The 57,671-nt window shown below is 47.3% G+C and carries 53 protein-coding genes and 1 tRNA gene (1 of these 54 running past the window's edge); 20 read left to right on the top strand and 34 right to left on the bottom strand.

Annotation, left to right across the window (positions count from 1 at the left end):
* A protein-coding gene (locus EK374_RS08510) for an ATP-binding protein (protein ID WP_164731845.1) crosses the window boundary here: on the top strand, nt 1-2,511 show its 3' portion. It extends 171 nt beyond the left edge of the window; 2,511 of the gene's 2,682 nt are visible here — the last part of the coding sequence; its start codon lies off the left edge, out of view; its stop codon occupies nt 2,509-2,511.
* Here EK374_RS08510 and recD read toward each other — a convergent pair.
* The 7 genes from recD to EK374_RS08475 all read right to left on the bottom strand — a co-directional run bounded on the left by recD (nt 2,508) and on the right by EK374_RS08475 (nt 15,038).
* Nucleotides 2,508-4,403, bottom strand: coding sequence for an exodeoxyribonuclease V subunit alpha (gene recD, locus EK374_RS08505; protein WP_127021964.1), 1,896 nt, complete (start codon nt 4,401-4,403; stop codon nt 2,508-2,510). The genes EK374_RS08510 and recD overlap by 4 nt on opposite strands.
* Nucleotides 4,396-8,115, bottom strand: a complete 3,720-nt coding sequence (recB, locus tag EK374_RS08500) for an exodeoxyribonuclease V subunit beta (RefSeq protein WP_127021962.1) — start codon at nt 8,113-8,115, stop codon at nt 4,396-4,398. The genes recD and recB overlap by 8 nt, the downstream gene beginning before the upstream one ends.
* The gene (recC, locus tag EK374_RS08495) at nt 8,112-11,561 is read right to left on the bottom strand and encodes an exodeoxyribonuclease V subunit gamma (RefSeq protein WP_127021960.1); all 3,450 of its coding nucleotides are present in this window, start codon (nt 11,559-11,561) and stop codon (nt 8,112-8,114) included. The genes recB and recC overlap by 4 nt, the downstream gene beginning before the upstream one ends.
* 268 nt (nt 11,562-11,829) lie before the next feature.
* Entirely contained in the window at nt 11,830-12,153 is a 324-nt protein-coding gene (locus EK374_RS08490) for a type II toxin-antitoxin system RelE/ParE family toxin (protein WP_127021958.1), read from the bottom strand.
* Nucleotides 12,153-12,401 carry a type II toxin-antitoxin system prevent-host-death family antitoxin gene (locus tag EK374_RS08485; RefSeq protein ID WP_127021956.1) on the bottom strand — a complete coding sequence of 83 codons (249 nt, stop codon included), beginning with the start codon at nt 12,399-12,401 and terminating at the stop codon, nt 12,153-12,155. The genes EK374_RS08490 and EK374_RS08485 overlap by 1 nt, the downstream gene beginning before the upstream one ends.
* A 449-nt stretch (nt 12,402-12,850) precedes the next feature.
* Nucleotides 12,851-13,678 carry a class I SAM-dependent methyltransferase gene (locus EK374_RS08480; RefSeq protein WP_127021954.1) on the bottom strand — a complete coding sequence of 276 codons (828 nt, stop codon included), beginning with the start codon at nt 13,676-13,678 and terminating at the stop codon, nt 12,851-12,853.
* A 196-nt stretch (nt 13,679-13,874) separates the two neighbouring features.
* Nucleotides 13,875-15,038 carry an alpha/beta hydrolase family protein gene (locus EK374_RS08475; protein WP_127021952.1) on the bottom strand — a complete coding sequence of 388 codons (1,164 nt, stop codon included), beginning with the start codon at nt 15,036-15,038 and terminating at the stop codon, nt 13,875-13,877.
* A 52-nt stretch (nt 15,039-15,090) separates the two neighbouring features.
* Here EK374_RS08475 and EK374_RS08470 point away from each other — a divergent pair.
* Nucleotides 15,091-16,238 (top strand): IS3 family transposase gene (locus tag EK374_RS08470; protein ID WP_127019341.1). Its coding sequence is split into 2 segments (ribosomal slippage): nt 15,091-15,328 and nt 15,328-16,238, totalling 1,149 coding nucleotides; the frame shifts between segments, so codons are not numbered across the junction.
* Here the strand turns inward: EK374_RS08470 and EK374_RS08465 are convergent.
* Together EK374_RS08465 and EK374_RS08460 are read right to left on the bottom strand one after the other, a co-directional pair.
* Nucleotides 16,235-16,468: a hypothetical protein gene (locus EK374_RS08465; protein ID WP_127021950.1), complete on the bottom strand. Its 234-nt coding sequence runs from the start codon at nt 16,466-16,468 to the stop codon at nt 16,235-16,237. The two genes, EK374_RS08470 and EK374_RS08465, sit on opposite strands and share 4 nt — an antisense overlap.
* A 114-nt stretch (nt 16,469-16,582) precedes the next feature.
* Nucleotides 16,583-18,907, bottom strand: a complete 2,325-nt coding sequence (locus tag EK374_RS08460) for a TonB-dependent receptor (RefSeq protein WP_127021948.1) — start codon at nt 18,905-18,907, stop codon at nt 16,583-16,585.
* Nucleotides 18,908-19,231: 324 nt separating this feature from the next.
* Here EK374_RS08460 and EK374_RS08455 point away from each other — a divergent pair, with 324 nt between their 5' ends.
* The gene (locus tag EK374_RS08455) at nt 19,232-20,035 is read left to right on the top strand and encodes a substrate-binding periplasmic protein (RefSeq protein WP_127021946.1); all 804 of its coding nucleotides are present in this window, start codon (nt 19,232-19,234) and stop codon (nt 20,033-20,035) included.
* Between the two features lie 31 nt (nt 20,036-20,066).
* Here the strand turns inward: EK374_RS08455 and EK374_RS08450 are convergent, their stop codons facing one another.
* The 5 genes from EK374_RS08450 to EK374_RS08430 form a co-directional block, all read right to left on the bottom strand.
* Nucleotides 20,067-21,143: a winged helix-turn-helix domain-containing protein gene (locus EK374_RS08450; RefSeq protein ID WP_127021944.1), complete on the bottom strand. Its 1,077-nt coding sequence runs from the start codon at nt 21,141-21,143 to the stop codon at nt 20,067-20,069.
* 45 nt (nt 21,144-21,188) lie between these two features.
* Nucleotides 21,189-21,752, bottom strand: a complete 564-nt coding sequence (locus EK374_RS08445; RefSeq protein ID WP_127021942.1) for a hypothetical protein — start codon at nt 21,750-21,752, stop codon at nt 21,189-21,191.
* Between the two features lie 159 nt (nt 21,753-21,911).
* Entirely contained in the window at nt 21,912-22,211 is a 300-nt protein-coding gene (locus EK374_RS08440; RefSeq protein ID WP_127021940.1) for a YciI family protein, read from the bottom strand.
* Nucleotides 22,212-22,298: 87 nt separating this feature from the next.
* Entirely contained in the window at nt 22,299-23,009 is a 711-nt protein-coding gene (locus EK374_RS08435; RefSeq protein WP_127021937.1) for a DUF3581 family protein, read from the bottom strand.
* Nucleotides 23,010-23,103: 94 nt separating this feature from the next.
* Nucleotides 23,104-24,870 (bottom strand): EAL domain-containing protein, encoded by a 1,767-nt coding sequence (locus EK374_RS08430; protein WP_127021936.1) that lies wholly within the window; start codon nt 24,868-24,870, stop codon nt 23,104-23,106.
* Nucleotides 24,871-25,245: 375 nt separating this feature from the next.
* Between EK374_RS08430 and EK374_RS08425 the strand changes: the two genes are divergently transcribed.
* The 3 genes from EK374_RS08425 (at nt 25,246) to EK374_RS08415 (ending at nt 27,005) form a co-directional block, all read left to right on the top strand.
* Entirely contained in the window at nt 25,246-25,758 is a 513-nt protein-coding gene (locus tag EK374_RS08425; protein WP_127021934.1) for a tetratricopeptide repeat protein, read from the top strand.
* Between the two features lie 125 nt (nt 25,759-25,883).
* Nucleotides 25,884-26,354, top strand: a complete 471-nt coding sequence (locus EK374_RS08420) for a cell division inhibitor SulA (RefSeq protein WP_127021932.1) — start codon at nt 25,884-25,886, stop codon at nt 26,352-26,354.
* A gap of 168 nt (nt 26,355-26,522) precedes the next feature.
* Nucleotides 26,523-27,005 (top strand): YchJ family protein, encoded by a 483-nt coding sequence (locus tag EK374_RS08415; protein ID WP_233280374.1) that lies wholly within the window; start codon nt 26,523-26,525, stop codon nt 27,003-27,005.
* Between the two features lie 10 nt (nt 27,006-27,015).
* Here the strand turns inward: EK374_RS08415 and EK374_RS08410 are convergent, their stop codons facing one another.
* Nucleotides 27,016-27,474 carry a VC2046/SO_2500 family protein gene (locus EK374_RS08410; RefSeq protein WP_127021930.1) on the bottom strand — a complete coding sequence of 153 codons (459 nt, stop codon included), beginning with the start codon at nt 27,472-27,474 and terminating at the stop codon, nt 27,016-27,018.
* A 111-nt stretch (nt 27,475-27,585) separates the two neighbouring features.
* Here EK374_RS08410 and EK374_RS08405 point away from each other — a divergent pair.
* A tRNA-Tyr gene (locus tag EK374_RS08405) sits at nt 27,586-27,670 on the top strand.
* A gap of 103 nt (nt 27,671-27,773) precedes the next feature.
* The gene (locus EK374_RS08400) at nt 27,774-29,462 is read left to right on the top strand and encodes a tetratricopeptide repeat-containing response regulator (RefSeq protein WP_127021928.1); all 1,689 of its coding nucleotides are present in this window, start codon (nt 27,774-27,776) and stop codon (nt 29,460-29,462) included.
* A gap of 29 nt (nt 29,463-29,491) precedes the next feature.
* Here EK374_RS08400 and deoC read toward each other — a convergent pair whose 3' ends face one another.
* Nucleotides 29,492-30,226 carry a deoxyribose-phosphate aldolase gene (gene deoC / locus EK374_RS08395; protein WP_127021926.1) on the bottom strand — a complete coding sequence of 245 codons (735 nt, stop codon included), beginning with the start codon at nt 30,224-30,226 and terminating at the stop codon, nt 29,492-29,494.
* A gap of 303 nt (nt 30,227-30,529) precedes the next feature.
* Complete coding sequence (locus tag EK374_RS08390) at nt 30,530-31,219, bottom strand: M48 family metallopeptidase (protein ID WP_164731844.1); 690 nt, start codon at nt 31,217-31,219, stop codon at nt 30,530-30,532.
* A gap of 137 nt (nt 31,220-31,356) precedes the next feature.
* On the opposite strand from EK374_RS08390, the gene xthA reads away from it, so the two are divergent.
* Complete coding sequence (gene xthA / locus EK374_RS08385; RefSeq protein ID WP_127021922.1) at nt 31,357-32,169, top strand: exodeoxyribonuclease III; 813 nt, start codon at nt 31,357-31,359, stop codon at nt 32,167-32,169.
* Nucleotides 32,170-32,172: 3 nt separating this feature from the next.
* A complete protein-coding gene (locus EK374_RS08380; protein WP_127021920.1) occupies nt 32,173-32,793 on the top strand; it encodes an energy-coupling factor ABC transporter permease in 621 nt (206 codons plus the stop codon).
* 14 nt (nt 32,794-32,807) lie between these two features.
* On the opposite strand, the gene yfbV is transcribed toward EK374_RS08380, so the two are convergent.
* Nucleotides 32,808-33,251: a terminus macrodomain insulation protein YfbV gene (yfbV, locus tag EK374_RS08375; RefSeq protein ID WP_127021918.1), complete on the bottom strand. Its 444-nt coding sequence runs from the start codon at nt 33,249-33,251 to the stop codon at nt 32,808-32,810.
* A 620-nt stretch (nt 33,252-33,871) separates the two neighbouring features.
* Between yfbV and EK374_RS08370 the strand changes: the two genes are divergently transcribed.
* The 5 genes from EK374_RS08370 to EK374_RS08350 are packed head-to-tail and all read left to right on the top strand — an operon-like array spanning nt 33,872 to nt 36,822.
* A complete protein-coding gene (locus EK374_RS08370; RefSeq protein ID WP_164731843.1) occupies nt 33,872-34,387 on the top strand; it encodes a PTS sugar transporter subunit IIA in 516 nt (171 codons plus the stop codon).
* 13 nt (nt 34,388-34,400) lie between these two features.
* Entirely contained in the window at nt 34,401-34,754 is a 354-nt protein-coding gene (locus tag EK374_RS08365; RefSeq protein ID WP_127021914.1) for an ArsC family reductase, read from the top strand.
* Nucleotides 34,751-35,884 carry a succinyl-diaminopimelate desuccinylase gene (gene dapE, locus EK374_RS08360; protein WP_127021912.1) on the top strand — a complete coding sequence of 378 codons (1,134 nt, stop codon included), beginning with the start codon at nt 34,751-34,753 and terminating at the stop codon, nt 35,882-35,884. The genes EK374_RS08365 and dapE overlap by 4 nt, the downstream gene beginning before the upstream one ends.
* Entirely contained in the window at nt 35,881-36,555 is a 675-nt protein-coding gene (locus EK374_RS08355) for a M15 family metallopeptidase (RefSeq protein WP_127021910.1), read from the top strand. The genes dapE and EK374_RS08355 overlap by 4 nt, the downstream gene beginning before the upstream one ends.
* A gap of 3 nt (nt 36,556-36,558) precedes the next feature.
* On the top strand, nt 36,559-36,822 hold the full coding sequence (locus EK374_RS08350; RefSeq protein ID WP_127021908.1) for a hypothetical protein: 264 nt from the start codon (nt 36,559-36,561) through the stop codon (nt 36,820-36,822).
* Between the two features lie 30 nt (nt 36,823-36,852).
* Here EK374_RS08350 and yejK read toward each other — a convergent pair whose 3' ends face one another.
* Nucleotides 36,853-37,887, bottom strand: coding sequence for a nucleoid-associated protein YejK (gene yejK, locus EK374_RS08345; RefSeq protein ID WP_127021906.1), 1,035 nt, complete (start codon nt 37,885-37,887; stop codon nt 36,853-36,855).
* Between the two features lie 71 nt (nt 37,888-37,958).
* Here yejK and EK374_RS08340 point away from each other — a divergent pair, with 71 nt between their 5' ends.
* Together EK374_RS08340 and EK374_RS08335 are read left to right on the top strand one after the other, a co-directional pair.
* The gene (locus EK374_RS08340) at nt 37,959-38,183 is read left to right on the top strand and encodes a YejL family protein (protein ID WP_127021904.1); all 225 of its coding nucleotides are present in this window, start codon (nt 37,959-37,961) and stop codon (nt 38,181-38,183) included.
* A gap of 4 nt (nt 38,184-38,187) precedes the next feature.
* Complete coding sequence (locus EK374_RS08335) at nt 38,188-39,696, top strand: DUF3413 domain-containing protein (protein WP_127021902.1); 1,509 nt, start codon at nt 38,188-38,190, stop codon at nt 39,694-39,696.
* Nucleotides 39,697-39,747: 51 nt separating this feature from the next.
* Here the strand turns inward: EK374_RS08335 and EK374_RS08330 are convergent, their stop codons facing one another.
* Nucleotides 39,748-40,047 carry a hypothetical protein gene (locus EK374_RS08330; protein ID WP_127021900.1) on the bottom strand — a complete coding sequence of 100 codons (300 nt, stop codon included), beginning with the start codon at nt 40,045-40,047 and terminating at the stop codon, nt 39,748-39,750.
* The gene (locus EK374_RS08325) at nt 40,047-40,415 is read right to left on the bottom strand and encodes a thiol-disulfide oxidoreductase DCC family protein (RefSeq protein WP_127021898.1); all 369 of its coding nucleotides are present in this window, start codon (nt 40,413-40,415) and stop codon (nt 40,047-40,049) included. Before EK374_RS08325 ends, EK374_RS08330 begins: the two co-directional genes overlap by 1 nt.
* Nucleotides 40,416-40,567: 152 nt before the next feature.
* On the opposite strand from EK374_RS08325, the gene EK374_RS08320 reads away from it, so the two are divergent.
* The 3 genes from EK374_RS08320 (at nt 40,568) to EK374_RS08310 (ending at nt 42,263) form a co-directional block, all read left to right on the top strand.
* Nucleotides 40,568-40,768, top strand: coding sequence for a DUF2061 domain-containing protein (locus tag EK374_RS08320; protein WP_127021896.1), 201 nt, complete (start codon nt 40,568-40,570; stop codon nt 40,766-40,768).
* A gap of 90 nt (nt 40,769-40,858) precedes the next feature.
* The gene (locus EK374_RS08315) at nt 40,859-41,425 is read left to right on the top strand and encodes a YaeQ family protein (protein WP_127021894.1); all 567 of its coding nucleotides are present in this window, start codon (nt 40,859-40,861) and stop codon (nt 41,423-41,425) included.
* Between the two features lie 4 nt (nt 41,426-41,429).
* On the top strand, nt 41,430-42,263 hold the full coding sequence (locus EK374_RS08310; RefSeq protein ID WP_127021892.1) for a CvfB family protein: 834 nt from the start codon (nt 41,430-41,432) through the stop codon (nt 42,261-42,263).
* 117 nt (nt 42,264-42,380) lie between these two features.
* Here the strand turns inward: EK374_RS08310 and EK374_RS08305 are convergent, their stop codons facing one another.
* From EK374_RS08305 to EK374_RS08245, 13 genes are all read right to left on the bottom strand, one after another.
* Entirely contained in the window at nt 42,381-44,780 is a 2,400-nt protein-coding gene (locus tag EK374_RS08305) for an EAL domain-containing protein (RefSeq protein ID WP_127021890.1), read from the bottom strand.
* Between the two features lie 65 nt (nt 44,781-44,845).
* Nucleotides 44,846-46,090 (bottom strand): SAM-dependent methyltransferase, encoded by a 1,245-nt coding sequence (locus EK374_RS08300; protein ID WP_127021888.1) that lies wholly within the window; start codon nt 46,088-46,090, stop codon nt 44,846-44,848.
* A complete protein-coding gene (locus EK374_RS08295) occupies nt 46,087-46,842 on the bottom strand; it encodes a DUF1365 domain-containing protein (protein WP_206099310.1) in 756 nt (251 codons plus the stop codon). The genes EK374_RS08300 and EK374_RS08295 overlap by 4 nt, the downstream gene beginning before the upstream one ends.
* The gene (locus tag EK374_RS08290; protein WP_127021886.1) at nt 46,839-48,092 is read right to left on the bottom strand and encodes an NAD(P)/FAD-dependent oxidoreductase; all 1,254 of its coding nucleotides are present in this window, start codon (nt 48,090-48,092) and stop codon (nt 46,839-46,841) included. Before EK374_RS08290 ends, EK374_RS08295 begins: the two co-directional genes overlap by 4 nt.
* Nucleotides 48,093-48,542 (bottom strand): nuclear transport factor 2 family protein, encoded by a 450-nt coding sequence (locus EK374_RS08285; RefSeq protein WP_127021884.1) that lies wholly within the window; start codon nt 48,540-48,542, stop codon nt 48,093-48,095.
* Nucleotides 48,535-49,968: a deoxyribodipyrimidine photo-lyase gene (phrB, locus tag EK374_RS08280; protein ID WP_127021882.1), complete on the bottom strand. Its 1,434-nt coding sequence runs from the start codon at nt 49,966-49,968 to the stop codon at nt 48,535-48,537. The genes EK374_RS08285 and phrB overlap by 8 nt, the downstream gene beginning before the upstream one ends.
* Complete coding sequence (locus tag EK374_RS08275; protein WP_127021880.1) at nt 49,968-50,909, bottom strand: YbgA family protein; 942 nt, start codon at nt 50,907-50,909, stop codon at nt 49,968-49,970. The genes phrB and EK374_RS08275 overlap by 1 nt, the downstream gene beginning before the upstream one ends.
* Before the next feature lie 330 nt (nt 50,910-51,239).
* Complete coding sequence (ihfA, locus tag EK374_RS08270; protein WP_008898181.1) at nt 51,240-51,536, bottom strand: integration host factor subunit alpha; 297 nt, start codon at nt 51,534-51,536, stop codon at nt 51,240-51,242.
* 2 nt (nt 51,537-51,538) lie between these two features.
* Complete coding sequence (gene pheT, locus EK374_RS08265) at nt 51,539-53,926, bottom strand: phenylalanine--tRNA ligase subunit beta (protein ID WP_127021878.1); 2,388 nt, start codon at nt 53,924-53,926, stop codon at nt 51,539-51,541.
* Nucleotides 53,927-53,939: 13 nt separating this feature from the next.
* On the bottom strand, nt 53,940-54,920 hold the full coding sequence (pheS, locus tag EK374_RS08260) for a phenylalanine--tRNA ligase subunit alpha (protein ID WP_127026486.1): 981 nt from the start codon (nt 54,918-54,920) through the stop codon (nt 53,940-53,942).
* Between the two features lie 172 nt (nt 54,921-55,092).
* The gene (hda, locus tag EK374_RS08255) at nt 55,093-55,800 is read right to left on the bottom strand and encodes a DnaA regulatory inactivator Hda (RefSeq protein ID WP_127021876.1); all 708 of its coding nucleotides are present in this window, start codon (nt 55,798-55,800) and stop codon (nt 55,093-55,095) included.
* Nucleotides 55,800-56,924, bottom strand: a complete 1,125-nt coding sequence (locus EK374_RS08250; RefSeq protein WP_127021874.1) for a DUF2066 domain-containing protein — start codon at nt 56,922-56,924, stop codon at nt 55,800-55,802. The genes hda and EK374_RS08250 overlap by 1 nt, the downstream gene beginning before the upstream one ends.
* Before the next feature lie 25 nt (nt 56,925-56,949).
* A complete protein-coding gene (locus EK374_RS08245) occupies nt 56,950-57,585 on the bottom strand; it encodes a YchE family NAAT transporter (protein ID WP_127021872.1) in 636 nt (211 codons plus the stop codon).
* Nucleotides 57,586-57,671: the final 86 nt, after the last annotated feature.

Genomic DNA, 57,671 nt, shown 5'->3' with positions numbered 1-57,671 from the left:
AGTGTATTGCTGCATGGCACAGTCGTACTGAATTTATCCACTCATGTCTCGGAGCTCGCCAGCCAACAACAACTGATAGTCAATCAACTCAAACAACGACTGTCGTCTTATCAGGCGGAATTAAAACTGGCCTCAGGTTATGCGCTCCTGGTAGGTGATGAACAAAGTTTGCAGCAATTGGTCCGAAGCCAGCCTGAATTTATTTCTGCGTTGCGAACAGATCCTGTAGGTAAAGTAACGGCTTTTTTCAAAGAACAGATAGCACAGGATATTCAAGGCCATTCAGTTGCTCACCGCGATTATTTCAGCAAACCGCAGCAAACGGGCTTGCCTTATATTAGCGACGTATTTCAGGGCCAGAAGCTTGGACGGGATCTGTTATTTGCCCTGAGTATGCCGCTATATCGGCAGCAGGAGTTCGCTGGAGTATTGGAACTGTCCGTAGCGCTGCAGAGGCTGACAACGGCCTTAAAGGTGCCGCAGCCTGATCCAGGTCTGCAGTTATTGTTGACAGACGGCGCAGAGATAAAAATCTGGGGCCTTGCGGACCCAAACGAAACCGGCTTGCAGGTTGATCTGGCGACAGCTGCACTGGCCGAGTCTAAGCCCTATTTAACCCACTCTCCTTTTCATCGTCAGAGTCATCTGCATTTTAATCAAACAGGCGATAAAATCCGAATAAGCAGCGCGGTTGAGGGTACTAATTGGCAATTACTGCTGTTTTGGGATCACAGTCATTTAGCACTGTATTACCAACTTCTGACCTTTATCGCCTTGTTCGCCGTTCTGGCTGGTATTGAGTTGTTATCACGCAGCAGTCAGCGTTTTGCTTCGGGTTATACCCTGGCTTTACAACAACTGATCAGCTGTATTGAAAGCATGAAGCTCGGCTCTTCTCAAACCCCCAGGCAGCAGCTGGATAATTCCGCGCTGGAGTTTGAGCAATTATTGACCAGCTTTACCTCGTTGCAGCAACGCTTGCATGCGGGTCATCAGGCATTGCAGTCTGCTCTGGCGGATAAAACCACTCTTAGTCTGCAATTGGAGCAAAGGGTGCAGGAAAGGACTGCGGAACTGTCTATAGAGCGGGATAAAGCGCAACAATTGGCTTTGGCTAAAACCCGCTTTCTCGCCAATATGAGCCATGAGCTACGTACACCTCTGACTGTTATTCTTGGCTTCATTCAACAAATTTTGATACAACCTCATGCCCCGCAACTGCAAAGCCAGCTGCAAACCATAGATAGTCAGGGCAAGTTTTTACTGCAGATCGTCAACGATATTCTGGACGCTGCGAAAATGGAGGAAGGTAAACTTCCACTGGAATTACAACACTTTGAGTTGCAACCATTGCTCTGTGAGCTGCATCAAAGCATGCTGCCAGCCGCAACGGCGAAATCACTGTCTTTCAGCCTGGACTGCCGCTACCCACTGCCACGCACTTTGCATACAGACCCATTGCGGCTGAAACAAATTCTGATGAATCTGGTTGGCAATGCACTTAAATTTACTCAGCAAGGCGAAGTGCGATTATCTGCAGCGATAAAGCAAGGTCAGTTACAATTGACAATTTCCGATACAGGCCCCGGCATCAGCGAACAGATGCAACAAAAGCTGTTCACAGCTTTTGAGCAAGGCGACCCCGGTATCAGCAGGCAGTTCGGTGGCACTGGGCTGGGTTTATATATCTGTAAACAACTGGCAGATTTAATGGGGTGCCAACTTGTTTTGCACAGCGTGCCGCAGCAAGGCAGTCAGTTTTCTTTGCTTATTCCTTTACCTATCCACGCTGAGCTCTTGCTAAAAGCACCCAAACCTCAATCCAACACCCAACTGCAGATCAAGCAGCAAATCCCACAGTGGACTGGCTCAGTGCTTATCGTCGACGATGTCCCTGACTTGCGTTTATTGTTCAGTACTTTACTCAGTGCAACAGGGCTTGAGATCCAAACCGCAGTCAATGGTCTTGATGCTTTGCAAAAAGTCGCGCAGCAATCCTTTGATATACTGCTAATGGACATGCATATGCCGGTGATGGATGGCCTGACGGCGTCTCGTGAACTCAGGCGTCAAGGCTATCAGATGCCTGTAATAGCATTGACTGCAGACGTGCAGATAGAACAACGCCAACTCTGCCTTGCAGCAGGCTGTCACGCAGTGCTGACTAAACCTGTACAGGTTGAATTGCTCTACAGCACTATTGCTGAATTTTTGCCTGCTAATAACGCCTCTTCCATCCAGACCGAGGTTCAGCAACAGCTCGAAGAGCTGACCAGCATGTTCCGCGATACTTTACCCAGTATTGCACAAGAACTGGAACAACTGATGCAATTACAGCAACCTGAGGCAACTGCAGCACTGTTACACCGAATTAAAGGTACATCCGCCTGTTTTGGTTTTACCCGCATCAGTGCACTGGCAGCAACAACTGAGCAGGCTTTAAAAGAAGACCATTGGCCTGCAGAGCAACTGCACCAACTACTGCAGCAAATCCGGCAAGAACAGCCTTAAAGCCGGACCGCGCCGTGGCGTTGCACCTTTTGCTCTATGGCCAGACTTAACAAGTCCGGTTTGGCACAGACCAGGCTAAACAACTTAGCTGCTCTGGTAATACCGGTGTAAATCAGTTCGCGCGTCAGCACTGGGCTGAACTGGTCCGGTAATACCAGCACCGCATGGCGGAACTCCGAGCCCTGCGATTTATGCACAGTAATGGCAAAAGCGGTTTCAACTTGCTGCAAACGACTGGGCAAGACCCAACGCACAGCTTTACTGTTGTCCTCTGATGCAAAAGCCACAGCCAGGATCCATTTGCCCTGATAAGGTCTGGATAAACAAAGCCCTACATCACCATTCATCAGGCCAAGTGCATAATCGTTTTGTGTCACCATCACAGGCCGGCCCGCATACCACTGACTGCTTTGCTGAGTACTGTGCTGAATAAACCCGGCCTGCAGCAACATTTTTTCCACCGCCAGATTCACCTGCTCCACACCAAAGGGGCCCTGCCGCACTGCACACAGCAACTGGAAAGCCGAAAAGTCAGTCAGCACCTGCTGCGCCCACTGATCGACCTGCTGCTCGGAGGCGTCCAAGGCCGGACCTTGCGCCATGCCAGTTAAATAAAACCCGAATCCCGCTGCATCCTTGAGCACAGATTTGCCTTGTCCTGTCAGTACAAAGGATTTGAGCTGCCTGAAATCCGTCGCTTCCAGATACTGCAGATCGGCATAAACAGACTGGCAAATAGCAGCGACTTCCGCAGTTTGGCCGCCATTCACCGCATTGGCTAATTTGGCGATCCCACTGTGGGGGTCAAATCTGTGGCTGACTCTGAGCATACCTATTTGCTGTTCCAGCGCTTTGCCTTGCGGGCTGATTAATTGCGGTGGCAGTTCTACAGTAGAGAGTTGGTTTAACCAGGCTGCAGTATCCGGCCAATAATGGCCCTGCTCTGCCCATTGGCACAGTTGTGCCATTAAAGCTCCGGCTTCCACTGAAGCCAGCTGGTCTTTATCGCCTAATAAAATCAACCTGGCATGAGCTGGCAAGGCCGACAATAACGCTGCCATCAGCTCCACATCCAGCATTGAGGCCTCATCAACCACCAGCAGATCCAGCGCTAAAGGCTCAAATTCATTTTGCTTAAACTGCCGGCTTTGCGCTCGTGCGCCCAATAATTTATGCAAAGTGGATACATCAGTCGGCACCTGGCTTTTGATCTCAGCCGATGCGGGCTGTTTATCCAGCGTACTGCGGATGGAACTGCGCAGCCGCACTGCTGCTTTACCTGTAGGAGCCGCCAGTTGAATAGTCAAAGGTGCAGCGCCTTGCTGTTGCTGTAATTGCTGCAGCACCAGCAGTAATTTCACCACAGTAGTGGTTTTGCCTGTGCCGGGGCCGCCGGTAATAACGCTAAAACTGCTGCTGGCCGCTATAGCACAGGATAAACGTTGCCAGTCCACTGCATTAGCTGCAGTGGCCGGAAACAACGGATCCAACAACTGGTTCAGTACAGATGGGTTGATAGTCTGGCGCAGCTGCTGACTGCGCTCACTGCTTTGCTGCAAATACAATGCGATCTGCTGCTGATAGCTAAAATAACGCCGCATATACAAGGCGTTGTTGGCATACACAAAAGGCTGATTGTTATCCTGCTCTAACTGAAACAAATCCGGATAAAGCGCCATCAGCGCCAGCCAGTCTTGTTCCGACTGCTGCGGCAGTCGTTGTAATGGTAAACACAAATGGCCCTGCGACAGCGCAAAGCTGCACTGACCAATCAACAGCGCAAGCGCCGCTGGCAATTGTTGCTGCTCACGGAAAAAAGTCACCAGAGCTTTATCCAAAGCGCGCCAGTCTTTGCCCTGCATCTGCAGTTCCAATAATTCTGAATCAGACATGCGCCAGCTCCTTCGCAACCCATTGCCCTTGCAGCAGAGAGTCCAGCTTGTTCACCAGCTCCAGCGGAATATCCACAGCAAGCACACCTTTGCTTGCCGCCTCACCACCACGCAAGAACCAATACAAAGCGCCGCCTAACTGCTGCTCTGGCTGGTAGCCTGGCAGGCGGCTTTTTAATAAACGATGAATAGCCACAGCATACAACGCTGCCTGCACATCGTAGCGATGCGCCAGCATTTGTTGGACCAAGGCAGGGCTGTCGTACTGACCATCCGCTATGTAGTTCGATTTATAGTCCAGCACCCAGTAGCGGCCATCCTGCTCCAAAGTTAAGTCGATAAAACCTTTTAACATGCCTTGTAGCTGAGTGGTGCGAAGTGCTGGCCTCGGCCATTCCGGCCACAGGTACTGCTGCACTAAAGCGTCCAGCTGCGCGCTGCTGCACTGCTCGACCGACAACCAAAACTCCAGTTCTGCGCGGTAACTGCCGTCCTTAAGTGTACTTAAGCTGGTTTGTTGATCCGGCCACAGCGGTGTGTGAATAAGCTCATTCAGCCACTGCTGTAATGGCGTTATAGCGGCGGCTAAATCGTCAATTTCAGGATAAGGTGCTTGTTGCTCAGCCCAATAACGGATTTGCCAGCTGTGCTCTGACAATTGCTGCACCAGGCCATATTTCTGCATTAATGGGCCTAAGCCCTGTTGCCATAACTCCGGCTGCTGCGCTAACAGCTCAAAACCCTGAACTGCGCCCCACTCCAGGGCGTCATGTAAAAAAGTACCAGCCTGACTGCCACGGACAAATCCCTGCGCCAAAGTCACAGTTTTGGCTGCTGTTGGCTCTATTAGCTCCTGCACTTGCTCTGCTGCCAGCTCCTGCTGTAATTCCTGAAACAGCTCTGCCGCTTTACTATCCTGCTGATGTTGCTCCAGCAAAGCACTGTAACTGGCGATCCACCACAGCTCTTTGACCGAACGGGTCATCTGGGCATAAGGCAATAACTCAGCGTTTTGGTCCTGCAACAGCACTTGCGTGCGCTGCTGTGCTAAGTTGTCGGCTAAGCGAATATCAGGCTGTGCAAGCAAAGGTGATAACTGCTCTGACAAAGCTACTGGAGAGAGCAGCGCATCATCAGATAACAAATAACCTATGGCGCTTTGCTCTTTGACTGGCATCAGCCCCACCCAGCAATAATGCCGCGCCCTGGTTAAGGCCACATAGAGCTTACGCATATCTTCAGCCAAACGTTCGCGCTCAGCCTGCTGAGTTTGCTGCTCAGTGGCTTGCAGTACCACTCTGAGTTCACCATCCTGGTGGTAACTGACAGGGCCTTTGCCGGCATCGACAGCACGGGCTAAAGCGATAAAAGGCAAAAATACCAGTGGGTATTCCAACCCTTTGGACTTGTGAATAGTGACAATTTTAATCAGGGCTTCGTCGCTTTCTAAGCGCAGTTTTTGCTGCTCAGCTGCTAAATCGCCTTGACCAGCTAAATGTTCAGCCAGATAACGAATAAGCGCAGCCGGGCCTTCTAATTCCATGGAACGTTGCTGCAACAATTCAGCCAAATGCAGAATATCGGTTAATAACCGCTCGCCTGCTGGTTGTTGCTGTAAAAACTCTGCCACAGCAAAATCGCGCATCAGTTGCCATAACATCACCAGCACACCTTGCTGTTGCCAGAGTTGCTGATAGGTAGCAAACCGCGCCAACTGCTGTTCCCACAGCAGCTCGTCCTGCAGCAACTGTTCAAGTTCGGTATAACTTAACGACAAGCTCCAGCTCGAGAGCGCTGAGCGCACCAGACTTTCACGTTGTGGTTCAGCGCAGGCGCGCAACCAGAGCAATAAATCTAAAGCCACCGGGCTTTCAAACACAGCACCTTTGTCAGATAAATACACTGCAGCCAAATTGCGCTCGGCCAGGGCTTTTTTGATGGCATTGGCTTCCTGCTGGTTATTCACCAACACAGCTATATCGCTGGTTTTAAGCGCAATGAACTGATCTTCTTTCACAAAACCTGTATAGCCTGCCGCACTGCCAGTTAAAAATACGGCTATTTGCTCAGCGCAGGCCTGTGCCATTTCCGCCAGGCACGCCGCTTTGCTAAAGACTTTGCCATCAGAGGAGGCTTTAATACAAAACTGCAGCGCTGTAACAGTCTGTTGCTCTGCGACAAAAGTTTCTTTACGCCCCTGCGCTTCGACCGGGTAAAAACTTAATAAGTCCGGCCGCCCCAGCACAAAAGCGCCTAAAGCACGCTGTTCGGCATAACTAAATAAGTGGTTGACCGCACTGACCATAGCATGGGTAGAACGGAAGTTTTTCGGCAGTTGAAAGTGCCGGCCAGCTGTGGCTTGTTTGGCGGCTAAATAACTATAAATATCAGCGCCACGGAAGGCATAAATGGCCTGTTTCGGGTCGCCTATCAGCAAAATACCGCAGTCGTTTCTGTTTTCACTCAGCTGATACACAGCATCAAACAACTGATACTGCACAGGATCGGTGTCCTGAAATTCATCTATTAATGCCAGCGGGAATTTGCGTCTCAGCCGCTCTGCCAATAAGCCGCCTTCATCTTTTTGCAGCGCTTGTTGCAAGCGGCTTAATAGCTCATCAAAACCCAGTTCAGAGCGCTCTAACTGCAACTGATGGAAACGCCGTGCAAACCAAAAAGCAGCATGCAGCACTAAATCCTGCTCCGGGTCCGGCAAAGCCGCCAGTGCGTCGCCCAGTTTTGCCATAGCCTCAAATGCCGGATGAGCTGGCACAGGGCCTTTAAAGGCTTCAGCCAAACCTTCAGGAGTTAAGCGGCTTTGGCCTGTTTGTAAATCCGGGTCGACCATCTCGGCATCACTTATCCAGACCACTAGTTTGGCCAACCAGCTATCGAGATACCGCGCCTGCAATTTGCGGCCATCCACCTCTTTTCGCTCTATAGCGCCATGCAGCAAAATCCGGATTTCGCTGACCCAGTTATTCCAGGGGGCTTTGAGTTCTGCCAGTTTTTGCTTACGCTCTGCTTTGACTTCAGGCAATACCACTGCAGGTCTGGCAGGTTCGCTAAATAACGACAGATGGCTGATAAGCGGCAGAATTTTTTTGCGTAACGTCTCAGGGTTTTGCAGCAGTTGCCAGACGGTGGCTATATGTTCTTGCGGCAAAGGGTAATAAAAATTACGCCAGTAATCGCGCATCACATCCAGCTGCAACTGCTCGACGTCTGTCACCAGGTTTTGTTCAAACAAATAGCCGCTGGAGAGCGCAAATTCGGCCAGCACTTTGTTACACCAGCCGTGAATGGTCGAAATGGCGGCTTCATCCAGATACTGCACCGCCAGTTCTAACTGATAAGCACAATGCGGCCACTGCTCCGGGGTAAATTCGCTGCGCAGGCTTTGTAAAAAAGGGTCGGCCTGCTCTTTATTTAAAGCATCGGTTTGTTCACGGAAATAACGTGCAGCATCAGCCAGACGTTGACCTATACGTTCAGTCAGCTCTTGGGTTGCCGCTTCGGTAAAAGTCACCACCAGAATATCGGGCGGTAATAAAGCTTTGCTGCAGCCATGGCCCAACACCAAACGTAAATACAATGCCGCTATGGTAAAGGTTTTGCCTGTACCGGCGCTGGCTTCAATCAGCTGACTGCCGGCTAACGGAAAGGACAATAAATCCAGATTGGCTATAGCTGGTGTGATAGCGGTATTCATGCCGATACCTCGCTATAGTTGATGGCCAATAATGGCCCGTATAAAGCCGTGGCATTTTTTTCTAACTGGCCGTTTTGCCAAAGTGCTTCAAAGTGAGCAAAAGCGCGCTGTAAATAAGGACTACGCTGCACTGAGCCAGCGTTAAAATCATCGCCCATATACACACGTTCCAGCTTCGACAGCAGTTTGTCGTCTAAAGCCGCACCTTTTTCCAACTGTTTGACCAGTTCGACCCCAACATTAAATTCCAGCGCCAGCGGTGCTGATAGCCCTTGTTGCATCCGCTGTAAAATCTGTGCCAGTTGCTGCTCAGCTTGTTGTTTATCAATGGGTTGCAGTACCAACTGCCCTACTCTGGACAGCAGATAAAAGCTTAATGGCACACCACTGGCACAACATAAAAGCAGTTTTAGATAAGGCGCAATAAGATGCCGCCAGTTGATACTGCGATCCTTGATTAAAGCCACAGGCAATAGCTCGGCATAAGCCAAAGCAGAGTGGTCGGCGCTGCGCCTGAACCCTGTTAAATGTTCAGCCAGTTCGCCGTGCTGACCAACAAAACGCAGCGGATAAAAACCAGCATCTGCCACAGGAAAAGCAGACAAAAACTGCTGATAGCCCGCGGCCAACTCGTCCAGCCCTGCGACTAAATCCTGCTGCATTAAGGCAGCACCAGAGCCCACCGCCAAGCGGCCTTGCTGGCGGAATAACTCCAGTTGTTGCTCTGTCTGTAGTTGCCACTGGCCCTGTTGTTCAACACTACGTTTTAACTCTGCCACCAGTTGCTGTTGCATTTGCCAACGTTCCAATGGCTCTAAAGCAAAAACTTCATCGTTAATACTGGCCAGTTCCGGCAGTTCCAACCGTACTTTTAAGCGTTCATTAAAAAAGAACCGCACCGGCTCACGCATAAAATCGGCGGCTTGTTTTAAGGTCCAGTGCAACTCTTCAGGCACTGCAAGTGTTTCGCCCTGCGCTGTTGCCATGGCCTTTTGATGCAAGCTGGCCCATTCCTGCTGATAGCTGACCAGCTTCGAGCCCGCTTCACGGTAACGGCGGCTAAAAGGCTGCAACGGATGTTCGACCGTGATTTGATCTAAAACATCAGAACCGTCGGCCATAGTCCAGCCTGCAGACAGATGATCACGCAGCTGACTCACCAGCACCGACGGCGCGCGGGCGCTGTTATCAAACACGCTAAAACCTACCCAGCTGATATAAAACTGCTGACGGGCCGACAATAAAGCTTCGAGTAATAAATACCGGTCATCGTCGCGGCGTGAACGGTCGCCACTACGATAATCCGTCGCCATCAAATCAAAATCCTGCCGCTGCTGCGCTCGTGGATAAGCGCCATCGTTCATGCCAAGCAAACAAATCACCGCAAAAGGAATGGAACGCATTGGCAGCAAAGTAGCGAAATTGACTCGACCACTGAAAAATTTCTGCTGCAATCCACCGGCCTGCACAGGTTCGAGCAATGCCTGACGGGCAATTTGCAAACTTATGTCTTCTTCAAGTTCGGCCCCAGTGGTGTTGTCGAGCCAAGTTTGCAGTTGCTGTTGTAATTGCTGCAGCAGTTGCTGGCTTTCCAGCTCGTCTGGGGCAAAGAAGTCCTGCAGCAGCTGAGTAAAGACCAAATGCCAACCAGCCGGGCTGCGTTTTACACTCAGTTGTTGCCATAACTCGTTAATTTTTTGCAGCAGCACCAGCACAGGGCCAAGTTCGGCCGCTTCTAAACCTGCGACGTCAGCATAAGGCGCTATGCCTTGCCAGGGCGCTGTATTGCCTGCCACATAGCCAAGCAGCATACGGCGAATGCCAAAAAGCCAGCTGTTTTGTTCAAAACCATGCTGCAAACCCAGTTGCTGACGATGCTGCTGGTCCAGCCCCCAGCGAATGCCAGCCCCTTCTATCCACTGTTTTATCTTGGGTAAAGCGGCAGCTTTTAAGCCAAACCTTTGCTGCAAGGCGCTGATATCCAGCATATCGAATACTGTACTGGCATTTAAACGTTGCTGCTCCGGGCTTAACAACACCTCTAACGCCTGCAATAACGGCTGCTGCTTTTTGCTTTGTTGATCGGAAATACTGTAAGGGATATAACGCAAATCGCCCATTGGCACTTTGCCAAAAACAGCCTCAATTAATGGCGCGTAGCTATTGATGTCCGGCACCATCACCATCACATCTTTCGCACCCAGCTCTGGGTGATCGGCAAAGAGCTTCAGCAGATGATCATGCAAAATTTCCACTTCGCGTAGTGGGCTATGGGCTTTTTGAAAACTAATACTGCGCGCCGCTTCAGCTGTTAACGCTGGCCACTGGCTTTGGCTTTCTGTGACGGAGCGCAGCTGCAAAATATCGTCCTGCAACTGGCCTAATAAATGGCTGGTGTCGGGGCTTTCAAATAAATCGACTTTCTGATGGGCAAACAGCTCTTTATGAGCGGCAGTTTCATCAAACTGATCCAGCAAGCGAATATAATCCCGCCCCTGCTTACCCCAGGCTGCCAGCAAAGGCTGAGCCTGACCTGCTAACTGCTCGGCACTGGCAAAAGCTAAAAAACCGGCCTTTTCCGGCTGGCGTCTTTGCGCTGCTTTGACTTTGTCTTTTTCGGCAATAATATCGGCCCAATACAACTGACAAGGGTTCAGCACCGCCAATAGAATCTGACAATAAGGCGCGAGAGCTGACAGCACTTCCAGCATTTGCTGCGGCAAAGACGAAATACCAAAAATAATGACACGGCGTGGTAAATTTTTTGGCGCTTGTTTCCAGCGTTTTACCTGCTGTAAAAAAGCCTGATGCAAAGAAAACCGGCTTTGTTGCTGCTGCTCTGCGGGCAGCTCCGCTAAAATCGCTTGCCAGAGTTTAGCCTGCCACAGCTGATCGTCCGGCAGAGCTTTGGCCTCACCATCCATTTGCGCTAAGCGATACAAGCCTTTGGCCCAATCGGCCAGCCAATCGGCACGGTACACCTGATACTGGTCAAATAAATCCGCCAATTTCAATGCCAGCTGCGAGCGTTTTTGCTGGTCTTTATCCTCACTGATAAAACGGCGCAGCAGCTCAAATTCATCTTGACTAACTAACTCAGGCAGCAAACGGAAAATACGCCAGCGTAAACTGTCTTTGCTAAACACCGATAAATCAGGTAGTTGCTGCTCTGGCAGCGCCAACTGATACATACTCCAGATAAAACGACCCGGCAACTGCACCTGCATAGCAGCAGCTATCCCCAAACCACGCTCATAGGGATCGGCTTCATCTGGTGAAGCAGCAAAGGCCAGTTTCAGCCACTGCGCTATACCGTTACTTTGCACCAGCACCTGCTCCAGCTCTAAGGGCGAAAGCGGATAACGCTGACAAAACTGCACTAAAAGCGAGCGCAGCTGCTCCAGCTGATTGGAATTGATCACTAAAAAACCAGGCTCAAGTGCCAATGCGACAGTACTCCGTTAGTCTTTATTCGTTTGCTGTTTAAGCTATATACCTTAGTGACTTGAAGATGCAAAGAAGCTACAAGCCAGTGAGACCCCAGGAGCATAGTCAAGCTATGTGACTGGGCGAAATGGCGCAGTCAACAAAGCTGCAGCTTCAAAGACGACGGGTATAAAACTGATTTTGCCACAGTGAGTTGCATACGCCTATTGGGTTTTTCGTGAATTTAGGGAGAATACACCAAGAGGTAAAATTTTAAGAAAATAGAACTTAATCCTGAGTTAAATCCTGCTGGCGCAATAAATGCTGCTCAGGGGCCATGCTATTGGACAATATACCGACAATAACCACATCTGATTTTCGCTTCAGGTAATACACGACCTGATCTTTTAGCGGAAACCTATAGGCATTGTCAGCAACGTCTTTTAATTGAATTCCCATTTCCGGATGATCAGCAAGGCTTTGCAGCTTTTGCAGCAGAATCTTTTTGTAGCTCAACCACTGATCATTACCCCAGGTTTCGACTGTGTATTTACGTATAGCCACCAAATCAGCTCTGGCATGGCCACGAAGTAAAAATGGAGTTTTTGCCATCAGTCATATTTTCCGGAATCCAATTCATCAAAAAAGCTTTGACCGTCCTGCAGATCTTCTTCACTGATATTCTGAAAACGAGCTTTTACCAGCTCCATTTTCATATCTTCCAGCCTTTTATATTCTTTAGCTGAAATTACAAATGCAACAGAAGTACCATTTTTCACTATCTCTACGGGCTCGGATTGGGCAGTAAGCAACATAGTGCCAAACTTAGTTTTCGCTTCATTTGCAGTTAATGAAATCACGGCAGGCTCCAAAAATGGACAAGTTATCGCTCAAAATAGTCGAATCGTTCGATTTATGCAAATTCAGAATGATGTAACTTCACAACGACTGTGCTGAAGTTGCAATAACAGCTCATATGAACCACAATGAATAGGCCATTTGGCCCTTAATTAATGTCCGTCACGGAACATGAGCTTCGTCGGCAAATGGAACAAAAACGAAATCTGCAAAAGCGAGGAAAGGTATAGTTCAAAGCAGACCATGTTTCGCAGGGATAGCGAAACGCGAGCCTACATGGACGTATTTACGGCGTGTCTGCGTGGACTATGCATTTTCCGCTGCAGCCTTACTTGCTAAAGACCACTTTCGCCAGCTCGTTAAATTGCCAACACCATGTTGCACTGCCGCTTTGCGGCGAGTGCAACCTACACATCATCGACCCCAAGTCACATAAGCAATAACAACAGCCCTACTCCCGCGGCTTTCTAAACTTCAGCACCATCTGGTTTACTTCGCCAATGGCGAGATGCCTGGCTTTTTCTTCTTCAGTGCCAGCCATAGTGGGTGGTAAAGACCAAATACCTGATGGGTGATCAGCAGTGTCTTTTGGGTTCAGCAGCATATCGTTGCTCGCTTCAAAACTAAATCCGGCTTCTTTGGCCAGTGTTAACCATAACTGCTCTGGCACATAACCAGTTTTCTTCCAGTCTGTATTGAGCATATTGTCTGGCAAGCGCGGTGCTACTACCCCTAATACGCCACCTGGTTTTAGCGCTTTATAAAAGTTATCCAAGGCATGTTTTAACGAGGTTTCACCGTCAAACAGATAGAGCTGATTGCGGATAGACAGCACTGCATCGACGCTACCTGCTGGCGCTATGGCGACATCCGCCAGAGGCGCAAAGTCTGTCACTGTGACATTTTTATAGATGGGGTGCGATGCAAGTTTCGCTTTGTATTCTGAGCGGCCTTTTTCCATATAGGCAGCGCTTAGAAAGGTGAACTTATCGGAATAATGGGCGGCGTAGAGTTTGCCTTTTTCAGCCAGTAACGGCGCTAAAATTTCGGTATACCAACCAGAGCCAGGCCAGACTTCGACTACAGTGCTTTGTGGTGTTACTTCAAAAAATGCCAGTGTTTGTTCGGGTTTTCTTGCAGCGTCACGTTTTTTATTTTCAGCAGTGCGGGCTTCATGTTGCAAAGCCTTAGTGATACTAATACTTACATCAGCGGTGGAGGCAAAACTGCTTTGACTGAGCAGCAGAAACACAGTCACACCTAATACTTTAGCTAACATATTCAATTCCTTTTACCGTTTATTTCTTTCAACGAGCTCTGAATAAAAGGTAAAGGTATTTCATTGTTTTTGAAAGCTATTTAACTTCAAAAGCATAACAAAGCTCAGCATTAATCTGTCGAGGCACAGCAGCACTGCCCTGTGCCCCGACAGATTTGAGCGTCCTGTTGCACTGCCGCTTTACGATGAGTGCAAGCTACTTTTGCAATTGATACTGCCAGGACAAGCCTGTGTCATAACGCGCAGGAAAACCTAACCAACCACTGCTGTTTTCTGTCGCTTTCGCTGCGGCATCGGCAGGAGTTGGTGCTAATTTCAAGTACTCACATTGTTTGCTGATGGCTTTAACATGGCAGTCCAGCATCGCCAACGCAAAATGTTTATTGATGTCGTTGATGCTTTGCGCCGACCAGCTGGCGTCGTGGTAATGAGCAAAGTCCAGTTTGTTTTGCCGTGCTATAGCTGGAGCAGGATGAGGGGCAATATTGTGACGGGCATTGTGATAAGTCAGCATATATTTGCTGTTGCGGCCTTCGCGGCCAGTTTGATTATACAGCCACTGTATACCTTCATAACCTGACACATCATCCTGATCACCAGCCAAGTACAGCATAGGCACTTTGATAGCTGCCAGCGAGTCGGCTGAAAACAACTTATGCTGACCTCCCCAGGGCGCTATGGCAATAGCAGCTTTCCAGGCTGGGTCTACTTTTAACTTATCCGGAGTTTTCGGGTATTGCCCACCGGCACAACTATTTAGCAATTGCTTTAATGCAGCGTTAGTTGCCTGTTCTTTACTGCCGGTAAAGGCTTGCACACTTTGCTCGGTAAAGTTAAAGCAGCCCCCTACTGTATTGATAGCGCCATAACCGCCCATTGAATAACCAATCACAGCGGCTGCATTAGTATTGATCACACCTTCTAATGCCTTTGGATGCTCGCGAAAGTAAGACAATACAAACTGCTGATCACGAGAGCGATGGTACAAAGTAGCTGGAAAACCAGCATAAGGTGCCTTGACGGCATCCACTTCAGCATTGGTCGATTGCGGGTGATCAATAGCGGCCACCACATAACCATGCGAGGCTAAATGTTCAGCCAGATAAAACATCAGAGTTCGGTAACCCACATAACCATGAGACAGCACCACCAGCGGGTATTTCTGATCAGTTTTGGCTTTGGCATCACGCAGTGCATTGGCCTGAATACTGAAAGGCTGATGGCTTTTGGTCACATTGTCATAAGTGGCTTGCTGCGCTAAAGCACCAGTTGGCAGAGTTTTTTCTGCCGGATACCAGAGTTCCAGCAGCATTTCACGGTCTTGTTTTTGTTGGGTCAACAGGTTTAATTGAATCGCCACTAATTTCCTAGACACCTTTCAGTTAGATAAACTAACTCAAAGAGAGGTGCCTATGAGCAGTAAACGTTACCCCGAAGAATTCAGAATCGAAGCAGTTAAGCAGGTCGTTGATCGCGGCCATTCAGTTGCGGATGTTGCCAAACGGCTCGATATCACCACGCACAGCCTGTACGCCTGGATTAAAAAGTACGGTCCTGACAAACAACAGCATAATGATTTGGCTGACGCTCAGGCCGAGATTAAGCGACTGCAAAAAGAGCTGAAGCGAGCCACCGAAGAGCGCGACATTCTAAAAAAAGCCGCGGCGTACTTCGCAAAGCTGTCCGACTAAGATACGCCTTCATTAAAGAACACTGCGACAGCTGGCCGGTGCGCTGGCTTTGTAACATGTTGGATGTGCATCCCAGTGGATACTATGCGTGGAGTAAGGCATCGCTGTCGAAACGCGATAAAGCAAACCGGCGGCTGACAGGATTAATAAAACAGTTTTGGCTGGAGTCTGGTTGTGTGTATGGCTACCGTAAAATTCATTCTGATTTACGTGATTTCGGCGAGTCTTGCGGCATTAACCGGGTATACCGGTTGATGCAATCCGAAGGGCTTAAAGCACAGGTTGGATATCGCAAACCCAGATCACGTAAGGGGGACAGCCATATCATTACGCCGAACCGCTTGCAGCGGCAGTTTAATCCGTTAGTGCCTGACGAGGTATGGGTAACTGATATCACGTACATCCGCACGCATGAGGGGTGGCTGTATTTGGCTGTGGTTGTGGATTTGTTCTCGCGCAAGGTTGTTGGCTGGTCGATGCATTCCCAAATCAGCAAAGATATTGTGCTGAACGCATTGCTGATGGCCGTGTGGCGACGTCAGCCTAAAAAACAGGTGATGGTTCACTCCGACCAAGGGAGCCAATACACCAGCCATGACTGGCAGGCATTCCTGAAAACTCATGGCTTACAAGGCAGCATGAGCAGACGCGGAAACTGTCATGACAATGCAGTGGCAGAAAGCTTCTTCCAGTTGTTAAAGCGAGAGCGGATCAAGCGGAAAGTCTACACGACGCGTGATGAGGCCAGAAGTGATGTGTTTGATTACATTGAAATGTTTTACAACAGTAAACGGAAACATGGTTCCAATAATCTGCTGTCACCGGTAGAGTATGAAAACCGTTACCAAGAACGGCTGGGAAGTGTCTAGTTTATTGGTGGCGATTCAAATTGCGCTGGGTTGATGATACCTAAACTAGTCACACCTACTTGCTGTTTTCCTGTTGTAGCCAGTTGCGGTTGCATTTGTGCAGGTTGTGGCTGATACAGCTGCTCTGCGGCTGTTGTAGCAACAGTATTCGCAGTGGCATGGCCAGGCAACAAGCTGCCGCCTGTGATGGATAAAGCTAAGGTGAAAAAGGATATAGGAAAGAGGCGCATCAAAGGCTCCTAAAAAACAGATCAACAGTCTGAATGGAAAATAATGAAAGCTGCGGCAGGGAAAGCCTGAATTGTATGGCCCTCTCCTATCGCAGCTTTGGTTTTTAACAGCTGTTACATAAAGCTTTTGGTGAACTCAATTCCAAAAAATGCTGGCGCACCTGGAATAAAGCTTGGGAAACCAAAGGCACCACCTGTATTGCCCGCATCCACCAGATATTCTTTATCAAATAAGTTGCTGGAATACAAAGTCACAGCCCAGTCTTGCTGTGTGTTCTCGAGCCCAACACGCAAGCTGGTGAGCTGCACAGCGCCCTGAGCAATATCAAAACCTGCAACAGGCGCATTGGCTTCTTCAAAGAAAATATCGCTACGGAAGCTATACACCAATGAGCTGTTCAGTTTGTATTCGCCGCCCAGTTCGTAGCTATGCATCAGGCCAGTGCCTGCAGTGTATTCGGGCTGCAGGCGGAATCTGTTGCCAGCTAAGTTACCGTTGCTGCTGTCGTCATCAATTTTGGCGTCAATCCAGGCCAGGTTGGCAAACCAGTCCAGGTTCTCAGTTAATGTGACGCTCAGCTCGGTTTCTATACCGACATTTTTCGCGTTACCAGCGTTGGCTGTGTAAGTGTTACCCGCATCATCACGCAGGCTGACCTGGAAGTTCTGATAATCCTGATAGAACATCGATACCGCATAACGCAGCTCGTTGTTTGCAGTGCTGCCTTTGATACCTGCTTCGTAGTTCCAGATATACTCGGCCGGAATTTCTTTGATCCGTGGAACTGCACCTGTCGCGCCTTTCACAGAAGCCACGTCCATGACTTCTGAACGACGGCCTTTTGAAACAGTAGCGTAGACATTCAGTTGATCGTTTAAGCGATACAGCGCGTTAAAACGTGGTAACCAGGCGTCGAAGCTGCCTTCGGCGCTAAAAATTTGCCCATTGGTTGAAACTACTGGCAGCAGCGGTGCTTTTGTCAGGAACGAATTAGCAAAGTTTGAGGTGTAACCACTGGTTTTATCTTCATCGACATATCGTAAACCTGCAGTCAGCTCCAGCTGTTCTGTCACTGCATAACTAAAGTCAGCAAACACCGAATAGGCAGTGTTTTCACCAAAGTTTTGGTAGCTCCCCTGATAAGGCAACAACTGCATCTGGCCCTGAGTGAGCAATGGCGTCAGGATATTTACTGTGCCATTGGGGTTAATACAAGGTTGCTTGTACGCGGCCAAAGCGCCGGCACAGTTCAGATAAATAGATTCTTCAGTGCTAAAAGGCACCAGCTGAGAGCCATCTTCGTCAAAGTAACTGACACCAAAGAAGCTATTAAGTTTGTCGCCGCTGTAGTTCAGTCGTAGTTCCTGACTGAATTGATCGCCAACCGCATCTTCGGCAAATTCTAAAAACCAGGCCTGGGTACCGTCTGCATCAAACACTTCCAGTGAATCAAAACTACGTTTGGCGCTGATGCTGGTTAACTGCCAGTGCTCGCTTAAATCCCAGTTGGCCGTTAAGTTTAAATCTTTCACTGTACGTTCAACGCCCAGATCAGACTTGCCAAATACTTGTTGGGCTAAAGGGCTGCCGCTGGCTTCGACAAAGCTATAAGGGCTGGTATCGCCACCTGTAGGCGCAAAACGACGGCTTTTAAAGGCTGTGCCTGTGTCGTTATTTTTCTCAAAGTTGTAGACCAGATCGATAGTTAAATCTTCATTTGGGGTAAAACGCAGCGATGGGCGAATGCCGGTACGCTCAATACCATGCAAGTCCGGCTGATTTTGCGCAATGTTGTCGACATAACCATCACGCTCTTTATAAGTAAAAGCTAAGCGGCCTTGTACTTTCTGCTCGCCACCCGTGATAAAACCATTCACATTTTTTGCTGAAAAATTACCAGCTCCTAAAGTCACACCGGCTTCAAACTCTTCCTGAGGTTTACGGGTGGTGACACTTAAAGCACCGACAGAAGCTGCTGTACCAAATAAAGTCGCTTGTGGCCCCTTCACTACTTCAACCCGTTCAATATCAAAAAGTTCGAAATAAGAACCCCGTGAGCGGGAAATATCTGTGCCGTTGTAATAGACAGAAACCCGCGGGGACGCCTGAGCTGAGCCGCTGTCTGAGGTAATGCCACGAATGACGAAACCCGGGTTGTTTGGGCTTTGCTCCTGAATCACTAAACCCGGAGTGATATCAGACAACACGTCCAGATCAGCAATACCTAAGTGTTCCAGCATTTCACCGCTAAAGGCCGTTACAGTGACAGGCACTTCCTGAATCGACTGCACCCGCTTTTGCGTGGTCACTGTCATACGCTCTATGGCGGCTTCATCGCCTTCTGCCGCCATAACTGTGAATGCGCCACTGGCTAAACTTGCCAAGACTAATGAGCTTAACATCTTCTTTTTAAATTGTTTTTGCGTGGAATACATCATGACTAAAATCCATCTGAGTGAAGGGAACAGCGGATTAAAGTAATGGCTCTAAATGACAGGCCAACTACATTTGGCTTACAAGTTGGTTACAGAAGGAAAATAGTGATGGGATATAACCGATTCATTTATATAGTTTTTCTAATCTTGAAACATCTAAAGTTCGGCGCTGTCTGCTGAATTTGGCCTCAACCCTGGTCTGGCTCTGTGGCCCGGTTTTATCGCAGTAATCTAACCGTCTTTCGCAAAAATGTTAGAGCCGAAAGGCAAGCTTTCGTTGCTGCGTATATAGTTCAGTTATTCCTTCGCTGTCTTGTTAAGGGCTTTATGAAGCTTTTTCTTGCCGCCTTCGTCTGTTTACTGCTGAGCTTCCGCACTGAAAGCTGCACCTTACGTATGGGCATTGAAACCAGCTTTGCTCCTTACATTATTCAGCAGGAAAAAAGCTGGAGTGGACTAAATGTGGAGTTGCTGGCCCGCTTGGCAAAGGAAGTGGGATGCAGTCTGGAATTTATTCATAGCCCCTGGCTGAGGTCGTTAAAGCTGATCGAACAGGGCGAGCTGGATGTATTAAGCCACTTAAGTTACAACGCCGAGCGTAGCAAACAATTTGCTTTTATTGGCCCACATCAGCAAGAAGTTATTTATCTGGTGGGTAAAACAGAGGCTTTCCCGGGTTTAACCAACTTGACCCAACTCAAACGCAGCGGTACCTCAGGTATTATCGCCCTGCTCAATGGCGCTTATTATGGCGATGAGCTGGACAGCATTTTAAACGATGCAAAAAATCGTACTCGTTTTGTCTTTATTCGTGGCAATGAAGATAAGCAGGCGCTGCTGCTGAATGGCCGTGTGCATGGTGTGCTGGAAGATATAGTGGCTTATCACTATTGGAAAAAGCAGGCTAACTTGTCCACTGTCGGTTTAGAACCTCTGTTTGAGGTGTATCAAAGCCCGGTGTATTTTGGCTTTAACAGAGGTACTTTGTCAGAGCAACAACTGGAAGAACTTAGTAAAGCCTGGCAGAAACTGTACCAGCAAGGCACATTAAGAGCGATAGCGCTTTCGTACCAAAACTCTGACTATCAATTCAGTCTGCCAAAACCTGCGTCCATAGTACCGCGGAGCTAAGTACCGCGGAGATAAGTACCGCGTAGCTAAATCAGTGGCCTGATGCTTTAAAGCTTCTTCGTGCCCTCGCCAATCCAAGGGTGAGGCCAGCAATAAAAAGACTGGATTCAAGCATGGCACTTAATACAAGCAATGGACTCTGCCGCGCTGCAGCGTCACCTACATAAAGTTCTGCTAATGCCGCTGCGCCACTCTGAGGAAACTCAGCCACCAGTTGGATCAAACTACCAGCGAGCAACACGCCTCCTGTTACACTGAGCACCAGCCCTGCCAGAACACCAGGCGCGGCAGCGTAAAAAAACCGGATTTTGCTTTCTGTCGTAGATACAAGCCAACAACTCAAACCAGCAGCCAGACCCACGAGCCATCCTTCGGCTGCGCCTGTGATTTGATTGGGACTACGGCCAAAAAACAAGACTAAGGTTTCCTGTAATAATACACTGACAAAAGCACCGATAGCCGCTCCCGCAACACCACCTGCCAGTAATAAAAGCCAGAAACTACGCCGCCATAAGCTGACCGCAGACAAGGACACCGACAGCGCTGCGCCAGCCAAAATAGCAATTAAGGTCGTGATACTCAGCAAAACCAAAAGCACGGACAACAACTGCTGACCACTGACCAAGCCGGCAAGCACTGCACTGACGCCATACAAAGCGCCCCCCGCCATACCAGCCAGAGCGGCTCCCATCACACCTTGACCAGTCATATGCCACAAGGCCTGACTGAGACTATTACTCTGGACCACAGCATTTGTCGCTCTGTGCTCTGAAGCAGTGCTTTCTGGCACCTCGACACTAACCTGAGCGATAAAGCGGTACCCATGTTTAGGCACAGTTTCAATAAAAACCGGGGTAGCAGCACTGTCCTGTAGTACCCTGCGTAAAGTGCGAATGCATTGGGTCAGCGCTTCGTCGCTCACCACCAGTCCTTGCCAGACCTCGTTAAAAAACCGTTCTTTACTGACCAGTTTGCCTGCGTCCTGCACCAGTAACACCAACGCATCCAGATAACGGGCATTGAGTTCCAGTCTCTGACCATTTCGGGACAACTGGCGCTCGTGCGGATCCAGCACAAAATCTGTAAAACAATACCGCTGTACCGTCATAAAGCTATGTTCTCTTTTGTAACTTCAACCTGAGATTTATTCTGATTATGCCTCAGGTTTAACTGCAGATGACAGCGCTGGTGAATACCGCAATAAAGCAGCAGCCAGCAACCACAGCAATGCAAAAGCAGTATTTAGCACAGGAGCTGCGCCGCTATCAGTCAGCTGGATCAGCAACTCAATGCCCATTTGGGCAGCTGCAGTCAGCCACAACACACGACTCATAGCCTGTGGCCGAAATCTGGCCCACAAGGAGCCCAGAACTACAAGAACTACCACCAAAAAATAGATTTGATTCAACGGGTTATTTTCGCTACCAATAATACCAACGGCCAGATTCAGCCAGGTCATCAGCAAAGATGTCAGTACAACCAAAGCCCAGCCCGCTCTGGCTGCGCCATTTCGGCCATACTTGACCGCCAGTTCAATACATAGCCCCGTACTACACAACAAAATAGCAGCGACCAAAAAATCTCCGCCTGTCCATTGCACTTCTGTTGTGAACTGCATAGCAACAAGTGGGATCAACAAGACAGATAAAACGCAGCCCCAGCCAGCTAATCGCCAGGGATGACAGCAGAGCAACAGTTTATTATTCAAAGCTAGCATAGCTAAACTCCTGATAGTGAAGGAGCTTTTAGCATGGCGTTTCGGCTATTAAAAAACATGAGCAAAAGATGAGGACTGGCTGAGATTTTTAAAATTGCCTTATTATGACTAAAAAAATCCCCGGAAATCCGGGGAAGTTATAATTCGTCAGTCGATCTGTCAGGGCAATACCTTTTTAAAGGGTTTCACCACTGAACCAGCGTACACTCCCGCCTCAATATATGGGTCGGCAGCTGCCCAGGCTTTGGCCTGTTCTAAAGATTCAAACTGCGCCACCACTAAAGAGCCGGTAAAACCAGCTTCGGCCGGGTCTTCCAGATCAACAGCTGGCAACGGACCTGCAATCAACAAACGATCCTGAGCTTTTAATTCATGCAAACGGGCTAAATGCTGTTCACGCACTTGCTTACGTAATGGCAGGCTGTTTGGCACATCTTCTGAACAAATCATGTAATACATCTGCGACCTCAACGAAAAGGGATTATTTCGCGGCACCTTAGCAGAAGCGCAGCAGCAATCCAAGCCAGCTGCACCAGAAATACAGGCTTAAACCGCGTGTTGAAACTGAGTTTTACGCTCATTGTAAAAGTCGACCATTTGCTGCATCACTGTTTCTTCGTATGGCTGCAGGCTGCTTAAAATCATACGTTTTTCGCCGCGGCCTATCACTTCGCCGTGTTCGACCAGCTCAAAACCTAAGCGGGCTAAACCTCGTTTGCCTTCGACTGTTAAGCCATTGTGGGCTAAACGTAATTCAGGTGAAGTAGCTGAAAAGCGGTCGAATTCCAGAGTCATACTCTCGTAAATCACCAGCGGACGCTGCGGGTTAATCATTACCTGGTGCTGCTTCATTAACGGCTGCAGAATATGTGGGAAGTTTTGACCAGAGAAACGTACATAGTCTTTCACTAAAGACTCGATATAGGCCAAATCATGCAATTTTTCGCCTTGCTGGCGCAAAATTAAGTAATTTTTTTGCTGCTGATCACACAAACGCCACTCGTCGCCTTGTTGCTCTGAGTGCAGCAGCACATCCGAGCTGACCATACCAGCGAAGGTGCAATGTAACTTCTGTGCTAAACCGTGTTTGCTGACCATATGGGCAAACAACAAATCACCTGGTACACAGAATCTTTTACTGTCGGCGTCGTGGATAGGGTTAAAATCTGTAGCCACTTCCTTGGCAAAACGGCAGGCCTGCTGACGGCTAAAACTAACTTCGTGGTTATGCTCACTAATAAACTGCTGTAAAAACATGGATCCCCGTCCTGACGACTATCGAAGTGGTGCAGTGTACCTCAGCAGGCGTGTTGAATTGGTCTAGCCAGTCGTTAAGCGGTTTAATCTATGACTAATTCACTAATCCACTCTGACCAGGCCCACGTCGGCGTGAGATAAACAAAAAATTGCCCTGCGGTTTTTTCGCCTGTGTTTTGGCGTCACTGGCTAAGGCTGCCACATCATGATGACAGACACATAACCTTGGATCAGGTGACACTACCCCAACCGCCAGACTGAGTAAAGGATAAAACACCTGCTCGCCACTGCGATTCTGACTGCGAATACCACCGGCCTGCACATGAGCGCTTTCATAATAAAACAATACCCGCTCGGCAAACTCATTCAGCACCTGCTGGCACAACTCCTGCCAGTTTTCGCTGGTGAAGATCACCACAAAATCATCGCCACCGACATGACCGACAAAATGACCACCAGCGCCGGCTATGCTGGTTAACAGCTCGGCCACCAGCTGGATGACTAAATCACCCTTGCTGTAACCATAAGTGTCGTTGTAGGGTTTAAAGTCGTTTAAATCAAAATAGGCGATATGAAAACTTTTTCGTCGTTGTAATAAACCATCAATTTCACGGTATATCGGCACGTTGCCAGGTAATAAAGTTAGCGGATTAGCGTAACGCGCATTTTGTAATTTGCTTTCTGTGATACGTTTTAACAATGCCCGTACAGAACCTAAACCCAGATACTTTTGCTCTCTGGTGACAATAAAATACCAGCTACCTTCATCGTCCTGATCCGTTACCTGTTGACTCAACTGATCCAGACTGCTGTTTTCATCCACAATCACAGCATCTTTATCCATCAGCGCCTTCACGCTTTTCTTCTCATACAAAGCCCGGCCATAAGGACTTGAGAACAGCTCAAACAACACAGCCTTTTGCACAATGCCAACAGGCTGATCATCTTCCACTATCGCCAAACTGGACCACTGCGGGTTTTTACTAAATAAATCAAATAACTGCGCTACAGTGGTGACACTAGCTACAGCAGGCACCGACAATAATAAGGCCCCTACCTGCTCGGTCGAGTTTGTCGGTGTACTGCCCTGATTTGGATTGAGCTGATAGCTGCCATTGACCACAGCACTCATCACTGCATGTGGACGGCCTAATAAATAGCCCTGACCATAATCGGCCCCCAATTCCTGACAGAGTAGCAACTCTTCGCGAGTTTCAATGCCTTCAGCCACCACCGCAGAACCTGTACTTTTCGCCAAAGCGATAATACTGCGGACAAATTCTTTTTTGGTTGGGTCAGCATGCACCTGGCTGATAAAATAGCGGTCAATTTTAATCAGATCAGGTTTGAGTTCAGACCAGAGCTTTAAACCGGAAAAACCACTGCCCAAATCGTCAATGGCAATACGAAAACCCAGTTCACGATAATGATGTACTGCATTAATTAGCACAGAAGAATCATCTACCTGATATTGCTCTGACAACTCAATTACTACGCGGCTTGGATTTAGCTGGTATTTATCTAATAAGGCCAGAGTTAAACCGGACGGGTGATCGTTCGACAGCAACAATAACGGATTAACGTTGAGATATAGATCGCCCTGCACAGCTGCGGCGGCAAAGGCAGCTATACTCAGCTCACGGCATAACATTTCCAGTTCAGGTAAAAGCTGACATTGATGTGCCACTTTAAACAACACGAGCGGTGAATGCAGCGGGCTGTCGGATGGGCCACGGATCAGCGCTTCATAACCTTGAATATAGCCGGTGTTAAAATCCAGTACAGGCTGAAACAGCGGCTGCAACTTACGCTGCTGTAAAATACTGACCAGTTCTTGCCTGTAACTTTCATCTGTCCACATGGTACTGCGCTCATACAACTTGAATATGTGAAGTGTAAGAAGGCAGTGTGACAGTCATATGACTATGGCCTTCTTACTTGAAGCCACAGCTGCATCGACCAGACTCAATAGCCCCAATCACCTAGAGTTTCTATGCACCTGGAGACTCTTTCGCTTGTCGCCTTGCTGCAACTTCGATTCATTTGGCCAGGTTTTTTCTGCCTCTTGATCTGTTCCTCGCACTATTCTGGCTCGATTTTCGCAGGGAAAAGGGTTGATGCTGCCACCTATAGCCAGAAATCTGACAGATAGCAGCACAAAGCTGACTCATTCGCTTGACCCTGCCCTGTGGCTTGGGTCTAATAGCGCGCTTTTTTAGGATCGGATTTTGTACTTATGACCACATCAGAACTTTTAAGCCCACAATTTACGGGTATTGATGATCTAACTTTGGCTGAAGTCGATGCCAAATTAAAAGAACATCAGCAGTTATTACAGGTTTTGCTGCAGTCACCTGGCAGCATGCTGTCGTACTTGCCACAAAACGATGCGACTATGCAAACAGCAACTGTCGCGCAGCCAGAGGCTGAACAACTTTTTCAGCAGGCTTTGACCTGCTCTGTGCAACAGGATTTGCACCAGGCTGCGACTTATTATTGTCGTGCAGCTTACACTGGCCATCTGCAGGCTCAGGTTCAGTTGGGTCATTGCTATTTAAAAGGTGCCGGTGTGCCGAAGTCGGCAGTATTCGCATATAGCTGGTTTATTCTGGCGGCTTTACAACAGGACAGTACAGCCCAACAGGCTTGTACAGTACTTTGTAAACACTTAACACTAATTGATCAGCAGCAAGCTCAGCAATTGGCAGCCGAACGCTTTGAAAAAATAACGTTACAAAACAATAAGTAACAGATCAGCCATAAAAAAAGAGCAAAAAACAGCCAAAAACTTTGAAAAAAGAGCTTGCTTTTTAAACAACAGAAAACTACTGTACATCCATACACTGTACATGCAAACAGTATTGGAGCATCGCCATGTTGAATTTAAATAAAGCAGTTCACGTCTACCCTTCAGTTGGCCAAAACCAGTTACAGCATAAAACCGGTCAAACCGCGTTTTATCAAAAATTGCAGGTGACTGCCGGCCAGCTGGCTTTGCCTGAATTGCTGTTTATTATTCAGCAGCACCAACAACAATCTGGCTGGGTGTTGTTACTGGCACCAAACCAACTGCCAGATAAATCGACCTTCAGTGGCTTTGATTTAGACATGTCCAAAGTGCTGGTGATCCAGCAAAAACAGATTAGCAACATTCATAGCGTACTAAGTGACGCATTAAGCAGCAGTACCTGCAGTGCTGTTGTCGTCTGGCAGGATCAGTTCAGTGAAAGCTCATTGCAACATTACCAACAACTGGCTGAGCAGCATCAAACCTGTTTTTATCAGCTAAGTAGCGACAGAGCACAAGCTCCGACAACAAACCAGCGTATTGCGGTAAGTCACTAATTTCAGGCCACAAGCCGGGCTAAAAACACAACTGGCTTGGCCCTGAGTGCCATTTTGCTTACACTAGGCTCTGATTAAGATTTTGATTGATGAATTATGCTAAAGCTTTTAATGAAGTACTGCATTAAATCATCAAAAGCAGAGTGAGTACTAAAATTGGCAGATGTGTTGTCTTTTCCATGTTATTGCGGTTCTGGTAAAAGTTTTGCCGCCTGTTGTGAGCCGCTGATTTGTGGTCAGGCTTTTGCACAAAACCCACAACAACTGATGCGGTCGCGTTATAGCGCCTATTGCCATCATGATAAGAATCCTCAGTGTTACCATTACATTTTGCAGACCTATCATTCAAAAGCGCGGGCTGAGCATCATCTGGCAGACATAGCAGACTTCGCCAAAGCGGTACGTTTTATTGGCCTGAAGATTATTGACGATGCGAAGTTAACGGCTGATCAGGTGCATTTTGTTGCCTCTTATCTTGTCGGCGATAAGCTGGAAGTATTGGATGAAGTGTCGGATTTTCAGCTGGAGCAAGGCCACTGGATGTATTGCAGTGGTGTATTAACAGAGCATGCTGCGACCCGGCTATCCCGCAATGATGCCTGCCCTTGTGGCAGCGGACTTAAATTTAAAAAATGTCAGCACCAAAGGTAACCAGATTTTATCAGGCGTGCAGCTGATTTAAAATCTCATACAAAGCGGTAGGATCAGCCACCATCATCTCTGGTTTTTGCTGAACCAGATGACGTCTTGCATGCAAACTTAAACCCGATTTCACTTCATCCGGCAGCTTCTGCTTATTATCTTCCATCACCAATGGCGCGCCTTGCAGGCACTGCATTAAATGCAAAGCAACGGCACCACCTTGCTGAAAAGCTGTGGCTTGCTGCTTTAATTGCGCTTCATCTTCAGGTAAAAATGAAAAGGGTCGCGCTTGCTGTATGCCCAACTGTTGATACAAATCAGGCTGAAATCTGGCGCTTTGGGTATCCGGCGTATAAAACTGAGCAAATTCCTCAACTGCAGGTGATAAAAATGCCAGCCAGAGTGAGAAATCACTCAGCCGGTGCTGCTGTATCGCCTCATTTAACCGAATACCGGTTTGCCACTCATTAATCAGCATAAAATTCGCACAAAAACATCATATTGTTTGCTTTATCGGCAGTCAGACAAAAAAGTTGAGTAATTTCCTTTACATAAAAATGTTTTTTGATAAGATGCGCACCACACTTGTGGAGGGGTTCCCGAGTGGCCAAAGGGATCAGACTGTAAATCTGCCGGCACTGCCTTCGAAGGTTCGAATCCTTCCCCCTCCACCATTCTTTTCCTGCATTATAGTTCCAGAATAAGTCGCTAAATTTTCCTTGCTAAAATCCATCATATTATCAACACTTGCGATAATTGAATCGATAGGTTTGCTGAATGTCGTACAAAACTCTCGAAAATCTTCGAGTCCTTATTGTTGATGACCAACGCCCCTTCCAGTTATTGCTCAAAGGCATACTGTACTCTATGGGAGCAACCAATATTGCCTTTGTGATGACTGGCGAGCAGGCTCTATGGAAATGCATGCATGGTTCATATGACGTGTTATTTGTCGACTATAACCTAGGGTCAGGCAAAAACGGTCGTCAGTTATTAGAAGATTTACGCGAGAAAAAACTGCTTCCCCCCGGTGCTGTTTATATGATTGTGACCGGAGAAAATCACGTACCTATGGTCGTAGGTGCAATCGAAGCGGAACCTGATGACTACATAATTAAACCTTTTTCACAAAGCGTATTACGCACCCGCCTGGTTAAAATTCAGAATAAGAAAAAGCAACTCGCACCTATTTATCAAGCCATGTTTGATGAACAACCTGAACTGGTTATTGAAGCCTGTAAGCAGGAGCGAGAACAAGCTAGCCGCTATCATTCTTTATGCGGCCGCATTCAGGCAGAAACTCACTTAAAACTAAAACAGTATCAGGAAGCTGAAGCCTTGCTTGCAGAAACTCTGGCATTCAGCCGTACCAACTGGGCCTTATTACTGCAAGCCCGTTTGTGTTTTGAGCAAGAACGTTATGATGAAAGTCTGGAACTCTGCAATGAGGCCATTGATACCAACAGGTACTTTGCTGAAGCCTATGATTTGAAAGCCCGTAATTTAGTTGCTCAGGGTTTATTAGCAGAAGCGATGACAGTGATCACTCAGGCCATTGTTATTTCTCCGTTCTCAGTCAGTCGACAAAACCTGCTAATGGATATAGCCAGAGATATGGGCGATTTGGCCAGTCTGGTGCAGGCCAGTAAACAAATTTACGAAATAACCCGACGCTCAGCACGTCAGGAAGTCGTTCATCTGCTGAACTATATCCGCACAGTGATAGATGCAGCATCGCGTTCTGAAGAACTGAATCAGCGCAATAAGTACCAGCAAGAAGCGTTAATGGCTATTCACAGAGCCAAACGTGAAGATACAGTCATTCGTGATTTTGACTTTGATTTGTTTGAAACCTTGTGTCAGGCTCGTCTGGAATCTTTAAGTGGCCAACAGTATCTGGCGAAAAAAACCTTTGCCACAGTGTCTGATCGCGTTTCCACACAAATGAACCCAGAGATCAATCCGGAAAATCCGGACGAACTGCCACCAATTCCTCATTGCGCCGCGGATGCGGTGTTATTGCTGAACCAAATTGGCGAGTTTGAACAAGCATCAGCCTTAACACAACAATTGCAGAATTTATCTGGCGCTATTGACCCTATACTTGAAAAACTATTCAGCGAGCAACAAAGCCGTTCATTAAGTCGCCAGACTAGCTTTAATGAATTAAACAAACAAGGTATTCAATTCTACAAAGATAGCAACTACGAACAGGCCTTAATCAGTTTTGAGCAAGCGCTGGAAGTTGCACCAATGAATACAGGCAGCGCGCTGAACTATATCCAGACTGCAATACAGATGATGGCTGATCCAAAACGGAAAAAACCATTGGAGTTGGCAGAGAAATGCCGCAAAACCTTCAGAATTGTTGACAATATGCCGTTGCCGGAACACCACAGAGTGCGTCATCAGGAATTATTGCAGCAGTTTAATAAACTCAAAGAAGAAAAACGTTACAGCCGCTAAATCCACTTTGGCGGCTGTATACCCAAGGTTTAGTAATCCAGTTGCTTGCTTAAATCGTTTAATAAGGCACTGGCGCCCAAACGCATATGCTGGGCTGTGGCCACTTCACCTGTTAGTTGTTCAAACAGGCTGACCAGTTTTAATGCAAAGTCGACAGAACGCACGCCACCAGAGGCTTTGAAGCCTACAGGACGCTCAGATGCAGCGATCACAGCCAACATAATACGGGCAGCTTCTTCAGTCACCCCCACTTTGACTTTGCCTGTGGAGGATTTTACGAAATCAGCACCCGACTCCACTACCAGTTCAGTGGCTTTGCTGATCTGCTGACAAGTGACCAGTTCACCGGACTCAATAATAATTTTTAAACAAACACCCTCTGTAGCCTGACGCACTGCGGCTAAAAACTCACGCACTTGCTCCGTATGACCCAACAATAAGGTCTGATAAGGCAACACACAGTCAATTTCATCAGCACCAGCGGCCAGCGCGGCTTTGATCTGTTCCAGCACCTCTGCAAGAGGCAAAGCTCCAGAGGGAAAATTCACGACAGTCGCCAGCTTTACAGCCGCCTGGTGCTGCTTTAGAAAAGTTTGCACTTGGGTCAGATACTGTGGATAAACACAAACTGCCGCAGGCCACACCGCCGCATTGGCTAAATCCTGTTCCAGCCATTGCTGCATGCCAGCAGCGTCATCCTGATCATTTAAACGGGTTAAATCCACCAGCTTCATCAGCTGCTGTATACGCAGAGGGTTTGTCATGTTGTTGTCCTGAAAAGAGAATATTGGCTCTGGCTGGCCAATTTACTGTTGTTCCGGCTCAGGTTGAACCTGAAGTTGTTGCGATTAAAGCAGAAAACACGGTCAGCTGAAAAGCGTAAGTTGATGTTCGAATATGACAAAATGCAAAGCAAAGTGCACAGATCAAAAAAAACAGCAATAAAATGGAATTTTTTCAGCGGTAAAGGGTCTGAAGTGGTGAATCATCCATTCTATTCTCCCAAGATGTAAACTTTGCCGGCCTGATGGTCGGCTTTCTTTTATTAGTCTTGAATTAACCGAAATCTATAACTTCATCCAGTGTTGGTTTTGCTTCAGCCAGAGCCGGGCTTTAGCCGCATCGCTGTTAAACCTACCAACTAAAGTCCAGAAGCTTTTGCTGTGGTTCATATGCACCAGATGCGCCAGTTCGTGCACCACTACATATTGAGCCACCCAGGCAGGTGCCATCAATAAACGCCAGTTAAAACTCAGCACCCCAGCTGAATCACAACTGCCCCACTTGGCTTTAAAATTACACACCCGCACTTCGCGGCTTTGCAGCGCCATTCGCTGCTGTTGCCGTTGTACCTGCAATTCAAACCATTGCTGTGCCTGCTGCAGATAGAATTCGGTCACCAGCTTTTCTATCCATTTCTGCTGGCTTTGTGCTTTGTTACGGCTCGACAGCTGCAGCCATAAACAATCGCCATCCAGACTAAATTGATTGACCGAATCCTGCACTATTTTCAGTTGCAATTTATCGTCAAACAATGGAATTTGGCGTTGTTCCAGCCAAGCCACTTCGACGGGTTGCTGCTGCTGACTCAGATGTTTGTCTATCCAGCCTTTTTTCTGCTGAATAAGCTGTTGAATAAATTGCAGATCGCAACCTGTAGGCGCACAAACCCAAAGCTGGCCTGACTGAATTTTCAGCTGAATACTGCGCCTTTTGGCGGAAAACTTTAACTGATAGGCAGGTAACTCAGAACTCACAACATCCAACTCATCAATACAAAGTCATAGCTTAAAGTTTGTCGCCGCACTGAGCAAGCAGCTGTTCACGCCAAGGCCGACAAAATGCTAGTATGCAGCTCAGACGCCTTTACTCTTATTTGGATCAGAGAATCACCATGAAAATTATCTCTTTTAATATAAATGGCTTACGCGCCAGACCCCATCAAATCGAAGCTTTGCTGGCTAAACATTCTCCTGATTTTGTCGGTTTGCAGGAAATTAAAGTTCATGATGATGAATTCCCGCTCGAGGAGATGCAAAAATTTGGTTACCACTTGTATTACTTTGGTCAAAAAGGCCATTACGGCGTAGCTATTCTGAGTAAAAAGCCTGCATTGTCGATGTTATACGGTTTTCCAACAGATGCACCAGATGCTCAGCGCCGCATGCTGATAGGCACTTTTGCTCTGGAAAACGGCAAAACCCTGACTTTATTAAACGGCTATTTCCCACAAGGGGAAAACCGTAGTCACGAAACCAAGTTTCCGGCCAAACAAAAGTTTTATGCTGACTTGCAGCAGTATTTAATCAACCACCACAGCCCTGACGATTATGTGGCAGTCATTGGTGACATTAATATTTCCCCTGAAGACTTAGATATAGGCATTGGTGAAGCAAACGCCAAACGCTGGTTAAAAGAAGGCAAATGCTCATTTTTACCTGAAGAACGTGAAATGTTAGCCACTTTAAAAGGCTGGGGCTTAATCGACACTTTCCGAGCTTTACATCCACAAGCTACTGAAAAATATAGTTGGTTTGATTACCGTTCTAAAGGTTTTGATGACAACAGAGGCCTACGTATCGATGTTGTGATGGCGACGCCCCCACTTGCAGCCTTATGCACAGAAAGTGACGTAGATTATGAACTACGCGCATCAGAGCGTCCTTCGGATCACGCTCCTGTCTGGTCAAGCTTTGATCTCAGCTAAGCCATGTTAGCTGCGTTTTGCCTGTTGCTGATTGCGGCTTTCTTATTCGGCCGCGACTTTTGGCAAGAACTGCAGTACAAAGCTGTGCCCTGGCCTGTAGCTGGGGCCAGTGTCTGTGTGTTGGCCTTGTTGTGGCAAACCGATGCAACAGTGCTGGACGCTCTCTCCATCCATTTTCTGGCATTGACCAGTTTAGTACTGCTGTTTGGTTTACGACTAAGTTGCCTTCTTTTTGTGCTGGTGATGGTACTGCAATGGCTGATGACCACTCACTCTCTTGATCAACTGCTCTGGACTTTACTGTGTGGCTGGTTGGTACTAGCGCTGAACTACGCCGTTTACTTATTGTGTTTTCATTACCTGCAGCGACAATTATTTGTCTATCTCTTTGTCGGCGCCTTTTTAAACAGTGCTCTGGGTCTGGTCGTCTTTATGCTATTGCAAGCCTGGCTTCAGGCTGATCATTACAGTTCAGATCAGCTGTATGAAGGCTATCTGATCTTTATTCCGCTGGCCGCTTTACCTGAAGCCTTGCTCAATGGCATGGCCATGACTTTGCTGGTGATTTACAAACCAGAGTGGGTCTACACTTTTTATCAGCGGATTTATTTGTCCGGTAAATAAAGCAGACGACTGGCTTACAGCCAGTCGCGAAGGAAGGTTTTGTCGAGTTGCCCAAAGGCTTGTTTTAACAGCACAGCTAGATCAGCATAACGCAGCTTATGCTGCGGGTTTTGAGTTTGTAACCCCTGCGCCTGCATTTTCTGCTTAATTTCGCTATACCAGCTGCTCAGACTGGGAGGTAATTCAGTCTGAGCTCTTTTACCCAGCCAGTACCAGCCCTGAAATGGCATAGATAAGATAAACAGCATCATCGTAAGGATCAGAGGTAGTTGTGAGGCACCCAGCTGATTAAATTGCATGAATGCACCAACCACAGCAACTGCAGGTAGCGTTTTTTGCGCAAACAAAGTCATGCGAATAATTTTATTTTCCGGGAAAATGGAATTGAGTTGAGGTACAACAGGCCAGTCACGGCTGTACTGCAGCCCAGCTTTGAGTGTCAAAAACATAGCTGACATCGCAGGCACTCCTCTTGATGATCGGTGTATTTACCACAAAGTCGTTGGCTCGGAGTCTACCCCCTGTATCTACTATCGTCCAGCTTTGGCCGAAACTAAAGGTAAAATCGCACTGCTTGGAAAATATTCTCTACCCAAGTAAAAAAACACCAAAATCGGTAACATATTTAAAACACCAAGGGCTCAAAAGTTTTACGCAGAAAGTTTCAGATTGAAGACGAAAACTGTCAGTTTCCTGCCTTTGCATAACTATTTGCCAAAGGGCACACTAAACAAATTTTGTGCCATTAGTATTTATTCAATAAATACAGCACGTTAACCCATTTAAACATAACAACACACAAAGTTATCCACAGAATCTGTGGACAATCCTAACAAAGAAAACAAAAGGCTTTCATCGTTTTGCCATCAAAACTGACCTCGACTTATCAGCTTTTCATGACATTTTTATGCTCAAACCTTAAAAATAGACTATTTTGTTTAACTACCCTGCTCTGCCTAAGTTCTGCCAGCAAAGCAAATAGTTGTAAAAATAACGAAACAACTCACTGTAGGAAATCTTCGCCAAATTCTGTTTTTTTCGTTACTATCCGGCTACGCCCTTTTAAATGTTTTTGCTCATGTTTAGCCCTTTTAGTTTGTTGCACTGGCACACCAGCCTTGATCCGCAATTAAAGCTGAGGATCAGGAGTCCGGTTGACGCATTCAGCCACGACCGTATGGCTAGCAGTGATGCCCTCATGGCCTCTGGTTTACAGGGGGATGGGCTTTGGCTTGAATTGCGGGGCACAACCTTATACAGCCCTTTCAGCGGCGTGTTTAGCAGGAAAAATCAGACTGGTCAGTATATTCAGTTTACTCATCCGAGTGGATTAAGGCTGGTACTGGATTTTCCGATGTATTGTCAGAATAAACATGGGGTAGGTTTTCACTGGCTGGTGAACGAGCAAGCCAATGTGCAGGCGGGACAAGCCTTGCTGCATTACGATAAAGCACTGCTGAGTCAACCAGGCCACAGCTTTGGCTTGTTTTTACGCCTAATGCCTCACCCTAAAATTCATAGTATTCATTGCCGTTCAGGTTATCATCAGGCGCTACAGGATGACTTGTTGGCTATTCAATTGCTTAACGCTTAGGATTTATGCTTTTATGACCCGCATTTATGGCATTAAAAATTGTGACACGATAAAAAAAGCCCGCAAATTTCTGGAACAGAAGCAACTGCCTCACCAGTATATTGACTATCGTCAGGACGGCATCACTGCAGAACTCTTAGCAGAATTTATGCAGCAACTTAGCTGGCAAGAATTGCTCAACACCAAAGGCACCACCTACAGAGCGTTGCCGGATGCGGACAAACAAGACATGACCGCAGACAAAGCCGTCCAGCTGATGCTGGCGCAACCTGCGATGATCAAAAGACCCGTACTTGAGCACAACGGCAAGTTTTATCTTGGTTTTTCAGAAAAACAGTATCAGACATTATTTGGACTATCCGCATGAGCACAGCCGTACTTGACCTGACCAAAGATTTAATCAGCCGCCAGTCGGTGACGCCTGAAGACGCCGGTTGCCAGCAACTGATGGCAAAACGCCTTGAGGCTTTGGGTTTTACTATTGAGTCGATGTTTTTTGAAGACACCTTAAATTTATGGGCTCGCAGAGGTCAGGGTAAACCCTTATTCTGCTTTGCCGGTCATACTGACGTAGTGCCAACAGGCCCTCTGGAGCAATGGACTAGCCCGCCATTTGAACCCCAAATACGTGATGGCATGCTCTACGGTCGCGGTACTGCTGATATGAAAGGCAGTCTGGCTGCTATGGTGGTGGCAACAGAGCGTTTTCTGGCTACAAATCCTGAATTAACAGGTGACATCGCATTTTTAATCACCAGCGATGAAGAAGGCCCTTTTATTAATGGCACCAAGCGTGTGATTGAAGTACTGGAAAGTCGTCAGGAGAAAATCAAATGGTGTTTAGTCGGCGAGCCATCCAGCACAAAAAGTCTGGGCGATGTGATTAAAAATGGCCGTCGCGGTTCTTTAACGGGTTATCTGACCGTCAAAGGGGTTCAGGGTCATGTGGCTTACCCACATCTGGTAGATAATCCTATTCACAAGGCAGCACCTGCACTGGCCGAATTAGCCCAGACCGTCTGGGATCAAGGCAACGCGTATTTCCCCGCCACCAGCTTTCAGATTTCGAATATTCATGCGGGTACTGGCGCTACCAACGTGGTACCAGGTGATGTGCAGCTAACCTTTAATTTCCGTTACAGCACTGAAGTTACAGCAGAACAGTTACAGCAACGGGTACTGGCCATTTTAGAAAAACATGGGCTGAACTACAGCATCGACTGGATCCTCAATGGTCTGCCGTTTCTGACCGACAGTGGTGAGTTGGTGGCTGCTGCTGTGCATGCAGTGCAACAAGTCAAAGGTTATGCGCCATCATTGGAGACGACTGGTGGTACATCGGATGGTCGTTTTATTGCGCCTACAGGTGCTCAGGTGCTGGAATTAGGGCCTTGTAATGGCACCATTCATAAAATCAACGAATGTGTGGCAGTGGCTGATTTAGAGCCTTTAGCTGATATGTACCAGCAGATCCTGCAACAACTGGTTGCCAAATGAATATAGCTAAGCTTCTGACTGGTTTTGATGAAACTGCTCTGGTTGAACTGGAGCAGCGGCATCGTTTACTGCCACAAGTCAAAGCTGCTTATCTGCAGATGCAACAGGCTGCTGCTGCCGATGGTATTGAATTGGCCCTGGTCTCTTCCTATCGCTCTTTTGCTCAGCAAGCGCGAATTTGGACGGCGAAGTACACAGGCCAACGCCCTGTCTATAACAAGGCACAGCAACAAGTCGATATACGTCAGTTAGATGGCTTTGCTAAAATTGAAGCGATTTTATTGTATTCTGCTTTGCCTGGTGCCAGCCGCCATCATTGGGGCACCGATCTCGATGTTTTTGACAAAGCCCCTGTAGCAGCAGATTATCAGGTGCAGTTACTGGATGCTGAATATCAGCCCGGTGGGCCTTTTTACGCTTTGGATCAATGGCTAAACCAGCATGCTGCAAGCTTTGGTTTTTTCCGGCCTTATCAACGCGATCAAGGTGGTGTGGCAAAAGAAGCCTGGCATTTAAGTTACCGTCCTTTGGCAGAAGACTATTTAAACGCCTTTGTCGAGGCTATGCTGACTGACGCCATAACACAAAGTGAATTACCGGATAAAACCCTGCTACTTCAGCATATACCTATGATTTATCAGCGTTATATTTGCAACATTTGTAAGGACTAAAAAATGACAGTTACGCTTTGGTGGACCCTTATTATCATTGTTGGCCTTGTCATCGCCAATCTGTGGTTGCTGCGCCGGAATAAAAAACTTCAGCAGCAAAAACCGCAACGAGAAATCAGACAGAAAAAAACGGCCGAAGGTGCAGTGACCGGAACTATAGTGGCAGGAAGCGGCACAGATGGCAGCCGGATTAAACAAGTAGATACCCCCCACCACCACAGCGTATCAGAAAGTGGATCTGATAGCAGTGGCAGTAGCGGTGACTAACTATTTTTGGAGCGATTCTCGATTCGCTTGTTAGCCTTTGTTATCAAAGCTGGAAAAACCTTTTAAAAAGCGTTGCAGCTGGTCTTTTAAGTTCGGTGGCACGCCCTGAATAATCAGCAAATCTTTGTCCATATCGTAGCGAATACGTTCGCCCAAATGCTTTTGCTCAAAGCTGATACTGACCCCGCCACCAGCGCCTGAAAACTTCACTAGCGTTTTTAACTCTTTTACATCCACAGGGAACTGTTCCGGCACTTCAATATTTTGCTCTGCACAGTAATCGGTAAAAGCACGGGCGTCGCTGCTGTCTATAGTGGCCGACAGTTCCTGCAAATGCACATCCAGGCCTTGTTTGGTTTGCTCTTCGCAGTATTCATAAACTTGTTTACGCACTGCCGACTTTTCGCTGGCATCGTAATCAGAGGCAGATAAATACTCTTCGACAGAAGCCAGCACCACTTTGCTTTGCTCTTTGGCGACCATGCCTTCGGCACAACCTAAGAAGTCGAGGAAAAAGTCGGCGACTTTGCGCCCTGCCCGGCCACGAATAAAGGAAATGTATTTATTTTGCTCCGGGCTGGTTTGGTATTCAGTTAAATCGATACGGGCCGCCAGTTGCATCCGGGCTATATCCAGATGCTGATCGGTGGAAAGTAATAACTCCGGCGTCACACTAAAGTGATCTTTACTGCCTAATAAAGTTACCAGCACATACTCTGTCGCCAGATAACGATAGTGACAGAGCATAAAATAGCCGGTTTCCTGAATTTGATGCTGTACCAGTTGCACTACAAGTTGACTGGTCGCTTGTTCTGCCAATTGTAAAAAGCTGCGTTCCTGCGCTTGCCACTGCGCTAAAGGCAGCGCCATTCTGTCCTGTAAATCGTCAGAAAAGGTGGCATAACCTTTGGCAGGTTTGCCGTTGTAGGCCAGGTGCAATTGTTCAATTAAATGCGCTACAGATTGGGAGACCGGCACCAACTCCTGACGAAATTGCGCCTGCAACTGCTCACTTTCAGTACTTTCGATAAAATTTATTGCCAGATGCAACACATCAACGGACATATATTTTCCTGTTCTCAGCTAATTCTGCTAGTATTCCCCGCTGTTCCATTTTATTTCGAGCAGAGACCTTCATGCCTATTGTATCAAAGTATTCGACCGACCAAATTGAAAAGATCGTTAACACTCTGCTTGAGCAATTACGCTCAGAGGATGCCACCACAGAATTGAGTCTGATGTGTTTAGGCAATACCATCAGTCATATTATTAATACCAGTGTCCCAGCTGCGCAGCGTATGGATGTAGTCACTCATTTTGGTCAGGCGCTCAAAGACGCCGTCAACAGCAAGAAACAATAACTCTATGGTGCTGGAACAAAACCTGTCATTGGTCAATAAAGTAAACCGCCTGCTGAACTGGGGTCACTGGTTCACTTTTTTCAATATATTGCTGGCACTGGTGATCACCGCAGCATACTGGTGGGCAGAACCTCTGCCACAGAGTATCACCGGCTGGTTTTATCTGCTGACCAACTGGCTGGGCCACACCGCCTTTTTATGTTTTTTGTTTTTTATTCTGACTATATTCCCTGTCACGCTGATTTTTCCGTACCAGCGCCATGTGCGTGGTATAGCCGCAGTTTTAGCCACAGTTGGCCTGGTTGCGCTGATCTTTGATGCTTATGTCTATCAGGCGCTTGGCTATCATGTGGGCAGCGCATCGAGCGAACAGACTATTGATTTATTGCGCCAGCAAGTTGTCACAAACCTGCGTAACTTTATTCTGATCACCTCTGTCGTCGCAGCTTTGTTGCTGGCAATAGAGTTGGTGCTGAGTAATTTTTGCTGGAAAAAAGTGCCACGCCTGCAAGCTTCGGGTGTGGGTCAGCCTGCACTTTATTTGTTTTTAGGCTGCTTTGTTGCCAGCCACACTCTGCATATCTGGGCTGATGCACAGTTAGACCTGGATGTGATGAAACAAGACAATGTGCTGCCTTTTACCTATCCGGCTACTGCCAATACCTTTTTGGCTAAATACAATGTGCTGGATTTATCCCGTTTAAAAGAAACCAAAGCCGAGCAGTTGCAACGTCCGACCAACTGGCGTGAGCCTGAAGCTTTACAATGTGTCAGCCAGCCGTCCGCGCCTGTGACCGTACTGATCCTGCCGTCTTTGTCTGCGGCTGATAGTGCACTTTTAGAGCTGCATAAATTTAAAGCCCATCAGCAACACTTTGCCCCCGTTGATGCACAAAGTGCGTTGCTGAATTTACTCTATGGCAGCATGCAGCTGAATAAAGATATGGTCGCCGCTTTGCAACAGGCTCCAGCCTGGATGGAACAGCTACCTGCCGGACAACTGAGTATTAGTGCCAGCGATGCGGAATTTCAAAAACTACTGCCTTGGTTATCCTTAACGGAAAATGCAGCTGCGCCGCTGAAAGTGAAATTCAGCCGTGATTTAGGCGCAGAGTTAGCTTTGGTAAACAGCACAGACAATCTACTGGTATTGACTCAGCACGCAGCAGAATCACAGTTTGATCTGGCACCGGCACAGCTTTACAGCAGCTGGCCCGAATTAAACCGTGCTTTATCCAATACAGTGACCCAACATCTGGATTTGATCCCTACTCTGCTGGCTCAGATTGGCTGTCACAGCAACTGGCCTGGTGATAACTGGTTTAAACCGTCCACTTATCCGAAGCTGAATTTACTGCCTCACCAGATGGTGAGCTTTAAAAAAGACAAAATGATTCTGGTACGTGACGATGGCAGTTATGGGGTCTGGTCAGCTGGTACCTTAGTGCCACTGAATGAAAAGCTGGATTTTCCACAACTGACCGATGCGTTAAAACGGGTGCAGCAAAAGTAGCTACTCAACTAATCATGAAGAAACCACCGCAAGGTGGTTTTTTTATTGTCTTTATTGCAGACTTTTTGGTGCTTTGATTAATCGATCACGTTTGCCTTGCAGTTCAAGCTCTGCCAGATGAAATAAATTGGTAAACACCAAAGCGGGCGCCTGCCGTTGAAAGGTCTCCACAAAAGCGATGGTCGCTTCAGCAATCAGCTGGTTCACCTTCTGATCGTACAAAGAATACCCATCATAACTGTAGGGTTCGTCCAATTGTGCCAACTGGTGCTGCTTTTGCTTACGCATAAACCAGTTGATTAAAAACTCATACTCTTTGACATCCAACAGCTCACGACAATCTAACCCCATCAGGGTTTCTCCTGTTTTTGCACCCAGCGCTGGAGGTGCGGCCTCAGTTTCAAAAAGAAGCTATACAACCTGTCAGCACACCAGGTAATGGGGGCTAACTTGAGTAAGAGTCCAAGCATACGCCAATAGGCAAATTGCGACCAGAGCATCGCAAAAGCCGCAGCGCCTTTATAATAGACCTGGCCGTTTACCCGCACATGCATACGCGCCAGGGCGCTGCATCTGTCCAGCTCTGGTGGCAACTCTGCTTTTAAATCCGTTAAATCCAGCCAGATAATAGGCCCCCTACTTTTTAATGCACGAAAGTAATTAATTTCGCGCCGACACAAGGGACAACCGCCATCATAAAAAACTTCCAATGAATTCATTTTACGCTCCTGCTTGCCAAAACAATAGGTTCAAGCATCGTTTCAGGATCGGCTGAACATAAAAAACGATAGCGGCGATTGGATTAATTCGTTTTCGATGAAAAGCGCTGCAGGCTAAGCTCATTCCACATTCAGACATCTGGAGCCACATCATGTTAAAAACTATGACTTTTGCAGTGCTGCATTTTAGTGTCGCTTTTAGCGTCACCTATTTATTAACCGGAGATCTGTTAGTGGGTGGTCTAGTGGCAACCATAGAACCTGCCATTAATACTGTCGCTTACTTTTTTCACGAGAAAGCATGGAGCCGTATAGCGCTGCGGCAAAAGCAACAGCATCAACTCCAAGCCTGAGTCGCGCCATCTCAGGCAACTCACACAAGCTGCATTATTCCGACGAACAAGGTACACTAGCGCCCTTTTGATTTGTTCTGCGGATTTGTTATGGCCTTAAAGGCAACCATTTTTAAAGCAAGCCTTGCTGTGGCCGACATGTCGCGCCATCATTATCAGGACTATAACCTGACGTTAGCCCAGCACCCTTCTGAAACCACAGAGCGTATGATGTTGCGTCTGCTGGCCTTCGCTTTGTGTGCCCATGAAGATTTAACCTTTGGTAAAGGTATTTCCGACGATGATGAAGCCGCAGTGTATCGCCAGAACCTGACAGGTGATTATCAATTGTGGATCGAGCTTGGCTTGCCGGAAGAAAAACGTTTACGTCGCGCCAGCCATAAAACAGAGCAGTTGCTACTAGTCGCCTATGGCGGCACTGCAGTGGATAAATGGTACAGCTCGGAACAAAAAGCGCTGAGTCAGTTAAAAAACCTGACCATAGTAGCAGTGTCTCCTGCCGATACGGCAGAGCTGGCAAAATTATGCGACCGCACTATGCAATTGCAATGCACTATTAATGAAGGCCAGGTCTGGTTTGGCAATGCAGCCCAGAGCGTGCAGGTCCAGCTACAATTTATTCAACAGTCAAACCCAGCGTTGCTGGCATCGGAGTAATCACATGACCCAACTCGCCTTAGGCAAACTAAACAAACTGGCGGTAAAAAAACAGGTCGAATTTGGCGTGTACTTAGATGGCTTAAGCTGGGGTGATATTTTATTACCTAAACGTTATGTGCCTGCCGGAACTGAAATTGGTACTGTACTTGAAGTACTGCTGTATCTGGATTCAGAAGATCAGCTGATTGCCACTACAGAAAAACCTTATGTAATGGTCGGTCAGGTGGCGCAGCTTAAAGCTGTGGCTATCACCAAAGTAGGCGCCTTTTTAAACTGGGGCCTGAAAAAAGACTTGCTGGTGCCTTTTAGCGAACAACAAATTCCAATGCAGCTGGATAAATATTATCTGGTGTACTGTTATGTCGATAAAAGTAACCGTATTGTCGCCTCTGCCAAACTGGACAGGTACATAGGCAAAGACAAGCCTGATTACCAGCCAGGTGATGAAGTGCAGTTTTATGTCGCCTCACAAACCGACCTTGGCTACAAAGTGGTAGTGGATCATCAGCACTGGGGTTTATTGTATAAAAATCAGGTGTTTAAACCACTGCGTATTGGCTACAAAGGCACAGCTTATGTACAAAAAATTCGCGATGATTTCCGTATCGATTTGATGCTGGATAAACCTGGTTATGAAAAAGCTCAGGCCTTTACTGATGTGATTTTAGAGCGCTTAAAACACAAAGGTGGTAGCTTGCCAATCTCAGATAAAAGCACACCTGAGCAGATTTATGGTGAGTTTGGCGTCAGTAAAAAGATGTTCAAACAAGCAATTGGCGCTTTATACAAAGCGGGCAAAATAGTCATCGAAGCAGAAGCAATTCGCCTGGTTTAATCACGCCAATCTGAGACGGCCAATTGTAAGGGCCGCGGCTTGTCCCGGCCCTTCCTTAGGCACCGCGGTGTCATTAGACGAGCGGAGATAAACCCCGCCCCTACATAGGCGTATTATTTAACGTAGCCACTTCACTGCATCTGCTGCTGGCAACGCCTTAGCAAACCAATAGCCTTGTCCGGCATCACAGCCCAGTTCTTTCAGTAATTGGCGCTGTAAACTGGTTTCCACCCCTTCCGCCACTACTTTTAAATTCAGTGTTTTTGCCAAAGCAATCACCGTATTCACCACAGGGTTATCCTGAATCCGGGGTTTCATATTGGCGATAAAAGAGCGGTCGATTTTCAGCACATCCAGCTTAAATTCGTTCAGGTAACTTAAGCTGGAATAACCTGTACCAAAGTCATCCAGCAGCACCTTCACCCCATGCTGGCGCAGCTGCTTTAAGCACAAACGCGCCTGTTCAATATTTTCAATCAGCGCACGCTCCGTGATTTCTATGGCCAGATAACGGGCTGGTACTTGCGCTTCAGCCAGTTTTTCAATGACTGCCGAAGCAAAGTCAGGTTCAGAAAATGCCAATCCGGACACATTGACGCTGACATAAAAAGGCATGGCATAATTTTGTCGCCACAGCCGGATCTGCTCGATGCTCTGTTGCAATACATAATGATCGATAAGTCCTATCAGGCCATTTTTCTCGGCATAAGGAATAAACTCATCCGGTGTGATAGCGCCACGGCTTTGATGTGACCAACGGATCAGCGCTTCAAAACCTAAGGTATCGTCCGTATCCAGACTGATAATGGGCTGATAATGCAACATAAAATGCTTTTTTGCCAAAGCGGCTTTGATTTCCAGACCTAATCTGAACTCCTGACTTTCCTCCACTTTCATATCAGAGGAATAAATACGATACACACCACGCCCATCTTGCTTAGCCTGATACATGGCAATATCAGCCCTTCGGATCAGCTCATCCGCCGATTGCAATTGATCCTCAGAGCTGGCCAACGCTATACCAATACTGCAGGATGTCAGCAGCATATGCTCACCGACCAGTAATGGTTGTTGTAGTGCCTGAATAATGCGCTGCGCCACATCAGTCACATCGACAAGACTAACAACATCTTCCAGCACCACGGCAAATTCATCGCCGCCTAAACGAGCCAGCGTGTCAGTCTGGCGCATACAGAGCTTCAGCACCCGCCCTACCTGAATAAGAAAGGCGTCACCAACCTGATGGCCCAGCGTATCATTCACCGTTTTAAAGCGGTCTAAATCTAAATACATCACAGCCAGATGATTGGCGGGGAAACGTTGCATACGCTTAAAAGCCTGACCAATTCTGTCCATCAGCAGGCTGCGATTAGGTAAACCAGTTAACGCATCGTGCAATGCCTGATGCTGCAAACGTTTTTCAGAAAACACCCGCTCCAGCGCATTGGATATGTGCTGGGAGACAAAGATCATCAGTTCCAGATCCCGCTCACTGTATTGAATGTTGGCGACATAACTTTGTACCGCCACCACACCACGCACTGTATCACTGGATTGGAAAGGCACACCAAGCCAGGATTCAGGCTCGGAGCCATAAGTGCGGACTTTATGTTCACGATCAAAATCAGCCATCTGCTGACGACAAATCAGCAAGGGCTGTTTAGAGCGAAATACGTGGCCTGTCAGGCTGTGTTCCAGTACGTCAGAGCCATACACCTGATTGGGGTCTATTTCATCTTCTGTGTCGGCAAAATAAGGAAATTGCAAGGTTTGAGTTTCATCATCAAACAGCGCAATATAGAAATTCGGCGCATAAATCAACGAGTTAACAATTTGATGCAGCCGCTTGTAGAAGCTGGAAAAATCGTTGGCAAAATAAGAGAAAGAGGCTATTTCATACAAAGCTTTTTGTAGTCGCTCTGCATATTCTAGTTTACTGACCGACGACTCCAGAGTATCCAGCATCTGCGACTTTCGCAGTTTGCTGGCCAGAATGGAGGCCACTACTTCCAGTATTTGCTGATGTTCAGCACTGAAGTAATTGCTATGCGAGTGTTCGCAGTCAAGCACTCCCAGCAGCTCATCGCCATCCAGAATAGGCACAACCAGCTCAGATAAGCTTGGAACTAAATCGGCAAGGTAATGGGGATCATTTCGGGTATCAGACACCAGCACTGACTGTTTAATTTGGGCGGAGTAACCCACCAAACCAAAGCCAACTTTCAGTTCAGCAATACCTAAATGAGAAGGCAGATCACGGGTGCCAGTTCCGGCTTTGCGTACCAGTGTTTCGCCATCGGCTGCCAGTATAAAGATGGCACAATCGACAAAACCTAAGCCTGCCACGACGTGTTTCGCAGCATAGCTAAGAATGTCATCCGCGCCCGTCAACTCATGCAGATCAATGGCAAACTGATTAATTAAGCTTAGTCTGGCATTTTCTTGCTGTAACAGCTGGAGTTGAGCGTGAAGCACACTGACGTCAGTTTGGGGCTGGGAAGTGGTCACGGTCGTCATACAGACTCTACTACATTAATCCGTAGAAAGTTATAAACGACCGTGCTTTATTAAGCAACGAAAAGTTAAATTTTGTTCCTGTTCATAGGTTTGGTGAACACTAAATGTACAGCACTGGTAGCTCTTTCCAGAAAACCGCCTTCGCAGTAACACAAGTAAAAGTGCCAGAGCCGGATAAACTGATCGTCATAACCCAGCTGATGCAGTTTGTCCCGTGACGCCATAAAGTTATGACACCAATCCTGCAAGGTGCGGGCGTAATCCAACCCTATATCCTGCACCTGGCGCAGTACTAAATCTGTGTAATCGGCCACTGCATTGCTCATGCGCTGAATGGACGGCAAGCAACCACCAGGAAAGATGTAACGCTTGATAAAGTCGACTTCTTTGACGTAGTGACTGTAACGTTGATCGGCAATGGTAATAGCCTGCAATACCATCAAACCATCTTCTTTCAGTAAGCTTGAACACTTGGCAAAATATTGGTCCAGGAAGTCATCGCCCACGGCTTCTATCATCTCAATAGAAACCAGCTTGTCGTAAGTCCCTGTTAAATCGCGGTAATCCTGAAATAACAAAGTGATTTGTGACTCTAACCCGGCTTCGCGGATTTTTTCCGCAGCATAGTCGTGTTGTTCACGCGAAATGGTCGTCGTGGTTACTTTGCAACCGTAGTTACGGGCAGCAAATATCGCCATACTGCCCCAACCCGTGCCAATTTCAATCAAGTGATCTGTTGGTTTTAACTGCAGCTTGTCGCAAATAGATTTGAGTTTATTCAACTGCGCCTGTTCCAGTGTACAAGTGTCGGTTTCGTACACTGCACTGGAATACATCATGCTTGGATCTAAAAACAGCTGATACATGGCATTACCTAAATCGTAATGCGCAGAAATATTTTTGCGTGATTGCTCTTTGGTATTGCGATTACGCCAATCCAGCAACTTTAAAGCTGGTTTGCTTAAACGTGCCCATGCCGATTCCAGCTTATCCAGAATGGATGAATTGCGAGCCAATAGTTGCACCAGCACAGTTAAATTATCGCAGCGCCACTGGCCGAGAATGTAAGATTCGCCCGCGCCTACAGAGCCTGCAAACATCATTTTTTGATAAAAATCAGGATCCAGTACGATCAAGGTACATTGCAACTCGCCTTTGGCATTGCCCAGCAAAGTTTTTTCCTGACCTTCGACCAATAAAATCGCGCCATGATGCAACTGGCTTAAATGATTCAGCACCAGCTTGCGGCAGGTTTTGTCAAACCAGCGTAAATTTTGAAAAGGACATTGTTCGGTGATCGAAACCGTCATCTTGGTGTTTCCTTTGACTTTGGGTGGCCATACACAGGTACTGCTTTGAGCAGCAGTTTAACTGCGTGCCAATATATTCGTATCATCACTTGTACGTTTTGCCAGGGACGGCGGATCAGTAGCCCCTTCAGCTCTTTCAGACTAAATGGCTGTAGCACCAGATCAAACCAGGCACTGAATACCTTTTGCTCTGTTTTAAAGTTGCTAATGCTTAACTGCAGTTCAGCGGAATTAGCCACAACAGTCCAGTGGTATTGCATATCCATCGGATTAAAAGGCGACACATGAAAAGCTTTGTCATGCTGGTACTGAGATTTTTCTGTGCTTTGCACCGGCACCAGATAATAATGCCGTTCATTCCATGGTGTATTACTGACTTCAGCCAACAAGGCAATCAGTTGCTTCGACCTGTCGAAACAGTAATACAAGGTCAGCGGACTAAAGTAATAACCCCAGTTTGCCAACGGACTCATCATGCAGACTTTCGCCACATCCTGAGTAAAACCCAACTGCAGTAACTTTTGCCGGACGGCCTGAGTTAAATCCTCTGCTCCTGATAAATAATCGGAGCGGCGGAAACTACAGGCCGCAAACCGCGCTTTCGACCACAACCAACCTTTGGCCGGAATACTGCCCAGTTCATCCAGGTCGAGCCAGAAGTAATGCACCTGATAGTCAAAGCCATGGACTTTGGGCAGGTAACGTTTGTGCCCTACTTCACCCGTTAATAATGCATGACCTGATGGGATCAAAACTCCACTCCCATGGCATGAGCTATATCAACAGCACTGCGCACGCCATCTTCATGAAAGCCGTTATACCAATACGCACCACAGAACCAGCTGTTGTTGACGCCATTAATGTCACTGCGGCGTCGCTGCGCAGCAATGGTGCAGTGATTAAACACCGGGTGGTCATACTGAAAACGTTTTAAAATCTTGCTCTGATCAATGGCGTGGCTGTGATTCAGCGTCACCACAAAGGTGACTGGTGCTGTAATACCCTGCAGTATATTCATGTTATAACTCAAGGTCGCATGACTGGATGCAGCATTCGTTAAATGGTAGTTCCAGGCGGCCCATGCCGCTTTGCGTTTTGGCAAAATACGCTGGTCGGTATGCAAAATTACTTCGTTTTTCTGATAAGCAATACCGCCCAGCACCTGCCGTTCAGCTTCGCTGGGATCATTTAACAGCGCCAACGCCTGATCGCTATGACAGGCAAACACCACCTGGTCAAAACGCTCGGTGCGGCCATCGGTAAATTCCAGAGTGACACCCTCTGCATCACGGCTTACCGATTTTACAGGGCTATTGAGTTTTACCTGTGCAGGATTGAGTGTATTTAATAATGCACGCACATACTCTCGTGAGCCACCTTTGATCACCGACCACTGCGGCCTGTCCGTCACATTCAGCAAGCCATGGTTTTTGAAAAACTGCAGGAAAAAACGCAGAGGAAAAGAAGGCATATCAGCAAGACCAGAGGACCAAATGGCCGCGCCCATAGGCAATAAGTAATGGTTGCGAAGCTCGCGGCCTAAATTATGTTTCGCCAGAAACTCATCTATCAGTAAATCCAGGTCCGGATGATTTTGCTCCAGCAACTCCTTACCCAGCTTATTAAATTTGACAATATCCAGCAGCATACGCCAGAACGAAGGGCGAAACAGATTACGGCGCTGGGCAAATAATGTACAAAGCGTATGGCCATTGTATTCCAAACCTGTATCGGCTTTTTTCACCGAGAAACTCATTTGGGTATGCTGTGACTCCACCTTCAGTTCGTCTAAAAACTTATTAAACAGCGGATAAGTCCAGTTATTAAATACAATAAAGCCTGTGTCTATGGCGTACTCTTTGCCTTCAACAGTAACATCTACAGTCGCTGTATGACCACCGAGGTAAGAACCAGCTTCAAATACAGTGACTTGATGCTGGCGCTGCAACAAATACCAGCTGATCATGCCCGATATTCCGCCACCTATTACTGCTATCTTCATTTATGCGTCCTTCGCCATTTTTTGTTTAATTTTTTTAGTGACCCAGCCCAACAGTGGAATATGCTGCAGTACCATTTCATTTAAATCGTAATAATCTCTGTGATAGGCAATTTTGCCTTCATTGTTCCAGTGCACTACAGAGCAGCCATGCACAGAAATGGCTTTGCCATTGCCTATGGCTTCATGAGTAAAGGTCATCACCCAACTCAGGCAGCCTTGATCCTGATTGGCTATTTTTGAGGTAGCAACAAAGTGACAACTGCTTAAGCGCGCATAAGCGTGTGAGAAATACTGCTGCAGTTGGTCCAGCCCCAGAATATGATGCACGGGGTCAATAAACTCTACATTGTCAGCATAGAGTTGTGGCAAGGAACCCAAGTTGTTTTGGCTTAAGTTATTGTAAAAATCTAAAAAATGTTCCAGCCGTTCCGTCGCGTTATTTTCATTCATGATCCATTACATCCTGCGGTTTTTTTACAGTGTGAAACAACTCTAAGGTTTTAAGTCTGGCTTTACTGTGATCTGCCACGGGTTTGACATAGTCACTCCACATAGGCAAAGGATGGGGCCAGTGAATTTGTTTTTTCGGCACTTCAGCAAGCTCTGGCAACATACGTTTTATAAATACGCCATCCGGGTCAAAACGTTCACTTTGAGTGACAGGATTAAAGATGCGGAAATAAGGCGCTGCATCTGTGCCTGTTGAAGCCGCCCATTGCCAGCCGCCATTATTGGCCGCAAAATCGCCATCAATCAGCTTCGACATAAAATACTGTTCACCCCAGCGCCAGTCGATATGTAAATCTTTGACCAGAAAACTCGCGACTATCATGCGTAGTCTGTTATGCATCCAGCCAGTTTGATTCAGTTGGCGCATCGCAGCGTCCACTATCGGATAACCGGTTTTTCCATCACACCAGGCTTGAAACAGCGCAAGATTATTTGGCCAGACAATGCCATCTGTGTCTTTTTGAAAGGCTTTGTGTTTAATCAGCTCTGGAAAAGCCATCAGAATATGATGGTAAAAATCCCGCCACACCAGCTCAGATAACCAGACCGCAGCACCGGATTTCTCTCTGTCCCAGTCATTTGCAGCTTCCAGTTGCAGCCGACTAATGCACTGCTGCGCTGAAATAACCCCAATCGCCAGATAAGCCGACAAAGACGAAGTACCATCCAAGGCCGGAAAGTCGCGTTCTGTTTGATAAAAAGCTGCTTTGTCCCGGCAGAACTGGCGCATCTGCTCAAGAACCTGCTGCTCATCTACTGTATAAGCCAGCGAGCTGCCATCTCCTTGTTTCATCACAGGCAATTCGGGCAGCCGCAGCTTTATGTCCGGCATCATTTTGGGTTTAGGAAAACAGCGCACACCAGCTTCACGCAAAGCTGTCAGCCAGGTTTTCTTAAATGGCGTAAAGATCTGATAAATGCCACCGGTTTTGCTGAGTATGGAACCCGGTGGCATCACAGCTTTGCGGTCAAACCAATAACAGGCTTTACCCGCATTAGCAAAAGTAGCACTGACCTTGCGGTCACGCTCACGCTCACGCAGTTCGTACTCAGTGTGGCCGTACAAGGCTTCTGCACCTGCGTCTATCAACTGCTGCATCAGCTCTGGTAGAGCAGAGTAATGACTTCCTTCAATCGCCAGTAGAGGGATATTCAAAGCCGCAAGTTCAGTCTGTAACTGTTGCACACGACGACGAATAAAATCTTGTTTCATCGGTGCCATAAAATGCTTCAGCCAGCTATCCGGTGTGGCAACAAAAATTGCTACCACAGGCAACCCTGCCTGACAGGCCTCAAATAAGGCCTGATTGTCGTAGACACGTAAGTCATTACGCAGCCAGACTAAAGAAAATGCTGTGTTACTCATCAGGCACGTAACCCCAACTCATCGGGGAACGGCTGCAGGTACTGCTGCGCTGCTACATACTGATGGGGATGCTGAGCTAAATGGTGACGTAACAAGGTTAAAGGTGCCAGCAAAGGCAAATGGCCCTGACGGTATTTATGGATCAGCTTCAACAACTCATGCTTCGCTTCACTGCTTAGCATTTTTTTAAAAAAGCCCTGCAAATGCATCAGCACATTGGCTTGCTGCTTCCGGGTCGCTTGTTGCTTTAACGCCTGCATTAAATCCAGCAAATAACGCTGCGCCAATTCATCAGGAGCAAAGAGTTTCGCCTGAGCCACTAAACGACCCAATTCGCGGTACGCCGCTGGGCTATGCGCCATCACCAAAAATTTATAGCGGCTATGAAAAGCCACTAACTTACCCACAGTAAAACCGGATTGCAGCATTTGCTGATAGTCGTGACAGGCAAAAATCCGCGTAACAAAGTTCTCTCTCAGGTTGCTATCGAGCAAACGACCATCCTCTTCCACAGGCAACCAGGGATAACTATGCATCAGTTGTTGTGTAAAAACCCCAACACCAACCTTGCCCAATTGATGGCCATTTTGATCATTTAAACGCACCCGTTCCATACCGCAGCTGGGTGATTTAGCACAGACAATATAACCGGACAGCTGCTTCAGCTCTGGCAAAATCTTTTGGCTAAACTGAAGCATAGTGTCTGTATGATCAATGCTGCTGTCTTTGCTGTTGACCAATCGCACTTGCTGTGCAGCATTGAGCTGCAACCGGATAGCAGGGCGAGGCACACCTAAGCCTATCGCTTGCTCAGGGCAAACCGGTACATAAGACACAAAAGGAGCAAGAGTGCTGTTACAAAAGTCTGACGCTTTATGGCCGGCATCAAAACGTACTTTTTGCCCAAGCACACAAGCACTGACACCGATTTGGATACTCATAATAAGAACTCACAGAAAAAATCACGGAGATGACTAGAATTGTTTACAGATCAGCAGGTTCATTGGATCACTGCAAGTAAAAATTTTTGCCTGTAGAAAATCGATTGGAACGAAGTAATAATAGCCGGTATGCGAGCCAACGGCGCAAGCTGGAGCATTTTGCAATAAAAAAAGCTGCATCGGACGACGCAGCAGCACGTCTGGTCACACAGTATCAATAATTGTTACTCTGGTCTCTGTCGTTGTACTCACATCGATAAGCTAGGAATTGTGACAATAAAAAAAGGAGTGCCCGCAAGGTACACTCCTTTTTAACTACACAATTAGACATTACTTCTTGGCGGTGCCTACTTCGACTCTACTTTTTAACTTCTGGCCCGGTCTGAAGGTCACCACGCAGCGTGCAGAGATAGGAATATCTTCACCTGTTTTCGGGTTACGGCCTGGCCTTTGGTTTTTTACCCGCAGGTCAAAATTACCAAAACCTGACAGTTTTACCTGGTCGCCTGCTTCCAAAGCAATGCGGATCTCTTCAAAAAAAGATTCGACTATTAATTTTGCATCGCGCTTGCTGATGCCAAACTTGGTAAATAAACGTTCTGCTAAATCGGCTTTGGTAAGCGCCATTCTTAATCCCTCAACGTTGCGTTGAACTCTTTGCTCAGCACCTCGACCACAGAAGAGATAACCTGTTGGATATCTTTATCTTCAAGCGTTCGCGCCTTGTCCTGCAAGGTTAAAGCTATTGCTAATGACTTATAGCCATCAGCGACACCCTGCCCTGTGTAGACGTCAAACAATTTTAGGTCAACTAATTGATTTCCGCCAACTTTTCTAATAGTAGCAAGGATATCTGAAAAACGCACATCAGATTTCACAACAATAGCTAAATCGCGACGGTTTGCAGGATATTTTGAAGTTTCCTGAGCTAAAACAATGTGTTTATCACCAAATGCTTCCAACTCTATTTCAAATAAAAAGGCTTTGCCTTTAATACCCAATTTGCGTTCCGCTTCCGGATGCAAGGCGCCAAGCACACCTACAGCTTTGCCATCCCGGTTTAACTGAGCAGTTTGCCCCGGATGTAAGGCGCTGTGTTGACCTGTAGCGAAAGTAAAACACTCTGTAGCTGAAGTGCAGCTTAACAGCGCTTCCACATCGCCTTTAACATCATAAAAATCAACTGCGCGCTCTGCAATGGTCCAATGTTCGTTGCCATAACTGCCAACAATCACCCCCCCTAAAACCGGCACCTGACGCACACCACCTTCAGCATTCGCATCAGGGATAAACTTCAGGCCATATTCGAACAGACGAATACGGTTTTGCTGACGGTTCTGGTTGTATTGCACAGCCTGCAATAAGCCAGGCCACAGGTTTAACCGCATCGCCGACATATCAACGGAGATTGGATTTGGCAGCACCAGTGCGGCCTGACCTGGGAACAAAGCCTCTTGCACTTTAGGGTCAACAAAACTATAAGTAATAGCTTCCTGATAACCACGGGCCACCAACAGATCTCGTAAGCTGTGAACAGAAATACGGCTTTCCTGATGTTTGCTCATCGCTAGCGCAGCTTGTGGTGCTACATTAGGAATATTGTTGTAGCCATAAACACGAGCCACTTCTTCGATTAAATCTTCCGGTATAGAGATATCAAAACGGTAGCTTGGTACTGTGACCTGCCACTCGTCGCCTGAAACCTGAACCTGCATCCCTAAACGCTGGAAAATTTCAGTCACTGTCTCTGTCGCAATAGAAATGCCTAAAATACGGTCCAGCTTAGCGCGGGTTAAGGCAATTTGTGCCGCTTTTGGCAGGTGCTGTTCGGACACAGCTTCCACCACAGGGCCAGCTTCACCACCTACTATAGCTAATAACAAGGCCGTGGCTCTTTCCATTGCAGTACGTTGCAGCTCTGGGTCTACACCACGCTCATAACGGTGAGAGGCGTCTGTGTGCAGGCCATACTGACGGGCAATACCAGCCATTTCTACCGGAGAGAAAAAGGCGCTTTCAAGGAAAATGTCATTGCTGTCTTTGGTGACACCACTGTGTAAACCACCAAAAACACCGGCCATAGCTAAAGCTTTTTGACTGTCAGCTATCACCAGTGTATTGGCTTTTAAGCTCACTTCGTTGCTATCCAGCAGAGTAAGCTTTTCACCTTCTTTGGCCATACGCACGTCAATGTCACCTTCGATTTTGCTTAAATCAAAAGCGTGCATTGGGTGACCCAGCTCTAACAATACATAGTTGGTCACATCCACTACAGCATCAATAGAACGGATGCCTGAGCGACGTAACTTTTCCACCATCCACAAAGGCGTAACAGCCGCTGTGTTGATGTTGCGGATCACGCGGCCCAAATAACGTGGACAAGCCTGCGGCGCAGATAACTGAATGCCTTTGACGTCACTGATACTTGCAGCTACTGCGGCAATTTCAGGTTGTTTTACGTCCAGATTATTCAGTACACCGACTTCACGGGCTAAACCTTTTAAGCCTAAACAGTCAGCGCGGTTTGGCGTTAAATCCACTTCAATGGCATTGTCGTCTAACGTCAGGTACTGACGAATGTTCTGACCCAGCGGCGCATCCACAGGCAGTTCAATAATGCCTTCTGAACTTTCGGCCATGCCCAGCTCAGATAAAGAACACAACATACCGTTAGAAGGCTGACCACGTAACTTGGCCGCTTTAATTTTAAAATCGCCAGGCAATACAGCGCCTACTGTGGCAACCACAACTTTTAAGCCCTGACGGCAGTTGGCTGCACCACAAACGATATCTAATAGTTCACCAGAGCCAATATCCACTTTAGTGACTTGTAATTTGTCGGCTTCAGGGTGACGACCACATTCAACCACATGGCCTACTACAACACCGCTAAATTCACCTGCAACAGGCTCGACACCGTCTACTTCCAGACCGGCCATCGAAATTTGTTCTGCTAACTCATTGGTCGATAACTGCGGGTTGACCCACTCACGTAACCAGGATTCACTGAATTTCATTATCTGCTCCCGCTTATCTGAATTGCTTTAGAAAACGCAGATCGTTTTCGAAGAATGAACGAAGGTCTGTTACGCCATAACGCAGCATGGTCAGACGCTCAACGCCCATACCAAAAGCAAAACCGCTGTAGATTTCAGGGTCGATGCCAACAGAACGTAATACATTTGGATGCACCATACCGCAGCCTAATACTTCCAGCCATTTGCCGTTTTTGCCCATCACGTCCACTTCAGCTGAAGGTTCAGTAAAAGGGAAAAAGGACGGACGGAAACGGATTTGCAAATCTTCTTCAAAATAGTTATTCAGGAAGTCGTGCAAAATACCTTTGAGTTCAGTAAAGCTGACGTTTTTGTCGACCATCAAACCTTCCACCTGATGGAACATCGGGGTATGGGTTTGATCGTAGTCGTTACGATACACACGGCCCGGAGAGATGATCCGCAGCGGTGGTTGTTCTGTTTCCATAGTACGAATTTGCACACCAGAGGTCTGAGTACGCAGCATCAGCTTAGGATTAAAATAAAAGGTGTCGTGATCAGCACGGGCCGGGTGATGCGTTGGAATATTCAGTGCATCAAAGTTATGGAAATCATCTTCGATTTCCGGGCCATGTTTGACTTCGAAACCCAATTCACCAAAAAAGCTTTCAATACGGCGAATGGTGCGGGTGACAGGGTGCAAGCCACCGGCTTCTAAAGCGCGACCTGGCAAAGTCACATCAATCTGCTCTTTTGACAGTTTTTGTGCCAGCTCAGCCTGTTGCATCTGATCACGTTTAGTGTTTAACGCGTCCTGCACTTGCTGTTTTAAGTCATTGATCTGTTGACCTGCAGTTTTGCGGGTTTCCGGATCCATAGCACCTAAAGATTTCAGCAACTCAGTGATGCTGCCTTTTTTGCCCATAAAGGCCACACGCACATCTTCCAGTGCGTTGATATCGTTCGCTACAGCGACTGCCTGTAAGGCTTCTTCTAAAATGGCGGTTAAGTTCATCGCTATCCTCAGACCAGCGTTAATCCCCTTGCTACCTGAAGCTGCAGCTTTGTCGGCTGCAGCGTCACTAACTTCGGGGGGATAAGTCGTATAAAAAGGTGGCAATAATACACCAGATTTGCGCTCAGAGCTTGCGTAAAATAAGGCTTTTTTTAGTTCAAAGGACGAAAAATCAGTGAGATAAGCTCAGCATATCTTTGACAAAAGGAATGGTCAGCTTACGCTGATGCACTATCGAGGCTTTATCCAGTAAATCGAGAATTTGCACCAGTTCCCGAATGTCGCGTTGCTGACGGTTTAATAAAAACCGCGCCACTTCATCCGGTAGCTCCATGCCTCTTAACCGGGCTTTTTGTTGTAGCAGTTTTTGTTTGTCTTCATCGCCTAATAAACGCAGCTGAAAACTAGTACAAGCCTGCAAGCGAGACACTAAATCAGGCAAGGTAATACCCAATTCAGTTGGCGCCTGATCGGCGACAATAATCAGAGCTTTGCCCTGCTCTGTCATACGATTGTATAAATCAAACACTGCCACTTGCCAGCTGATATCCCCTGCTATGGCCTGAATGTTATCCAGACACACCAGATCCAGTTCTTCCAGTTGGTCCAATATCCGCGGGCTCCAGGCTTTAAAATCTTCCAGGCTTAACAACTGACTGGTTAAGCCCAATTCCTGCGCCTGCACGCACGCGGCATAGAGCAAATGCGATTTGCCACTGCCACTGGCGCCAAATAAATACAAAGGCAGGCGGTGTTCAGAGGGTGTTGTCAGAAAATGCTTGATATAACCCACCACAGGGCTGGTTTCAGCCCCATAGAAAGTATCAAGAGTTTCATCTTCCGGCAGTGTCACTGCCAGGGTGTATTGCACCGGAGTCATTAGTTCGGGATATACCTGTAACGCAGCGCGGAAGGCATAACATCTGACGCTGCAGCGGCTGGCTCTGTCGCCATTTCTGCCGCCATTTCAGAGAACAGCTCATCTGCCGCATCTGTTGTGTCAACAGGGATTACAGCGGGTTCGCTTGCGGCTTGCAGCGATTGCAAACGACGTTCCAGCGACAAAGAGTTAATAAAAGCGCTGCGGTCTGCTGCCAGTTGCACTTTAAACTTCAGTAAGTCCGCTTTGCGTTCCTGCACTGTCACTTGCTTGACCGACAACATAGCGCTAAGCATTTGCTGTACTTTGACCTGATCGACAAAATTAGTTAAGCCTTCAATATCCAGTTCCAGTTCGGTCTGGCCTTGCGGGCTACCAAGCTGAACGGCAAATTTACTGGCCAGTTGTGCCGTCAAACTGCTTAAAAATGCAGTAGCCAACTCTGGTTGCGAGCTTGCGACTAACTCATTGCTGACCAATTGGTCTTGCTCATAGCCCTGCCAGGTTAATCTGTATTGGCCAACTGCCGGCTGATCAAAAAGCAAAATTAAGGTCTGATCGGCATTAAATGGCAAACTGGCTTGTTCAATCAACAACCAGTTACCCGCCCATACTTCGTCCACAGAAAGCGTGGGAATATAAGTTTCACTGGCTGTTGGTAGCTCAAGAGGCAAGCCGATAGCTTTCGCCTGTTGTTGCAGCTGACTTAATACGGGGTTCGCCGTTCCTTGCATAAAGACGCGGCTTTCAGGCGTTTGCTCTACAGGCCACAGCACTATGGCAGGGCGTCTTGCTCCCCAAATCGCGATCTGATTCTGGCTTAATAGCTGCTGTACTTTTTGTTCGTCCAGTCCGACTTTTAACGCCGGTCCTTGCTCTGAACTGACAGCGGCAAAGGTCTTTATATAGTTACCGGCATTTTTCAGCTCAGCTTTGATGGCTGCCTGCTCCACCACTGCAGGATTGACTGTCACTTTCACCAATACCTGTGCCAGCGCTTGTTGCTGCCATTCACTTTGGTTTTGACCTGCAGGCACAACAGCCTGATACACATCTGTCAGTTGTTTTGCTTGTGCAGCATGTGTAACCAATAAAAAACATAGCGCCGCAATAAGTAATCGCATCTTTTGCCCTTAACCTGCTAAACCTTTAACCCGCCAACACAGGGAAAATCCCTTTTAAGCCAAGACTGATAAACTCAATAGAGATAGCTGCCAAAATAAGTCCCATCACCCGGGTAATAATATTCATACCGGTTTGTCCTAATCTGTTGGCTATTTTACCTGATAAGCGCATCAGGATCGCCAGAAGAATACCAACCAGGATTATTTCTGCCGAAATAATTAAATAATGCTGCCAGCCTTCTGCTCTGTTAGCGTACAAAATAATAGAACTGATAGCGCCGGGGCCTGCCAGCATAGGCATGGCCAGCGGCACTACAGCAATAGAAGATTTTTGCGCTGCTTCTATTCGCTCCGCTTCTGTGCTTTTGGCACCACTGGTCTGAGCGTTTAACATCGAAATGGCCATCAGTAAAATAAGAATGCCACCACCGACCCGAAAAGAATTCACTGAAATGCCAAAAAAGCTCAGAATAAATTCACCAAAAAACAAGGTCACCAATAAAATTACAGTAGCCGCTTTGGCGGCTGTCATCGCAACTTGTTTTTTGTCCTGCTCACTGTGGTCCGCAGTCAAGGACAAATACATAGGTAAAGCGCCCAGCGGGTTTAAGATAGCAATGATGCCGATAAAAATTTTCAGATAATCCTGTACATCCAGCATCGACGTCCCTTAGTTTTGCTTATTAACACTATTAAAGTGAGCCTAATCATAGCGTTATTTTATTCATCCTGCATCGGCTAAGACGG

Source organism: Rheinheimera mangrovi, assembly GCF_003990335.1.
Lineage (GTDB): Bacteria > Pseudomonadota > Gammaproteobacteria > Enterobacterales > Alteromonadaceae > Pararheinheimera > Pararheinheimera mangrovi.
This window is presented reverse-complemented; position numbering and strand designations above follow the sequence as displayed.

What these genes read in the sequence shown, in the direction of transcription:
- deoC (WP_127021926.1), bottom strand. Translation starts at nt 30,226, where the DNA reads ATGACAAACCCTCTGCGTATACAGCAGCTGATGAAGCTGGTGGATTTA.
- EK374_RS08335 (WP_127021902.1), top strand. Translation starts at nt 38,188, where the DNA reads ATGGTGCTGGAACAAAACCTGTCATTGGTCAATAAAGTAAACCGCCTG.
- pheS (WP_127026486.1), bottom strand. Translation starts at nt 54,920, where the DNA reads ATGAACTTAACCGCCATTTTAGAAGAAGCCTTACAGGCAGTCGCTGTA.
- hda (WP_127021876.1), bottom strand. Translation starts at nt 55,800, where the DNA reads ATGACTCCGGTGCAATACACCCTGGCAGTGACACTGCCGGAAGATGAA.
- ihfA (WP_008898181.1), bottom strand. Translation starts at nt 51,536, where the DNA reads ATGGCGCTTACCAAAGCCGATTTAGCAGAACGTTTATTTACCAAGTTT.
- EK374_RS08315 (WP_127021894.1), top strand. Translation starts at nt 40,859, where the DNA reads ATGGCCTTAAAGGCAACCATTTTTAAAGCAAGCCTTGCTGTGGCCGAC.
- EK374_RS08245 (WP_127021872.1), bottom strand. Translation starts at nt 57,585, where the DNA reads ATGCTGGATGTACAGGATTATCTGAAAATTTTTATCGGCATCATTGCT.
- EK374_RS08420 (WP_127021932.1), top strand. Translation starts at nt 25,884, where the DNA reads ATGTTGAATTTAAATAAAGCAGTTCACGTCTACCCTTCAGTTGGCCAA.
- EK374_RS08425 (WP_127021934.1), top strand. Translation starts at nt 25,246, where the DNA reads ATGACCACATCAGAACTTTTAAGCCCACAATTTACGGGTATTGATGAT.
- xthA (WP_127021922.1), top strand. Translation starts at nt 31,357, where the DNA reads ATGAAAATTATCTCTTTTAATATAAATGGCTTACGCGCCAGACCCCAT.
- pheT (WP_127021878.1), bottom strand. Translation starts at nt 53,926, where the DNA reads ATGAAATTCAGTGAATCCTGGTTACGTGAGTGGGTCAACCCGCAGTTA.
- EK374_RS08460 (WP_127021948.1), bottom strand. Translation starts at nt 18,907, where the DNA reads ATGATGTATTCCACGCAAAAACAATTTAAAAAGAAGATGTTAAGCTCA.
- EK374_RS08435 (WP_127021937.1), bottom strand. Translation starts at nt 23,009, where the DNA reads ATGTTTTTACAGCAGTTTATTAGTGAGCATAACCACGAAGTTAGTTTT.
- EK374_RS08290 (WP_127021886.1), bottom strand. Translation starts at nt 48,092, where the DNA reads ATGAAGATAGCAGTAATAGGTGGCGGAATATCGGGCATGATCAGCTGG.
- recD (WP_127021964.1), bottom strand. Translation starts at nt 4,403, where the DNA reads ATGTCTGATTCAGAATTATTGGAACTGCAGATGCAGGGCAAAGACTGG.
- EK374_RS08490 (WP_127021958.1), bottom strand. Translation starts at nt 12,153, where the DNA reads ATGGCAAAAACTCCATTTTTACTTCGTGGCCATGCCAGAGCTGATTTG.
- yfbV (WP_127021918.1), bottom strand. Translation starts at nt 33,251, where the DNA reads ATGTCAGCTATGTTTTTGACACTCAAAGCTGGGCTGCAGTACAGCCGT.
- EK374_RS08365 (WP_127021914.1), top strand. Translation starts at nt 34,401, where the DNA reads ATGACCCGCATTTATGGCATTAAAAATTGTGACACGATAAAAAAAGCC.
- EK374_RS08450 (WP_127021944.1), bottom strand. Translation starts at nt 21,143, where the DNA reads ATGACGGTACAGCGGTATTGTTTTACAGATTTTGTGCTGGATCCGCAC.
- EK374_RS08340 (WP_127021904.1), top strand. Translation starts at nt 37,959, where the DNA reads ATGCCTATTGTATCAAAGTATTCGACCGACCAAATTGAAAAGATCGTT.
- EK374_RS08445 (WP_127021942.1), bottom strand. Translation starts at nt 21,752, where the DNA reads ATGCTAGCTTTGAATAATAAACTGTTGCTCTGCTGTCATCCCTGGCGA.
- EK374_RS08480 (WP_127021954.1), bottom strand. Translation starts at nt 13,678, where the DNA reads ATGTTAGCTAAAGTATTAGGTGTGACTGTGTTTCTGCTGCTCAGTCAA.
- EK374_RS08305 (WP_127021890.1), bottom strand. Translation starts at nt 44,780, where the DNA reads ATGACGACCGTGACCACTTCCCAGCCCCAAACTGACGTCAGTGTGCTT.
- EK374_RS08410 (WP_127021930.1), bottom strand. Translation starts at nt 27,474, where the DNA reads ATGCTGATTAATGAGTGGCAAACCGGTATTCGGTTAAATGAGGCGATA.
- EK374_RS08250 (WP_127021874.1), bottom strand. Translation starts at nt 56,924, where the DNA reads ATGCGATTACTTATTGCGGCGCTATGTTTTTTATTGGTTACACATGCT.
- EK374_RS08320 (WP_127021896.1), top strand. Translation starts at nt 40,568, where the DNA reads ATGTTAAAAACTATGACTTTTGCAGTGCTGCATTTTAGTGTCGCTTTT.
- recB (WP_127021962.1), bottom strand. Translation starts at nt 8,115, where the DNA reads ATGAATACCGCTATCACACCAGCTATAGCCAATCTGGATTTATTGTCC.
- EK374_RS08275 (WP_127021880.1), bottom strand. Translation starts at nt 50,909, where the DNA reads ATGAGTATCCAAATCGGTGTCAGTGCTTGTGTGCTTGGGCAAAAAGTA.
- EK374_RS08325 (WP_127021898.1), bottom strand. Translation starts at nt 40,415, where the DNA reads ATGAATTCATTGGAAGTTTTTTATGATGGCGGTTGTCCCTTGTGTCGG.
- EK374_RS08455 (WP_127021946.1), top strand. Translation starts at nt 19,232, where the DNA reads ATGAAGCTTTTTCTTGCCGCCTTCGTCTGTTTACTGCTGAGCTTCCGC.
- EK374_RS08400 (WP_127021928.1), top strand. Translation starts at nt 27,774, where the DNA reads ATGTCGTACAAAACTCTCGAAAATCTTCGAGTCCTTATTGTTGATGAC.
- EK374_RS08430 (WP_127021936.1), bottom strand. Translation starts at nt 24,870, where the DNA reads ATGTGGACAGATGAAAGTTACAGGCAAGAACTGGTCAGTATTTTACAG.
- EK374_RS08330 (WP_127021900.1), bottom strand. Translation starts at nt 40,047, where the DNA reads ATGGGGTTAGATTGTCGTGAGCTGTTGGATGTCAAAGAGTATGAGTTT.
- dapE (WP_127021912.1), top strand. Translation starts at nt 34,751, where the DNA reads ATGAGCACAGCCGTACTTGACCTGACCAAAGATTTAATCAGCCGCCAG.
- EK374_RS08310 (WP_127021892.1), top strand. Translation starts at nt 41,430, where the DNA reads ATGACCCAACTCGCCTTAGGCAAACTAAACAAACTGGCGGTAAAAAAA.
- EK374_RS08465 (WP_127021950.1), bottom strand. Translation starts at nt 16,468, where the DNA reads ATGCGCCTCTTTCCTATATCCTTTTTCACCTTAGCTTTATCCATCACA.
- EK374_RS08440 (WP_127021940.1), bottom strand. Translation starts at nt 22,211, where the DNA reads ATGTATTACATGATTTGTTCAGAAGATGTGCCAAACAGCCTGCCATTA.
- EK374_RS08285 (WP_127021884.1), bottom strand. Translation starts at nt 48,542, where the DNA reads ATGAATGAAAATAACGCGACGGAACGGCTGGAACATTTTTTAGATTTT.
- EK374_RS08370 (WP_164731843.1), top strand. Translation starts at nt 33,872, where the DNA reads ATGTTTAGCCCTTTTAGTTTGTTGCACTGGCACACCAGCCTTGATCCG.
- yejK (WP_127021906.1), bottom strand. Translation starts at nt 37,887, where the DNA reads ATGTCCGTTGATGTGTTGCATCTGGCAATAAATTTTATCGAAAGTACT.
- EK374_RS08380 (WP_127021920.1), top strand. Translation starts at nt 32,173, where the DNA reads ATGTTAGCTGCGTTTTGCCTGTTGCTGATTGCGGCTTTCTTATTCGGC.
- EK374_RS08350 (WP_127021908.1), top strand. Translation starts at nt 36,559, where the DNA reads ATGACAGTTACGCTTTGGTGGACCCTTATTATCATTGTTGGCCTTGTC.
- phrB (WP_127021882.1), bottom strand. Translation starts at nt 49,968, where the DNA reads ATGAGTAACACAGCATTTTCTTTAGTCTGGCTGCGTAATGACTTACGT.
- EK374_RS08355 (WP_127021910.1), top strand. Translation starts at nt 35,881, where the DNA reads ATGAATATAGCTAAGCTTCTGACTGGTTTTGATGAAACTGCTCTGGTT.
- EK374_RS08300 (WP_127021888.1), bottom strand. Translation starts at nt 46,090, where the DNA reads ATGACGGTTTCGATCACCGAACAATGTCCTTTTCAAAATTTACGCTGG.